This is a genomic window from Flavimobilis rhizosphaerae (assembly GCF_014852685.1).
Taxonomy (GTDB): domain Bacteria; phylum Actinomycetota; class Actinomycetes; order Actinomycetales; family Cellulomonadaceae; genus Flavimobilis; species Flavimobilis rhizosphaerae.
Window position 1 is genome coordinate 229,924 of the sequence record NZ_JACZDF010000001.1, and the last position, 56,184, is coordinate 286,107.

At 73.4% G+C, this 56,184-nt stretch carries 54 protein-coding genes and 1 pseudogene (1 of these 55 only partly in view); 39 read left to right on the forward strand and 16 right to left on the reverse strand.

What is annotated here, in order from left to right:
• Positions 1–178: the start of a zinc-binding dehydrogenase gene (locus IGS67_RS00955; RefSeq protein WP_192276907.1), read on the reverse strand. It extends 779 nt beyond the left edge of the window; the window shows 178 of its 957 coding nt (coding positions 1–178); it begins with the start codon at positions 176–178; the stop codon falls past the left edge of the window.
• A gap of 175 nt (positions 179–353) precedes the next feature.
• A complete protein-coding gene (locus IGS67_RS00960) occupies positions 354–1,088 on the reverse strand; it encodes a maleylpyruvate isomerase N-terminal domain-containing protein (protein ID WP_192276910.1) in 735 nt (244 codons plus the stop codon).
• A 71-nt stretch (positions 1,089–1,159) separates the two neighbouring features.
• On the opposite strand from IGS67_RS00960, the gene IGS67_RS00965 reads away from it, so the two are divergent.
• Positions 1,160–2,266, forward strand: a complete 1,107-nt coding sequence (locus tag IGS67_RS00965) for a hypothetical protein (protein WP_192276913.1) — start codon at positions 1,160–1,162, stop codon at positions 2,264–2,266.
• Positions 2,267–2,321: 55 nt separating this feature from the next.
• Here the strand turns inward: IGS67_RS00965 and metX are convergent, their stop codons facing one another.
• The gene (gene metX / locus IGS67_RS00970) at positions 2,322–3,692 is read right to left on the reverse strand and encodes a homoserine O-acetyltransferase MetX (RefSeq protein ID WP_235977474.1); all 1,371 of its coding nucleotides are present in this window, start codon (positions 3,690–3,692) and stop codon (positions 2,322–2,324) included.
• Positions 3,692–5,035 (reverse strand): bifunctional o-acetylhomoserine/o-acetylserine sulfhydrylase, encoded by a 1,344-nt coding sequence (locus tag IGS67_RS00975; RefSeq protein ID WP_192276915.1) that lies wholly within the window; start codon positions 5,033–5,035, stop codon positions 3,692–3,694. Before IGS67_RS00975 ends, metX begins: the two co-directional genes overlap by 1 nt.
• 389 nt (positions 5,036–5,424) lie before the next feature.
• Between IGS67_RS00975 and IGS67_RS00980 the strand changes: the two genes are divergently transcribed.
• Complete coding sequence (locus tag IGS67_RS00980) at positions 5,425–6,873, forward strand: C40 family peptidase (protein WP_192276918.1); 1,449 nt, start codon at positions 5,425–5,427, stop codon at positions 6,871–6,873.
• Positions 6,874–6,947: 74 nt separating this feature from the next.
• Here IGS67_RS00980 and IGS67_RS00985 read toward each other — a convergent pair whose 3' ends face one another.
• Positions 6,948–7,442, reverse strand: a complete 495-nt coding sequence (locus tag IGS67_RS00985; protein ID WP_102510058.1) for an inorganic diphosphatase — start codon at positions 7,440–7,442, stop codon at positions 6,948–6,950.
• Positions 7,443–7,681: 239 nt separating this feature from the next.
• Between IGS67_RS00985 and dacB the strand changes: the two genes are divergently transcribed.
• From dacB to lysS, 19 genes are all read left to right on the forward strand, one after another.
• Positions 7,682–9,094 carry a D-alanyl-D-alanine carboxypeptidase/D-alanyl-D-alanine endopeptidase gene (gene dacB, locus IGS67_RS00990; RefSeq protein ID WP_192276921.1) on the forward strand — a complete coding sequence of 471 codons (1,413 nt, stop codon included), beginning with the start codon at positions 7,682–7,684 and terminating at the stop codon, positions 9,092–9,094.
• Complete coding sequence (locus IGS67_RS00995) at positions 9,091–10,212, forward strand: zinc-dependent metalloprotease (protein WP_192276925.1); 1,122 nt, start codon at positions 9,091–9,093, stop codon at positions 10,210–10,212. Before dacB ends, IGS67_RS00995 begins: the two co-directional genes overlap by 4 nt.
• Positions 10,209–11,414, forward strand: coding sequence for a tRNA lysidine(34) synthetase (locus IGS67_RS01000; RefSeq protein WP_192276928.1), 1,206 nt, complete (start codon positions 10,209–10,211; stop codon positions 11,412–11,414). Before IGS67_RS00995 ends, IGS67_RS01000 begins: the two co-directional genes overlap by 4 nt.
• Positions 11,415–11,425: 11 nt before the next feature.
• On the forward strand, positions 11,426–11,980 hold the full coding sequence (gene hpt, locus IGS67_RS01005) for a hypoxanthine phosphoribosyltransferase (protein WP_102510060.1): 555 nt from the start codon (positions 11,426–11,428) through the stop codon (positions 11,978–11,980).
• A 142-nt stretch (positions 11,981–12,122) separates the two neighbouring features.
• Positions 12,123–14,174: an ATP-dependent zinc metalloprotease FtsH gene (gene ftsH, locus IGS67_RS01010; protein WP_192276931.1), complete on the forward strand. Its 2,052-nt coding sequence runs from the start codon at positions 12,123–12,125 to the stop codon at positions 14,172–14,174.
• Positions 14,171–14,764, forward strand: coding sequence for a GTP cyclohydrolase I FolE (gene folE, locus IGS67_RS01015; protein WP_192276934.1), 594 nt, complete (start codon positions 14,171–14,173; stop codon positions 14,762–14,764). Before ftsH ends, folE begins: the two co-directional genes overlap by 4 nt.
• 35 nt (positions 14,765–14,799) lie before the next feature.
• Entirely contained in the window at positions 14,800–15,696 is an 897-nt protein-coding gene (gene folP, locus IGS67_RS01020; protein WP_407925796.1) for a dihydropteroate synthase, read from the forward strand.
• Positions 15,693–16,850 (forward strand): 2-amino-4-hydroxy-6-hydroxymethyldihydropteridine diphosphokinase, encoded by a 1,158-nt coding sequence (folK, locus tag IGS67_RS01025; RefSeq protein WP_328741323.1) that lies wholly within the window; start codon positions 15,693–15,695, stop codon positions 16,848–16,850. The genes folP and folK overlap by 4 nt, the downstream gene beginning before the upstream one ends.
• The gene (locus tag IGS67_RS01030) at positions 16,847–17,338 is read left to right on the forward strand and encodes a DUF3180 domain-containing protein (RefSeq protein ID WP_328741324.1); all 492 of its coding nucleotides are present in this window, start codon (positions 16,847–16,849) and stop codon (positions 17,336–17,338) included. The genes folK and IGS67_RS01030 overlap by 4 nt, the downstream gene beginning before the upstream one ends.
• A 70-nt stretch (positions 17,339–17,408) precedes the next feature.
• Complete coding sequence (locus IGS67_RS01035) at positions 17,409–19,619, forward strand: PH domain-containing protein (RefSeq protein WP_192276937.1); 2,211 nt, start codon at positions 17,409–17,411, stop codon at positions 19,617–19,619.
• Complete coding sequence (locus IGS67_RS01040; protein WP_192276940.1) at positions 19,616–20,107, forward strand: PH domain-containing protein; 492 nt, start codon at positions 19,616–19,618, stop codon at positions 20,105–20,107. Before IGS67_RS01035 ends, IGS67_RS01040 begins: the two co-directional genes overlap by 4 nt.
• Positions 20,104–21,720, forward strand: a complete 1,617-nt coding sequence (locus IGS67_RS01045; protein ID WP_328741326.1) for a PH domain-containing protein — start codon at positions 20,104–20,106, stop codon at positions 21,718–21,720. Before IGS67_RS01040 ends, IGS67_RS01045 begins: the two co-directional genes overlap by 4 nt.
• Positions 21,717–22,676: a Rossmann-like and DUF2520 domain-containing protein gene (locus tag IGS67_RS01050; protein WP_192276943.1), complete on the forward strand. Its 960-nt coding sequence runs from the start codon at positions 21,717–21,719 to the stop codon at positions 22,674–22,676. The genes IGS67_RS01045 and IGS67_RS01050 overlap by 4 nt, the downstream gene beginning before the upstream one ends.
• A complete protein-coding gene (gene panC, locus IGS67_RS01055) occupies positions 22,673–23,602 on the forward strand; it encodes a pantoate--beta-alanine ligase (RefSeq protein ID WP_192276946.1) in 930 nt (309 codons plus the stop codon). Before IGS67_RS01050 ends, panC begins: the two co-directional genes overlap by 4 nt.
• A gap of 9 nt (positions 23,603–23,611) precedes the next feature.
• Positions 23,612–24,097, forward strand: coding sequence for an aspartate 1-decarboxylase (gene panD, locus IGS67_RS01060; RefSeq protein ID WP_102510070.1), 486 nt, complete (start codon positions 23,612–23,614; stop codon positions 24,095–24,097).
• Positions 24,097–25,878: an L-aspartate oxidase gene (locus tag IGS67_RS01065; protein ID WP_192277809.1), complete on the forward strand. Its 1,782-nt coding sequence runs from the start codon at positions 24,097–24,099 to the stop codon at positions 25,876–25,878. The genes panD and IGS67_RS01065 overlap by 1 nt, the downstream gene beginning before the upstream one ends.
• 28 nt (positions 25,879–25,906) lie before the next feature.
• A complete protein-coding gene (locus IGS67_RS01070) occupies positions 25,907–26,812 on the forward strand; it encodes a M15 family metallopeptidase (protein ID WP_192276949.1) in 906 nt (301 codons plus the stop codon).
• A gap of 200 nt (positions 26,813–27,012) precedes the next feature.
• Positions 27,013–27,870, forward strand: coding sequence for a carboxylating nicotinate-nucleotide diphosphorylase (gene nadC / locus IGS67_RS01075; RefSeq protein WP_192277811.1), 858 nt, complete (start codon positions 27,013–27,015; stop codon positions 27,868–27,870).
• A 174-nt stretch (positions 27,871–28,044) separates the two neighbouring features.
• Complete coding sequence (gene lysS, locus IGS67_RS01080; protein WP_328741390.1) at positions 28,045–29,568, forward strand: lysine--tRNA ligase; 1,524 nt, start codon at positions 28,045–28,047, stop codon at positions 29,566–29,568.
• Positions 29,569–29,719: 151 nt separating this feature from the next.
• On the opposite strand, the pseudogene IGS67_RS01085 reads toward lysS, so the two are convergent.
• A pseudogene (locus IGS67_RS01085) lies at positions 29,720–29,950 on the reverse strand (ABC transporter permease subunit); the annotation flags it as partial.
• Between the two features lie 47 nt (positions 29,951–29,997).
• Between IGS67_RS01085 and IGS67_RS01090 the strand changes: the two are divergent.
• Complete coding sequence (locus tag IGS67_RS01090; protein ID WP_192276955.1) at positions 29,998–30,183, forward strand: hypothetical protein; 186 nt, start codon at positions 29,998–30,000, stop codon at positions 30,181–30,183.
• A gap of 238 nt (positions 30,184–30,421) precedes the next feature.
• On the forward strand, positions 30,422–30,754 hold the full coding sequence (locus IGS67_RS01095) for a histone-like nucleoid-structuring protein Lsr2 (protein ID WP_192276958.1): 333 nt from the start codon (positions 30,422–30,424) through the stop codon (positions 30,752–30,754).
• A 183-nt stretch (positions 30,755–30,937) separates the two neighbouring features.
• On the opposite strand, the gene IGS67_RS01100 is transcribed toward IGS67_RS01095, so the two are convergent.
• Positions 30,938–32,395 (reverse strand): xylulokinase, encoded by a 1,458-nt coding sequence (locus tag IGS67_RS01100; RefSeq protein WP_192276961.1) that lies wholly within the window; start codon positions 32,393–32,395, stop codon positions 30,938–30,940.
• A gap of 164 nt (positions 32,396–32,559) precedes the next feature.
• Positions 32,560–33,747, reverse strand: coding sequence for a xylose isomerase (gene xylA, locus IGS67_RS01105; protein ID WP_192276964.1), 1,188 nt, complete (start codon positions 33,745–33,747; stop codon positions 32,560–32,562).
• Between the two features lie 65 nt (positions 33,748–33,812).
• Here xylA and IGS67_RS01110 point away from each other — a divergent pair, with 65 nt between their 5' ends.
• Positions 33,813–35,036, forward strand: a complete 1,224-nt coding sequence (locus IGS67_RS01110; protein WP_192276967.1) for an ROK family transcriptional regulator — start codon at positions 33,813–33,815, stop codon at positions 35,034–35,036.
• 188 nt (positions 35,037–35,224) lie between these two features.
• Entirely contained in the window at positions 35,225–36,340 is a 1,116-nt protein-coding gene (locus IGS67_RS01115) for a lactonase family protein (protein WP_192276970.1), read from the forward strand.
• A 162-nt stretch (positions 36,341–36,502) separates the two neighbouring features.
• On the opposite strand, the gene IGS67_RS01120 is transcribed toward IGS67_RS01115, so the two are convergent.
• Positions 36,503–36,808 (reverse strand): (2Fe-2S)-binding protein, encoded by a 306-nt coding sequence (locus IGS67_RS01120; protein WP_192276973.1) that lies wholly within the window; start codon positions 36,806–36,808, stop codon positions 36,503–36,505.
• A gap of 228 nt (positions 36,809–37,036) precedes the next feature.
• Between IGS67_RS01120 and mshA the strand changes: the two genes are divergently transcribed.
• Complete coding sequence (gene mshA / locus IGS67_RS01125; protein WP_235977515.1) at positions 37,037–38,275, forward strand: D-inositol-3-phosphate glycosyltransferase; 1,239 nt, start codon at positions 37,037–37,039, stop codon at positions 38,273–38,275.
• Positions 38,276–38,405: 130 nt separating this feature from the next.
• Here mshA and IGS67_RS01130 read toward each other — a convergent pair whose 3' ends face one another.
• Together IGS67_RS01130 and IGS67_RS01135 are read right to left on the reverse strand one after the other, a co-directional pair.
• On the reverse strand, positions 38,406–38,786 hold the full coding sequence (locus tag IGS67_RS01130) for a GntR family transcriptional regulator (protein ID WP_192276979.1): 381 nt from the start codon (positions 38,784–38,786) through the stop codon (positions 38,406–38,408).
• Positions 38,783–39,658, reverse strand: a complete 876-nt coding sequence (locus IGS67_RS01135; RefSeq protein ID WP_192276982.1) for a hypothetical protein — start codon at positions 39,656–39,658, stop codon at positions 38,783–38,785. Before IGS67_RS01135 ends, IGS67_RS01130 begins: the two co-directional genes overlap by 4 nt.
• Before the next feature lie 52 nt (positions 39,659–39,710).
• Here IGS67_RS01135 and IGS67_RS01140 point away from each other — a divergent pair, with 52 nt between their 5' ends.
• From IGS67_RS01140 to IGS67_RS01150, 3 genes are all read left to right on the forward strand, one after another.
• Entirely contained in the window at positions 39,711–40,394 is a 684-nt protein-coding gene (locus tag IGS67_RS01140; protein ID WP_192276985.1) for a hypothetical protein, read from the forward strand.
• Entirely contained in the window at positions 40,391–41,098 is a 708-nt protein-coding gene (locus tag IGS67_RS01145; protein ID WP_192276988.1) for a hypothetical protein, read from the forward strand. Before IGS67_RS01140 ends, IGS67_RS01145 begins: the two co-directional genes overlap by 4 nt.
• 71 nt (positions 41,099–41,169) lie before the next feature.
• Positions 41,170–41,910, forward strand: coding sequence for a phosphoglyceromutase (locus tag IGS67_RS01150; protein WP_192276991.1), 741 nt, complete (start codon positions 41,170–41,172; stop codon positions 41,908–41,910).
• A 197-nt stretch (positions 41,911–42,107) separates the two neighbouring features.
• Here the strand turns inward: IGS67_RS01150 and phoU are convergent, their stop codons facing one another.
• A complete protein-coding gene (phoU, locus tag IGS67_RS01155) occupies positions 42,108–42,758 on the reverse strand; it encodes a phosphate signaling complex protein PhoU (RefSeq protein WP_102510088.1) in 651 nt (216 codons plus the stop codon).
• A gap of 230 nt (positions 42,759–42,988) precedes the next feature.
• Between phoU and IGS67_RS01160 the strand changes: the two genes are divergently transcribed.
• From IGS67_RS01160 to pstB, 6 genes are all read left to right on the forward strand, one after another.
• Positions 42,989–44,173, forward strand: a complete 1,185-nt coding sequence (locus tag IGS67_RS01160; RefSeq protein WP_192277813.1) for a sensor histidine kinase — start codon at positions 42,989–42,991, stop codon at positions 44,171–44,173.
• Complete coding sequence (locus IGS67_RS01165; protein ID WP_192276995.1) at positions 44,170–44,892, forward strand: response regulator transcription factor; 723 nt, start codon at positions 44,170–44,172, stop codon at positions 44,890–44,892. Before IGS67_RS01160 ends, IGS67_RS01165 begins: the two co-directional genes overlap by 4 nt.
• 247 nt (positions 44,893–45,139) lie before the next feature.
• Positions 45,140–46,279 (forward strand): phosphate ABC transporter substrate-binding protein PstS, encoded by a 1,140-nt coding sequence (gene pstS, locus IGS67_RS01170; RefSeq protein WP_407925803.1) that lies wholly within the window; start codon positions 45,140–45,142, stop codon positions 46,277–46,279.
• A 5-nt stretch (positions 46,280–46,284) separates the two neighbouring features.
• Positions 46,285–47,451 (forward strand): phosphate ABC transporter permease subunit PstC, encoded by a 1,167-nt coding sequence (gene pstC / locus IGS67_RS01175; protein WP_328741346.1) that lies wholly within the window; start codon positions 46,285–46,287, stop codon positions 47,449–47,451.
• Positions 47,451–48,509: a phosphate ABC transporter permease PstA gene (gene pstA, locus IGS67_RS01180; RefSeq protein WP_192277002.1), complete on the forward strand. Its 1,059-nt coding sequence runs from the start codon at positions 47,451–47,453 to the stop codon at positions 48,507–48,509. The genes pstC and pstA overlap by 1 nt, the downstream gene beginning before the upstream one ends.
• A gap of 20 nt (positions 48,510–48,529) precedes the next feature.
• Positions 48,530–49,309 carry a phosphate ABC transporter ATP-binding protein PstB gene (gene pstB / locus IGS67_RS01185; protein WP_102510093.1) on the forward strand — a complete coding sequence of 260 codons (780 nt, stop codon included), beginning with the start codon at positions 48,530–48,532 and terminating at the stop codon, positions 49,307–49,309.
• 123 nt (positions 49,310–49,432) lie between these two features.
• Here pstB and IGS67_RS01190 read toward each other — a convergent pair whose 3' ends face one another.
• Complete coding sequence (locus IGS67_RS01190) at positions 49,433–49,894, reverse strand: hypothetical protein (RefSeq protein WP_192277005.1); 462 nt, start codon at positions 49,892–49,894, stop codon at positions 49,433–49,435.
• Positions 49,895–50,112: 218 nt separating this feature from the next.
• Between IGS67_RS01190 and IGS67_RS01195 the strand changes: the two genes are divergently transcribed.
• The 3 genes from IGS67_RS01195 to ispF all read left to right on the forward strand — a co-directional run bounded on the left by IGS67_RS01195 (position 50,113) and on the right by ispF (position 52,173).
• Positions 50,113–50,595 carry a CarD family transcriptional regulator gene (locus IGS67_RS01195; RefSeq protein WP_192277008.1) on the forward strand — a complete coding sequence of 161 codons (483 nt, stop codon included), beginning with the start codon at positions 50,113–50,115 and terminating at the stop codon, positions 50,593–50,595.
• Positions 50,596–50,761: 166 nt separating this feature from the next.
• Positions 50,762–51,526 carry an IspD/TarI family cytidylyltransferase gene (locus IGS67_RS01200; protein WP_192277011.1) on the forward strand — a complete coding sequence of 255 codons (765 nt, stop codon included), beginning with the start codon at positions 50,762–50,764 and terminating at the stop codon, positions 51,524–51,526.
• Between the two features lie 137 nt (positions 51,527–51,663).
• Positions 51,664–52,173, forward strand: a complete 510-nt coding sequence (gene ispF, locus IGS67_RS01205) for a 2-C-methyl-D-erythritol 2,4-cyclodiphosphate synthase (RefSeq protein WP_192277014.1) — start codon at positions 51,664–51,666, stop codon at positions 52,171–52,173.
• An 18-nt stretch (positions 52,174–52,191) separates the two neighbouring features.
• Here the strand turns inward: ispF and IGS67_RS01210 are convergent, their stop codons facing one another.
• Entirely contained in the window at positions 52,192–53,211 is a 1,020-nt protein-coding gene (locus tag IGS67_RS01210; protein ID WP_192277017.1) for a hypothetical protein, read from the reverse strand.
• A gap of 210 nt (positions 53,212–53,421) precedes the next feature.
• On the opposite strand from IGS67_RS01210, the gene IGS67_RS01215 reads away from it, so the two are divergent.
• Positions 53,422–54,324, forward strand: coding sequence for a hypothetical protein (locus tag IGS67_RS01215; protein ID WP_192277020.1), 903 nt, complete (start codon positions 53,422–53,424; stop codon positions 54,322–54,324).
• 6 nt (positions 54,325–54,330) lie between these two features.
• On the opposite strand, the gene IGS67_RS01220 is transcribed toward IGS67_RS01215, so the two are convergent.
• Positions 54,331–54,753 carry an MmcQ/YjbR family DNA-binding protein gene (locus IGS67_RS01220; protein WP_210766948.1) on the reverse strand — a complete coding sequence of 141 codons (423 nt, stop codon included), beginning with the start codon at positions 54,751–54,753 and terminating at the stop codon, positions 54,331–54,333.
• Positions 54,750–56,117, reverse strand: coding sequence for a D-arabinono-1,4-lactone oxidase (locus tag IGS67_RS01225; RefSeq protein WP_328741349.1), 1,368 nt, complete (start codon positions 56,115–56,117; stop codon positions 54,750–54,752). The genes IGS67_RS01220 and IGS67_RS01225 overlap by 4 nt, the downstream gene beginning before the upstream one ends.
• Positions 56,118–56,184: the final 67 nt, after the last annotated feature.

A 56,184-nucleotide genomic window follows, 5' to 3' on the forward strand; every position in this document is an offset into this window, starting at 1 on the left:
GGAGAGCGTCGGGCAGGCCGACGCCCCGCAGCGACCACAGGTCGTGATGATTGAGGGAAGCGGCGGCGACGTCGACCGTCGTCCAGTGCTCGCGCGACTCAGGGGCGGGACGCTCCCCGATGACGAGGCCCGCGAACGGGTCGGTGGCAGAGGTCTTCGCGACGTAGGCGGCCAGCATGACGCCACGATACCGAGCGTCGGCTGGTGCAGACAGCCACGGCGGGCTCCGCTAGCCTGCTGCGATGGGAGTCCTCGGGGGCAGACGCCGGCGTGACGTTCGACGTGAGCGTCGGCGCGGGCGGCGCAGCACGTTCGTCGAGTGGATCGTCGACCTCTTCTCCGCCTGGCCCTGACTAGACGAGCGGCAGGACGTTCCCGAGGTCCGGGACGGAGTCCGCGGTGAACGACGTGCGCAGGGCGACCGCGAGCTCGTCGACGTCGTAGGGCACACGGCCCGCGGCGAGCCGCACCCACAGGCGCGCGTCCGCGACCTCGAGGTCCCAGCCGCCACGCGCCCGCACGATGCCGCACAGCTCGTCGGCGACGAGCGCGAGCGCCTCACGGTCGACGGGGTCGTCCGCGCCGCGCGTTGCTGCGACGTCCGCGAACGAGCGTGCGACGTCGTCCGCGTGGACGACGAGCTCGACGAGCCGCGTGACGACGAGGTCGCGCAGCCGCAGCGGGGCACGGTTGCCGAGGACGACGGCCTCGGGGTCGTCGCCGAGCGTCCGCAGGTGGGCGAAGGCCTCGCCGACAAGACGCGAGACCTCGGCGAGCCGGTCGCCCGCGATGCGTTCGTCGAGCTCGCGCGTCGTCGTCGTGATGTGCTCCGCCGACGCCTTGTAGCCACCCAGGTACTCCGAGAGCCTCACCGGTCGCGTCCCTGCGGGCTGCGGGACAGCCGCCGCGAGCGAGCCCATGCAGCGACCGAGGTGGCTGACAAGCTCGCCGCGCGTCCAGCCCGGCAGCACGCTCGGCTGCGCGGCCGTGCCGAGCAGGTCGTCGCCGAGCGGCTCGAGCCACCGCTCGAGGCGCGTCCACTGGCGGGTGAGCACGTCGGTGAGGTCCGGGAGCGTCGGCGCTGTCATGACCCCATCCTGCCCGCCGCACCGCCCGGACGCACTGCGTCCCGCGGACGACCTCCGGTAGGTTCTCCACCATGCTGAGCGTCGTGCGGAGCGCCGTGGTCGTCCTGTGCGTCCTCGTCGTCGGCGTCTGCGTGCCGACCGCCCCCGTGGCGCGCTGGGTGCACGGCGCGGTCGACGACACCGACGCGTACGTCGCGACGGTCGCACCGCTCGCGCGCGACCCGCTCGTGCGCGAGAGGCTCGCGGACGAGGTGACGACGCGCCTGCTCGAGACGTTCGACCCCGAGGTGACGGTCCGTGGTGCTGTCGCGACGGCGCTCGGCCCGCTCGCGGACCTCCCGGGTGCGTCGCGCCTCGTCGACGACGCCGTGACGGACGGCGCTGCACACCTGCGCGACGGCGTTGCAGCGGGCGTGCGGTACGCCGTCGGCACCGAGGCCTTCGGGACGGCGTGGGACACCGCGCAGCGTGCCGCTCACGCGGGCGTGCGGTGGGCGCTCACGAGCCCCGACGTCGACGCGGCGCACCGGCCGGCGGTCGGCATCGACGCCGACGGCGCGGTCGTCCTCGACCTCGGGACGCTTTCCGACATGGTCGTCGCACAGCTCGACGCGCTCCGGTTCCCCGTGCCGCAGGCCCTGCGGGACATGCCGGCTGCTGCGGGAGTCGTCGAGCGTCTCGACGCGCTGCGCACGCTCGTGCCCGACGCGCTGCGCGACCTCGACGTCCAGGTCCCTGTCGTGACGTCCGCGAAGCTCGTGAGCGCACGGACGACGCTCGGCGTCATCGACACGTGGGGTGCGCTCGCGCCGTGGGTCGCCCTCGCGGCGGTCGTCGTGGCGCTCCTCGTGGCGCGCCGCCGCTGGCTCGTGCTCGCGGCGTGCGGGGCCTCCGCGCTCGCGGGGACGGCCGCGCTCCTGGTGGGTGCACACGTCGCGGCCCGGGAGGTCGTCGCGCAGCTCGCGCTGCCGTCGGACGGGGTGCTCGCGCTCGTCACCGACCGCATCGTCTCGATGCTCGCGGGCGGCCTGCCGAGCCTCCTCGCGGACGGTGCGCTCCTCGCGGCGGCAGCGCTCCTCGTCGGCGTGGCTGGCCTCGTCCTCGCGAGCGGACGCGCTGCCCGCGGCGCCCCCCGCAGCACCGCCGCCGGCCCGGACCCCCGCCTCTCCGACGCGTAGGCCCGGAGCCCCGTTCGACGGTGCTGGAGGCCGACGGGTCGGGCAGCGGTTGCCGTCAGCCGCGGCGGGTGACGAGGCGCTTGAGGAAGTGCCGGACGACAGGCCCGAGCTGGTCGAACTCGATGAGGAAACCGTCGTGCCCGTGCTCGGACCGCAGCACCTGCAGCGGCCACGCGCCCGGCACGTTGCGCGTGATGCGCTCGGACTCGATCGGCTGGAAGAGCCGGTCGGAGTCGACCGCGACGACGAGGGCCTTCGCGGTGATCGACGCGAGCGCGGACTCGACGCCGCCGCGGTCGCGCCCGAGGTCGTGCGTGAGCATCGACTGCGTGAGGACGAGGTAGGAGTTCGCGTCGAAGCGGCTCGCGAGCTTGTGCGCGTGGTGGTCGAGGTACGACTGGATCGCGTACCGGCCTCCGCGCAGCGGGTCCTCGGCGTTCTGCGGGATGCGACCGAAGCGTCGGTCGAGCTCGGTCGCCGAGCGGTAGGTGGCGTGCGCGATCTGCCGGGCGATGCCGAGGCCGACGTGCGGCCCGACGCCGTCGGCGTTCTCGTAGTAGTCCCCGCCGTTGTAGTGCGGGTCGGCGAGGATCGCCGCGATCTGCGGGTGCGCCCACGCGATCTGGTCGCCCGTCGTCTGCGCGCCGGACGCGATGATGCCGATCGACTCGACGTCGACGCCGGCCTCGGGCCCGCAGAGCGCCCACTCGAGGGCGCGCAGCCCGCCCATGGATCCGCCGACGACGAAGTGCCACGACGTGACGCCGAGCGCACGGGCCAGCGCGATCTCCGCGCCGACCTGGTCGCGGACGGTGAGGTGCGGGAACCGCGAGCCCCACGGGCGTCCGTCGGGCGCGGGGGATGCTGGTCCGGTCGAGCCCTGGCAGCCGCCGACGACGTTGGGGGCGACGACGAAGTAGCGGTCGGTGTCGATGGGCGCTCCGGGGCCGACCATCTGCGACCACCAGCCGGGCGTCGGGTGGCCGGGCTCGGCGTCGCCCGTGACGTGCGAGTCGCCCGTGAGGGCGTGGAGGACGAGGACGGCGTTCGAGCCGTCGGGCGCGAGCGTGCCCCACGTCTCGTACGCGACGGTGACGTCGGGGATCTCGAGGCCCGACTCGAGCTCGAGCGTGCCGACGTCGCAGAAGCGGCGGCGACCGGGCTCGTCGCCCTGCTGCCATGCGCCGCTCGGCGCGGGCTGCGGGGCGGGGAGGACGGGCACGTCCGTGCCGGGGCGCGGCGTCGCGCCCGCGAACGGCGGGGCGAGGCGGCGCGGGCGGGGTGCGGGCGTCGTGCTCACGGCACCATCATCCGACGGAACCGAGGCAGGGCGTGCCGACGCGGCGCCGTCGGGCATGACCGTGCCGTCCGGGAACGTCCCGGGGTGGGCCTGGCCGTCGCTCGTCGGCGCCGCGTCGGTACACATCAGGCGGTCGCCTTGGCGCCCGTGCGCAGCGCGGCGACGGCCGCGAAGCCGCGGCCGAGGTCCGCGAGGATGTCGTCGATGTGCTCGAGGCCGACGGAGAGGCGCACGAGGCCGGGCGTCACGCCGGAGAGCGCCTGCTCCTCGGGCGAGAGCTGCGCGTGCGTCGTCGACGCGGGGTGGATGACGAGCGAGCGGACGTCGCCGATGTTCGCGAGGTTCGAGTGGAGCTCGAGCGCGTCGACGAACGCGCGGCCGACCTCGGCGTCGCCGTCGAGCTCGAACGCGAGGACGGCGCCCGCACCGCGGGGGAGGTACTTCTGCGCCGTCGCGTGCCACGGGCTGGACTCGAGTCCCGCGTAGTGGACGGTGGTGACGGCGTCCTGCGCCTCGAGGAACGCCGCGACCTTCTCCGCGTTGGCGACGTGGCGCTCGATGCGCAGCGAGAGGGTCTCGACGCCCTGGGCGATGAGGAACGCGTTGAACGGGCTGATCGACGCGCCGACGTCGCGCAGCAGCTGGACGCGCGCCTTGAGGATGTAGGAGAGGTTGACGCCGAAGAGGCCGTCCTTGCCGAGGTCGCGCGCGTAGACGAGGCCGTTGTACGTGACGTCGGGCTCGTTGAAGTCCGGGAAGCGCTCGGGGTCCTGGCCGAAGTCGAACGTGCCGCCGTCGACGATGACGCCGCCGATAGAGTTGCCGTGGCCGCCGAGGAACTTCGTCGCCGCGTGGACGACGATGTCGGCGCCGTGCTCGAAGGGGCGCAGCAGGTAGGGCGTCGCGATGGTGTTGTCGACGATGAGGGGGACGCCGACCTCGTGCGCGGCGTCGGCGACTGCACGGATGTCGAGGACGTCGGAGCGCGGGTTGGGGATGGACTCGGCGAAGAACGCCTTCGTCGTGGGGCGGGCGGCGGCGCGCCACTGCGCGGGGTCGTGCGGGTCGTCGACCCACGAGACCTCGATGCCGAGCTTGCGCAGCGTGTGGCCGAGGAGGTTGTAGGTGCCGCCGTAGAGCGACGGGCTCGCGACGATGTGGTCCCCCGCGCCCGCGAGGTTGAGGATCGAGAACGTCGTCGCGGCCTGGCCCGAGGCGAGCAGGAGCGCGCCGACGCCGCCCTCGAGGGAGGCGATGCGGTCCTCGACGACGCCGGTCGTCGGGTTGCCGAGGCGTGTGTAGATGGGGCCGAGGTCGGCGAGCGCGAAGCGTGCGGCGGCGGTCTCGGCGTCGGGGAAGACGAAGGACGTCGTCTGGTAGATCGGCAGCGCGCGGGCGCCGGTCGTCGGGTCGGGCGTCTGTCCGGCGTGGATCTGGCGGGTCTCGAAGGACCAGTCGGCGTTGCTCATGGGTGGCTCCAGGTGGGTGTTCGCGGCCTGCGGGTGGGCGGGCGTCGAACGGTGTCCTGGTGCCGTGGTGCGACTCGCATGATCGTCGTCGCTGCACGGACGGGTGCGGTCCCGTCGTCGCCCTGGGGGCGTGTCCGCACCGGGGCCCGGCGTGGCCGGGCGCGAGTGCGGGGGTGTCAGCGACACATTCGACGGATCATGGCGGCCACTCTAGGCGGACGTGGTCACGGGGTGGAACGGGCCATCCGCATGATGAGATCTCTGTGGCTGGCGGGGCTCCTGTGGCTCATGTGACTGATGTGACTCGCGATGTTCCTGAGGTGGGAGTTCACAACGGGATCGAAGGCGACTAGCCTCGTCGTGCACCGCTGTCCCGTCTCGGAGGCTCCATGTCCCGCCAGTCCCGGATCCCCAGGTCCGCGTCCGCGCTCGTCGCGGCGGCGCTCGTCCTCGGTCTCGCCGCGCCCGCCGCGCTCGCGGACCCGAGCGACGACGACGTCGCGTCGGCCCGCGCGAGCGAGGCCGCAGTCGCGGGATCCGTGGCCGCGATCGAGGTCGAGCTCGCGCGCCTCAGCACCGTCGCCGACGAGGCATGGGCGCGGTCCGCGACCGCAGGTGAGCGCTACCTCACGGCGCAGGTCGCGCTCGACAGCGCGCAGGCCGCGGCGGCCGCCGCGGACGCGAAGCTCGCCGACGCCCTCACGACCATGGAGGCCTCGCGCAAGGTCCTCGCCGGCATCGCGCTCGAGCGCTACCGCTCGGGCGGCTCGATCCAGACCCTCGAGGCCGTCCTCACGGCTGACGGCATCACCGACGTCGTCCGCCGCACCTCGTCGCTGCGGACCGTCGGCTCCGCCGCCGACGCGGCCGTGCAGCAGTTCCGGGCCGACGCCCTCGTCGCCGACGTCCTGCGGACGGACGCCGCGAACGCCCTCACGGCCGCGCAGGATGCGGCGACGGAGGCCGAGAAGGCGCGGGCGGAGACAGACCGCCTCACCCAGGCGGCCCAGGCCGCGGCCGATTCTGCGACGGCGCGCCGCGACACGCTCATCACCCAGCTCGCCGCTGCCCGCAGCACGACCGTCGAGGCCGAGCGCGCACGCCAGGACCGCATCGACCGTGACCGCGAGCAGCAGCGCGAGGACCAGGCCGAGGCCGAGCGCGAGCCGTCGGACCCGCCGACCTCCCGCCCCACGCCGACGACCCCGCCGACGACGCCGACGCAGGAGCCGACGACCGAGCCGACGCGCGAGCCCACGACCGAGCCGAGCCGCGAGCCGACGCGCGAGCCGACGACAGAACCGACGCGCGAGCCGACCCGCGAGCCGACGACCGAGCCGACGACGGCCCCGACGGAACGGCCGACGCCCACCCCGACCCCGGCGCCGACGCGCACCCCGAAGCCCGAGCCGACGAAGCCGCCCACGACCGAGGCCCCGGGCCTCGGCACCGGCACCGCGGTCGGCAGCGCCGCCCAGGGCCGCAAGGCCGTCGCGTGGGCGCGCACGCAGATCGGCAAGATGTACGGCTGGGGTACGACGGGCCCCAACACGTACGACTGCTCAGGGCTCACGATGCGCGCCTGGGAGGCCGCAGGCGTCGGCATCACCCGGACGAGCCGCTCCCAGTACGTGCGCGTCAAGAAGATCAGGTACGCCGACATGCGCCCGGGAGACCTCATCTTCTGGGCGAACAACACCTCGGACCCGAACACGATCCGCCACGTCGCGATGTACACCGGCGGCGGCATGATGATCGAGGCCGCGCGCCCGGGCGTCCCGGTCCGGGAGGTCCCGGTCCGCTACGCGGAGACCATGGCCTACGCGGGACGTCCCTGACGGCCCTCGGCGCACGCGAACGGGCGGCCGGCTGCGAAAGCAGCCGGCCGCCCGTTCCCGTGCAGGGGGACGCGTCAGTGCGCGTAACCCGAGTCGATCGCGCGCTGGCGCGACCGCTCGATCTCGGCCTCGGCCTCGGCGCGACCCACCCAGTGGGCGCCCTCGACCGACTTGCCGGGCTCGAGGTCCTTGTAGACCTCGAAGAAGTGCTGGATCTCGAGCCGGTGGTAGTCGGACACGTCGTCGATGTCCTGACGCCAGGCGGCGCGCTGGTCGCCCGTCGGGACGCACAGCACCTTGTCGTCGCCGCCGGCCTCGTCGCGCATGCGGAACATGCCGAGCGCGCGGCACCTGATGAGGCAGCCCGGGAACGTCGGCTCCTCGAGGAGCACGAGCGCGTCGAGCGGGTCGCCGTCCTCACCGAGGGTGCCCTCGATGAAGCCGTAGTCGTCGGGGTAGCGCGTCGAGGTGAAGAGCATCCTGTCGAGACGGATGCGACCGGTGTGGTGGTCGACCTCGTACTTGTTGCGCTGACCCTTGGGGATCTCGATCGTGACGTCGAACTCCACTGCTCTTCCTCCAGACACGGGCGGCCGTCGCCGTCCCGAGCACCTCTCGTCGTTCGTCCCGCGGGGCACGGGCGCGGGCCCGTGAGCCTTGGTGGCGTGGTCGTGCCAGGTGACGGTTCACGCCGCGTCCACCGTACGGGGCACGGGGCACGCTGCTCGGTCGCCGTCGTCCTGCGGGTCCAGTGTGACGTACACGGAGGCTAAGGTGTGAACCGCGACCGAGGTGCGGGAGGAACGTCATGGGTCTGGCGGCACGAGTAGCAGCTGCGACGACGACGTTCGCGCTGCTCGCCGGCGGCGGATATCTCGTCGCCGACACGTTCGACGTCGTCCCCGGTTTTCTCACGAACGCGCCGGTCGCGCCGCCTCCGGCGCCGTTCCCGACGGCTCCCGGCGCGACGACGGGGCCTGCGCTCACGTCCGGGCTGGCGACGCTTCCGACGGACGCGCCTGTGCCGTCCGCCACATCGGTCGAGAAGCTCGTCGCGGAGCTCGCCGACGAGGAGAAGTACGTCGGCAAGCGCGTCGGCGTGCTCGTCACGGACGCGGCGACCGGGCAGGGCATCGCAGGGCGCGCGGCGACGACGGACTTCGTGCCGGCGTCGACGGCGAAGCTCCTCACGGCCGCCGCGGGCCTCTCGCGGGTCGGCCCCGACCGGACGCTCGACACGACGGCGCTCCTCGCGGGATCGACCGTGACGCTCGTCGGCGGCGGCGACATGATGCTCGCGGCAGGTGCGGGCGACCCGGCGAAGGTCAACGGCCGTGCCGGTCTCGCGGACCTCGCCGCCCAGGTCGCGGACGCCGTCGCGGCGGCGGGACTCGACTCCGTGACGTTGCGTGTCGACGACTCGCTCTTCACGGGGCCGTCCGTCGCACCGTCCTGGGACCCCAAGAGCGTCGAGGCTGGCTATGCCGCCCCCGTCACCGCGATCGCGGTCGACGTCGCGCGGCGCACGGACGACACGTACGCGCAGCGCCACCCGGACCCGTCGCTCGCTGCCGCGCGCGACTTCGCGCGTGCCCTCGAGAAGGCCGGCGTCACGGTGACGGGCACGGCGGCGCGCGCGAACCCGGCGGAGGGCGCTGCCGAGGTCGGCCGCGTCTCGTCCGCGCCCCTGTCGGAGGTCGTCGGGTACTTCCTGCAGACCTCGGACAACACGATCACCGAGGTTGTCGGCCGGATCGTCGCGATCGAGACGGGCCTGTCCGGCTCCGTCCAGGGTGCGACGGCGGCGGTGCTCGACGCGGTCGGCGCGCTCGGCGTCGACCTCACGGGTGCGAAGCTCGCGGACTGCTCGGGCCTCGGCGACGGCTCGCGGCTCTCACCGCGCCTGCTCAACGAGCTTCTGCTGCGCATGGTCGACCCCGCGACGCCCGCGCTGCGCGAGGCGGCGCTCCAGATGCCGCTCGCGGGGGTCTCGGGGACGCTCCACGAGCGGTTCACGACGTCCGACGCGCGCGGCAGGGTGCGGGCGAAGACCGGCTCGCTCCCGAACGTCTCCGGTCTTGCGGGCACGGTCGTCACGGCCGACGGCCGCCTGCTCGTGTTCGCGGTGCTCGTCGACGACTTCCCCGACGGCAACGCGTGGAACGCGCGCGCGACGATCGACAAGCTCGTGACGCGCCTCGCGGCGTGCGGGTGCGGATGACGTCCGAGCGCCGTCCGAGCCCTGACCTGTGGGCCGCCGTCGACTGGGACGCGGTCCGGGGCCTCGGTGCGCTGCTCGCCCCGGCGGGCCCCGTCGACGATCGCGGGGTGCTCGTCGCGCACGTCGAGGGGCTGCGGCGCGCGGCGTCGCTCGCGGTGCCACACGTCCTCGACGTCACGGCGATGTCCCCGGCCGACGGGCGTGACGTCGTCGACGACCCGGGCCTGCTCTCGCGGGTGCACGTCGTCGACCGTGCGTCGTGGGTGCGGGCTGCGTCGCAGGGCATGGAGGTGCTTCTCGGCGGCACGGCTCCCGCGTCTGCGGAGGGCGCTGGTGCGCGTGCGCCCGGCGTCGTCGTGCAGGCTGCGGGTGCCGCCGAGGTCGGTGCGGCGCTCGCCCTCGTCTCGACGCGGGTCCTCGGCCAGTTCGACCCGTACGTCGCGCGGCCCGGGGAGCCGGGCCGGCTGCTGCTCGTCGCGCCGAACGTCCTGCGGGTGGGCCGTGCGCTCGACGCGCGGCCGGACCCGTTCGCGCTGTGGGTCGCGCTCCACGAGCAGACGCACGCCCTGCAGTTCGCGGCCGCGCCGTGGCTCGCGGACCATCTGCGGGGACGGGTCGGGGCGCTGCTCGACGACGTCGTCGGGTCCGGCGCGGAGCTCGGCCGCGGCGGTCCAGGTCGACGAGCGCGGACGTGGGCGTCGACCCTCGGGCGGGTCGTGCGCGCCCCGGCGGGCACGTCGCTCGGCACTCGTCTGCTCTCGCCGTCGCAGCGCGCGACGATGGCGGAGATCGCTGCGGTGATGTCGCTCCTCGAGGGGCATGCCGACGTCATGATGGACCGCGTCGGGGAGAACGTTATCCCGGGCGTCGGGCGGATCCGGGCGTCGTTCGACGCGCGGCGCTCGCAGCGCGGCGGGGCCGTCGACACGGTGCTCCGCAAGATGCTCGGCCTCGACGAGAAGCTTGCGCAGTACACCGACGGCGCGGCGTTCGTGCGGGGCGCGATGATCCGGGTCGGCCGTCGCCGCCTCAACGCGGTGTGGGACGGTCCCGAGAACCTTCCGACGACGCGCGAGCTCGCCGATCCCGCCGCGTGGGTGCGGCGCGTCCACGGATGAGCCTGCCGACCCCGCACACCGTCGCGGGGCGCCGGGCGGTGCGGGCGGCGCTCGCGGACCTGCCGGGGGCGGCGCCCGTCGTCGTCGGGTGCTCGGGCGGTCCGGACTCGCTCGCGCTCGTCGCGTGCCTCGCGGCGGAGCTCGGGCTGCGGCCCTCGCGGGGTCGCGCCGCGGCTTCCGCGCCCGACGGTCCCGTCGGCGACGTTCCCGTGCCTGACGCTGCCGTGCCCGACGCAGCCGTGCCCGACGGTCCCGTGGCCGACGCTCTCCCGCCCCGCCCGCGCGGCGACCGGACCGCGGGCCGCACCGTGCGCGTCGTCGTCGTCGACCACGGTCTGCAGCCGGGCAGCGACGTCGTCGCGGAGCGTGCCGCGGCGACGTGCCGGACGCTCGGGCTGACGACCGACGTCGTCCGGGTCGTCGTCGACGCGACCGGCGGGCCCGAGGCGGCCGCGCGGACCGCGCGGCACGCGGCGCTCGAGCGTGCGCTCGACGCGCTGCCGGGCGGGGCTGACGGCGCGATTCTCCTCGGGCACACGCTCGACGACCAGGCCGAGGGCGTGCTCCTCGGGCTCGCGCGCGGCGCGGGTGCTCGCTCCCTCGCGGGCATGCGACCCGTGCGCGGACGCGTGCGGCGTCCCTTCCTCGGCCTCGGGCGTGCCGTGACCGTCGGCGTCTGCGCCGAGCAGGGGCTCGAGCCGTGGCACGACCCGACGAACACGCCCGCGCCCGACGACGACGCCGCGCCGCGCCGCTCGGCCCTGCGTGCGCGGGTCCTGCCGCTGCTCACGGACGTCCTCGGGCCGGGTGTCGTGCCGGCGCTCGCCCGGACGGCGGAGCAGCTCCGGGAGGACGACGACGCGCTCGCGTCGTACGCCGCCCGGCTGCTCGCCGACGCTGCCGTCGTGACCTTCCTCGCCGACGCCTCCGAGCGCGCGGTGACCGGGACGTCGGGCGTTCCTGCTGCTGCGAGCCTCGACTGCGCGACGCTCGCGGCCGCACCCGCGGCCGTGAGGCGCCGCGCGCTGCGCGCGTGGGCCGTCGCCGTCGGCGCGAGCGACGGCGCGCTCGCCCGCACCCATGTCCTCGCGCTCGACGCCCTCGTCGTCGCGTGGCGGGGGCAAGGGCCCGTCCCGCTCCCCGGACGGGTCACCGTCCGTCGCAGGTGTGGCACGCTTGAGGGACACCGTCCCGCACCCTGAGGAGCCCTTTCGTGGACCTGTCCGACATCGGCAACGACATCGATCACGTTCTGCTGACCGAGGAGCAGATCGGCGCCCGTCTCGACGAGATGGCCGCGCAGATCGACGCGGACTACGCGGGCAAGGACCTCCTGCTCGTCGGCGTCCTCAAGGGTGCGGTCATGGTGATGGCCGACCTCTCCCGCCGCCTGCACACGGCCGCGACGATGGACTGGATGGCGGTGTCGTCCTACGGCTCCGGCACGAAGTCCTCGGGCGTCGTCCGGATCCTCAAGGACCTGGACACGGACCTCACGGACCGTCACGTGCTCATCGTCGAGGACATCGTCGACTCGGGTCTCACGCTCTCGTGGCTCCTGTCGAACCTGCGCTCGCGCGGCCCGGCGTCCGTCGAGATCGCTGCCGCGATGCGCAAGCCCGACGCGGTGAAGGTCGACATCGACGTCCGCTACGTCGGCTTCGACATCCCCAACGAGTTCGTCGTCGGCTATGGCCTCGACTACGCGGAGAAGTACCGCAACCTCCCGTTCGTCGGGACGCTTGCGCCGCACGTCTACGAGCGCTGAGCACCACGGGGCGTCCCGGCACCGGGACGCCCCGGCCCCGGCCGTCCTGCCCTGGGCGAACACGCAGGAATGGTCCAGCCTCGCGATGTACGGTCGGGAGCGGAACTCCCGCGAGCGGAAGGAACGGGTACGCCCGTAGCCGATGAACGTCAAGAAGATCGCCAAGGGCCCCCTCGTGTGGGTCCTGCTCGTCGTCGTGCTGCTCTGGATCGGCTTCGCCGTGTTCGCGGGCCAGGGCGTCAAGCGCATCGACACGTCGCAGGGCCTTGCCCTGCTCAAGGGGACGACGGTCGAGCGTGCAGTCGTCGTCGACGGCGACCAGCGCGTGCGCCTCACGCTCACCGAGCCGTTCGTCGACGGTAAGACGGACAAGGGCAAGGTCGTCGAGTTCTTCTACGTCCAGCCCCAGGGCCCGGACGTCGTCGACGCGGTCTCTGCCGCAAGCCTCGCGAAGGGCTACGACTCCGAGATCGCGCGCGTGAGCTTTCTCGCGTCGATGTTCTCGGTGCTCGTCCCGTTCCTCATCATCGGCGTCATCTTCTTCTTCCTCATGAGCCGCATGCAGGGCGGCGGCAGCCGGGTCATGGGCTTCGGCAAGTCGCGTGCCAAGCTCGTCGGCAAGGAGTCGCCGCAGGTGACGTTCGCCGACGTCGCGGGCGCCGACGAGGCCGTCGAGGAGCTTCACGAGATCAAGGAGTTCCTCCAGGAGCCCGCGAAGTTCCAGGCCGTGGGCGCCAAGATCCCCAAGGGCGTGCTCCTCTATGGCCCCCCGGGAACCGGTAAGACGCTCCTCGCACGCGCTGTCGCGGGCGAGGCTGGCGTCCCGTTCTACACGATCTCCGGCTCCGACTTCGTCGAGATGTTCGTCGGCGTCGGCGCGAGCCGCGTCCGCGACCTCTTCCAGCAGGCCAAGGAGAACTCCCCGGCGATCATCTTCGTCGACGAGATCGACGCCGTCGGCCGCCACCGCGGCGCCGGCATGGGGGGAGGGCACGACGAGCGCGAGCAGACGCTCAACCAGCTCCTCGTCGAGATGGACGGCTTCGACCCCAAGGCGAACGTCATCCTCATCGCTGCGACGAACCGCCCCGACATCCTCGACCCCGCGCTCCTGCGCCCGGGCCGCTTCGACCGCCAGGTCGCCGTCGAGGCCCCGGACCTCAAGGGCCGCGAGGCGATCCTCAAGGTGCACGCGCGCGGCAAGCCGATCGTCGAGGGTATCGACCTCGCGATGGTCGCCAAGCGCACACCCGGCTTCACGGGCGCGGACCTCGCGAACGTCCTCAACGAGGCGGCGCTGCTCACGGCGCGCTCGGGCGCGCACCTCATCGACGACCGCGCGCTCGACGAGGCGATCGACCGTGTCATCGCCGGCCCGCAGAAGCGCACGCGGGTGATGAACACCAAGGAGCAGAAGATCACCGCGTACCACGAGGGCGGCCACGCGCTCGTCGCGGCGGCGATGCGCTACACGGACCCCGTGACGAAGGTGACGATCCTGCCGCGCGGCCGCGCCCTCGGCTATACGATGGTCCTGCCGACGCAGGACAAGTACTCGACGACCCGCAACGAGCTGCTCGACCAGATCGCGTACGCGATGGGCGGCCGGGTCGCCGAGGAGCTCGTCTTCCACGACCCCACGACCGGCGCGTCGAACGACATCGAGAAGGCCACGGCGACCGCCCGCAAGATGGTCACCGAGTACGGCATGAGCGAGCGCGTCGGCGCGATCCGCCTTGGCTCGACGGACGGCGAGCCGTTCCTCGGCCGCGACATCGGTCACCAGCGCGACTACTCCGAGGCCGTCGCCGGCACGGTCGACCACGAGGTCCGCAAGCTCGTCGACGCAGCCCATGACGAGGCGTGGGAGGTGCTCGTCGAGTACCGCGACGTCCTCGACCACCTCGTCCTCGAGCTCCTCGAGAAGGAGACGCTCAACGAGGCCGAGCTCGCCGAGATCTTCGCGCCCGTCGTCAAGCGCCCCCCGCGCGAGGTGTGGCTCTCGAGCGAGCAGCGCACCGTCTCGTCACGTCCCCCGGTCCTCACGGACGCCGAGAAGGCCGAGCGCGGTGACGCGCCGATCGTCCCGCAGGATGAGGGCACGGGCCGCGAGGAGCACCCCGCGGAGACGATCGGCGAGGTGCCCGACGGCGGCACGCCGGGCGGGGCCGTCGGGAACGAGGTGTCGGAATGACGAACGCAGAAGAGCTTCCGGACCGCAGGGTCGACCTCGACCGGGCGGCGGCCGCGGTGCGCGAGCTGCTGCTCGCGGTCGGGGAGGACCCGGACCGCGAGGGCCTGCGCGAGACGCCGGCCCGCGTCGCGCGCGCGTACGCGGAGGTCTTCGCAGGTCTCAGCCAGGACCCTGCGGACGTGCTCGGCACGACGTTCGACATCGGCCACGAAGAGATGATCCTCGTCAAGGACATCGAGCTCTACTCGACGTGCGAGCATCACCTCGTGCCGTTCCACGGCGTCGCGCACGTCGGGTACATCCCTGGTGTCGACGGCCGCGTCACGGGCCTGTCGAAGCTCGCACGCCTCGTCGAGGTCTTCGCACGACGCCCGCAGGTCCAGGAACGGCTGACGTCGCAGATCGCCGACGCGCTCGTCGAGCACCTCGAGCCGCGCGGAGTCCTCGTCGTCGTCGAGTGCGAGCACCTGTGCATGTCGATGCGCGGCGTTCGCAAGCCCGGCGCCCGCACCGTGACGAGCGCCGTGCGTGGCCAGATGCGCGACGTCGCGACGCGTGCCGAGGCCATGAGCCTCGTCCTCGGTCGCTGACAGGGCCCGCAACGCCCGCCGCTAGGCTGACGCCTGTGCCCCGCCCCGACCACCCGGCTCCGCTCCCCGCGAGCCTCGCCCGCCTCGACCGCACGCTCGTCATGGGCGTCCTCAACGTCACGCCCGACTCCTTCTCGGACGGGGGCGAGTGGTTCGGGCCCGAGGCCGCGGTCGCGCACGGCGTGCTCCTCGCCTCCCAGGGAGCCGACCTCGTCGACGTCGGCGGCGAGTCGACCCGTCCCGGGGCGGCACGGGTGCCGGAGGACGAAGAGCTTGCGCGCGTCCTCCCGGTCGTCCGTGAGCTCACGGCGCGCGGCGTGCCCGTGAGCATCGACACGACCCGTGCCCGCGTCGCGGCACGCGCGGTCGAGGCTGGCGCCGTCGTCGTCAACGACGTCTCGGGAGGCCTCGCCGAGCCCGGGATCTACGACGTCGTCGCCCGCACGGGCGTCGTCTACGTCGCGATGCACTGGCGCGGTCACGCCGACGTCATGGACTCCCTCGCCGTGTACGACGACGTCGTCACCGACGTCCGGGATGAGCTCGCCGAGCGCGTCGCCGACCTCGTGGCCGCGGGTGTCGCGCGTGAGCAGGTCGTCCTCGACCCGGGCCTCGGCTTCGCGAAGCCCGGCGCCGCGAACTGGCCGCTGCTCGCGGCCCTCGACGAGCTGCTCGCGCTCGATCTTCCCGTGCTCGTGGGCGCCTCGCGCAAGAGGTTCCTCGGTACGCTGCTCGCAGGGCCGGACGGGCAGCCGGCACCCCCGCTCGCACGTGACGGTGCGACGGCCGCGATCTCCGCGCTCGCCGCGGCGGCCGGCGCCTGGTGCGTGCGGGTGCACGACGTCCCGGGCTCCGTCGACGCGGTCCGGGTCGCACGCGCGTGGGACGGCGCACGCCGGCCGCGCACCCTGAACACCGAGGAGCAGAAGTGACGATCTTGCCCGGCCCGGTTCTCGACGCCCACGGCCGCCAGCTCGACCAGGTGCGGCTCACGGGTTTGTCCGCGACGGGCTTCCACGGCGTGCTCGACCACGAGCGGGCCGAGGGGCAGACGTTCGTCGCCGACGTCACCGTCCACGTCGACACGCGTCGTGCGGCCGCGTCGGACGACCTCGCGCACACGCTCAACTACGCCGAGCTCGCCGCCGAGGTCGTCGAGATCCTCGGCGGTCCTGCGGTGCGGCTCGTCGAGACGCTCGCGGAGCAGATCGCGTCGGCGGCTCTCGACCACACGCTCGTCGCGGCGGTCGACGTCGCGGTCCACAAGCCGTCCGCACCTGTCGGGGTGCCGTTCGGGGACGTCGTCGTCGCGATTCGTCGCGACCGCGTCAAGCTGCCGTCCGCACGTTTCGACCCCGCTGCCGCACCGGCGACGTCCGTCGCGACGATCGGTGCGCCCGCCGCTCCCGACGCGGTACGGCCCGCGGCCGCGCCCGCACCGGTGCCGCCGCCCCCGGCCGGGATCCCGGCGCTCGCGCCGTCCGACGACGATCCCGCGACCGGCCTCGTCGACCCCGTCCCTGTGCCTGAGCCCGACCTCATGGACCGCGCCCCGGCCGGTCCCGTGAAGGCGGTTCTCGCCCTCGGCTCGAACATGGGCGACCCGCGCGAGATCCTCACGCGGGCGATCGAGGACCTCGCGGGCGCGCCCGGCCTCGAGGTGCTCAAGGTCGCGCCCCTTGCGCGCACCGCAGCCGTCGGGGGCGTCGAGCAGCCTGACTTCCTCAACACCGTCCTCCTCGTGCGCACGACGCTCGCGCCCCGCGCACTGCTGCGCGTCGCGCACGCCGTCGAGCAGGAGCACCACCGGACGCGCGACGTCCGCTGGGGCCCCCGGACGCTCGACGTCGACCTCATCACGTACGAGGGCGTCGTCGGCGTCACCGACGACCTCGAGCTGCCGCACCCGCGCGCACACGAGCGTGCGTTCGTCCTCGCACCGTGGGCGGAGATCGAGCCCGATGCGGTGCTGCCCGGCCTCGGCGGCGGCCCCGTCGCGGCGCTGGCCGCGACGGCCCCCGACCGTGAGGGCGTGCGCTGGCTGCGGCTCGACTGGACGTCAGGCGACGGGGGGTCACGTCCGTGACCTCCGGGCTCCGGGTGCGCTGGCTCGTCGCTCTCGCGATCGCGGCCGCGACGCTCGGGTGGGGCGTGCTTGCACTCGTCGAGAAGGGCGGCGGCGTCGTCGGGCGCGTCGCGTGGCCGGTGGCCGTGACGCTCGTGCTGCTCGCAGCGGTCGTCCTCTGGTTCGGGTGGGCGGTGCGCCGGTACACGCAGGGCAGGCGTCCGTCGTTGTCCGGGCTCCGCGCGGCGCGCACACTCGTGCTCGCGCAGTCGGCCGCGCTCACGGGCGCTGCGCTCACCGGCTGGTACCTCGCGCACGTCCTGCTCGTCGCGGGCAACCTCGACGTCGCGGCGCTGAGGAGCAAGGCCCTGTGGGCGGGCCTCGCAGCGCTCGCCGCGGTGACGCTCACGGTCGCGGGCGTCGTCGTCGAACGCTGGTGCCGCGTGCGCGGCAGCGACGGCGACGACGACGGGACGCCACCGCGCTCGGCGAACGCCACGCCGGCGTAGCCGTTCGCCGGACTGCGCGGGCGAGCGTCGCGGGCTAGGCTCTCCCGGTCACGTCGCGGGGGAGTGGGGGATGCAGGTGCGGAGCGAGGCGATCGACTGGGTGCTGCCCTCGCCACGGCAGGTCCGGGCGCGATGCGAGACGGCGCTGTGGTGGCTTGGTGTGCCGCTCACCCTGAGCGCGGCCGTCGCGCTCCTCTGGACGCGCTGGGCGTGGCTCGCCGCTGCGGTCCTCGCGCTCTGGCTCGTGTGGATCCTCGCGACCGCGCGTCCGCACGTCCGCGGGCTCGCGTGGACTGCGACCGACGACGCGTTCGTCGCCCGCTCGGGATGGTGGGTCCGCAGCGTGAGGAGCCTGCCGTGGTCGCGCGTGCGGTCGGTCGAGCTCTCCGAGGGGATCATCGACACCCGGCTGGGGATCGCGTCGCTCGTCGTCAAGGTTCCGGGGCTCGGGATCCCCGTCAAGGGTCTGGCGCCCGACGAGGCGAAGGCGCTGCGGGACGAGCTTCTCGCGAGGTCCGCGCCCGACAAGGTGCTGCCCGGAGAGGCGCGCGGGACGGCGCCCGTCTCCTCGGCGCCCGACTCCTCGGTGCCGGTCTCCGCGGCGCCCGTCGCCCCCGACGGCAGCGTCGTCACCGACACCGAGGAGCCGCAGCACGAGCCCGCCCCACCCCCTGAGCCTGCGGAACCCGCTGCGACCCCTGAGGCTGCCGAGCCTGACCTCGACTTCCCGTGGTTCCGCGCCCACCCCTTGAGCGACGTCGCCGAGTCCTTCTCCGCGCTCCTCGGCCTGGCAGGCATCGGCGCGTACCTCGCGCTCCGGGAGGCCGAGGACGTGGGCGGCGTGCTCGACTGGGCGACGCGCACCGCGACGGACCCGCGCTGGGCGTCGCTCGCCGTCGCGGTCGTCGTGGCGATCGCACTGTGGTCGGAGGTGTCACGTCGCAGGACGTGGTGGGCGCTCGACGACGACGTCCTCCACCAGCGGTCCACCGGACGGGCGCGCACGAGCACGAGCGTACGGCTCGACCGGATCGACGGGGTCGACCTCGCGTCGTCCGTCGGGGCACGCCTCTTCGGTCTCGCCCAGCTCACGGTGCTCGTCGCGGACGGTGACGAGCCGATGACCGTCGGTCACCAGCGGCGCGAGGCCGCCGAGGCGATGCGCGAGCGGCTGCTGAGCCACGGGGCCGCCCATTTGGACGAGGTGACGGCGGGTCCCGCGCCCGACGCAGGTTCCGGCTCGGCGCGCTCGACGGCGGAGCACCACCCTGCGCCCGACGCCGACCGCCCGGCGCCGGGAGGGGCCCGGACGTCGGGCGAGCACCACGCTGCGCCCGGCGACGACCGCCGACCCGCGCGTGTGCGGCTTGTGCGCACCGACCGCCGCACCGTCGTGCGCGCGTTCGTCCTGCGCGACCCGGTCGCGGCCGCGCTCGTCGGGTCGCTCGTGCTCGCCGTCGTCGCGCTCACGGTGCCCGCGGCGCGCGAGGGGCTCTTCCTCGCCGCCGGCGGGGTCGCGTTCGCGGGCCGACGCGCGTGGACGCAGATCGACCAGGGCACGGGCCGCACGGTCGAGCGCGCCGGAGGCGACCTCCACGTCGCGTCGGGGCTCGCGACCCGCACCGAGAAGACTGTGCGGGCGGGCCGCGTCCACGCGGTGCGGCTCGGCACTCGCCCCCAGTGGTGGGGCGCGGACCTCTGGACGGTCACGGTGCTCACCGGTTCCGACGACGGCTCGGACGACGAGACCGACGACGACGAGCTCTCGGGCGCGCTCCTGCCCGCGGCCGACGCCGCGACCGCGCTCACCGTCGCGCAGGAGGCGCTCCCGGCGCTCGCCCGGGTCGACCGTCGGCTGCTCGCCGACCTCTGGCCCGGCGCGCGCGGCGTCATCCACCCCGACCCGACGGTCGACGGTGCCCCCGTGAGCGTGCTGCGGATGCCGGACCGCGCGTGGTGGCTCGCGCCGCTCACGTGGCGCGTGCGCACGGCAGCGCTCGCGGGCGACGGGCTGCTCGTGCGCACGGGGCGGCTCGCGCCGCGCGTGACGTTCGTGCCGCTGCACCGCGTCCAGGGCGTCGCCCTCGAGCAGGGGCCGCTCCTGCGCCGAGCAAGGGTCGTCACGGTCGCCGTGCATCTCGTCGACGGACCCGTCAAGGTCGACGTCGGGCCGCTCGAGGCGGCCGCCGCGCAGCACCTCGCGGCCGAGCTCGCCGTCGCGGCCAGGAAGGACCTCCGTGTAGGCACGATGTCCGACGCTGGTGGGACACTGTGCGCATGACCACCGAGCCCAGCCCGTTCGACCTGCCTGGCATCACCTGGCAGCGCGTCTCGCCCCGACTCGTCCCGGCCCGCCAGATCGCGGTCGCCCTCACGCTCGTCGTGCCCCTCCTCGTGGGGGTCGTCCTCGCGGTGCTCGTCCATCCCGCGTTCTGGGTGCTCGCGGGCGTCGTGGCGGTGCTGTGGGCATGGATCGCGATCGTCGTCGTGCGGCAGGTCCGCGCGATCGGCTATGTCGAGCGCGAGGACGACCTCCTCATCCGCAAGGGTGTGATGTTCCGCAACCTCGTCGTCGTGCCGTACGGGCGCATGCAGTACGTCGAGGAGACGCAGGGCCCGCTCGCGCGCATCTTCGGCATCAAGTCGCTCCAGCTCCACACGGCTGCGGCAACGACTGACGCGTCGATCGATGGCCTCGACCCGGCGGAAGCCGCACGGCTCCGCGACCGGCTCGCGTCGCGCGGCGAGGCGCGGCTGGCCGGGCTGTGAGCGCCCGCAGCACCGCGCCCGAGCTCGAGCCCGAGACCGGGCTCGCCTGGCGGCGCATGCATCCCGTGACGCCCGTCGTGCGCGGTTGGACCGTCATCGCGGTGCTCCTGTTCATCGTCCTGCAGAACTCGGCGGAGAACCTCGGGGACCTCGGTGAGGCCGCCGATCTCGCGCGCGGGGTGGGACTCCTCTGGCTGCTCGGCGGCGTCGCCGTCGTCCTGCTCGTCGTCGGGCTGTACTGCTGGGTCGCGTGGCGCTTCACGCGCTACGCGATCGGCACGGACGCCGTCCACCTGCGCAAGGGCATCGTCTTCCGGCAGCAGAAGCAGGCGCGCCTCGACCGGCTCCAGGCCGTCGACATCGTCCAACCCCTCCTGGCACGTGCGTTCTCGCTCGCCGAGCTCAAGCTCGAGGTCGCCGGTGGCGCCGGCTCGGGCGTCGCGATCGGCTTCCTGCGGCGAGCCGAGGCCGACGCCCTGCGCGCGGAGCTGCTCGCGCGCGCCGCGGGCGTCGACGTCGCCGAGGGTGAGGAGGCCCCGGTCGCGCCCGAGCGGGTCCTCTACGAGGTGCCGTTCGGGACGACGTTCGGCTCGGTGCTGCGCTCGTTCGTCACGCCGGTGCTCCTGCTCCTTGTCGTGGGCGTCGTCGTCGCGGTCGTCGTCACCTCGAGCGCCGCACCGATCTTCTCGCTCCTGCCCGCCCTGTTCGGCTTCGGCGGGTACGTGTTCCAGCGGCTCGTCTCCGAGGCGAACTTCGTCGGCGCGGTCTCGCCCGACGGCATCCGGTCGCGCTCGGGGCTCCTCGAGACGCGGTCGCAGACGATCCCGCCCGGCCGTGTCCAGGCGATCCGCATGCGTCAGCCGCTCCTGTGGCGGCGCAAGGACTGGTGGCGCGTCGACGTCACGGTCGCGGGCTACGTGCTCGGCACGGACACCAAGGAGGTCTCGACGCTCCTGCTGCCCGTCGGCCCGCGCGCCACGGCGTTCGACGCCCTGTGGCTCGTCCTGCCGGACCTTGGCGTCGAGGACCCGCTCGCGCTCCTCGCGACCGGCCTCGACGGGCAGGGGCCCGACGGCGGGTTCACGACGAGCCCACGGTCGGCCCGCTGGCTCGACCCGCTCACGTGGCGTCGCAACGGGTACGCGGTCACGGGCCGGTGCCTCGTCATCCGTCGCGGCAGGCTCACCCGCAGCCTCACGCTCGTCCCGCACGAGCGCACGCAGTCGCTCGCGCTCCAGCAGGGGCCGTGGCAGCGGCGGCTCGGTCTGGCGAGCGTCGCGCTCCACGTGACGCTCGGGCCCGTCCAGGCGTCCGTCCACCACCTCGCGTCGCGCGAGGCCGCGCGGCTGCTCGACGAGCAGGACGCCCGCGCCCGCTCCGCCCGCCGTGCCGAGGGCCCCGAGCAGTGGATGCGGCGTGTCGCACCGGAGCTCGTGGAGCAGGTCGAGGAGGAAGCGCAGGTCGACGGCACGGCGCCGGACGGTTCCGCGCCCGACACCGTGGTGCCCGAGGACGACGCGCCCCGCTCCGTGATGCCCGCGGATGTCGCACCTGACGTCACCGCAACGCCCGACGACGCCGCGCGGTCCGCAGACGAGGAGTTCCGCGCGTGAGCACAGCCCGCCCCGGGCGGCTCAGGGTCGGCGTCGTCGGCGCGGGTCGCGTCGGTGCCGTCCTCGGTGCCGCGATGCGCGCGCTCGAGCACGACGTCGTCGGCGTCTCCGCGGTCTCCGAGGAGTCGCTCGAGCGCGCCGCGACCCTCCTGCCCGGAGTGCCCGTCCTCGAGGTGCCCGACGTCGTACGGTCGGCGCAGCTCGTGCTTCTCACCGTCCCGGACGACGCGCTCGGCGACCTCGTCACAGGCCTGGCGGCACTCGGGGCGTGGCAGCCCGGACAGCTCGTCATCCACACGTCCGGCCGCTTCGGCACGTACGTCCTCGCGCCCGCCGCGGCGGCAGGCGCGATCCCGCTCGCGCTCCATCCCGCGATGACGTTCACGGGCACGTCGCTCGACCTCGCGCGGCTCGAGGGCACGTCGTTCGCAGTGACGTGCGGCCCGACCGTCCAGGCGATCGGTCAGGCGATCGTCATGGAGCTCGGCGGCGACCCCGTCGTCCTGCCCGAGGAACGCCGCGGGCTCTACCACGCGGCCCTCGCTCACGCGTCGAACCACCTCGTCGTCCTCGTCTCGCAGGCCGCCCAGGCGCTCGGCGCCGGAGGGGTCGAGCAGCCCGGCGCGGTCCTCGGTCCGCTCCTCCGAGCGGCGCTCGACGGAGCCCTGCGCGCCGCCGACGTCGCGGACTCGGCGCAGCCGCCGTCAGCCGCCGACCCCGGCGCGATGTCCGCGCTCACGGGACCCGTCGTCCGCGGTGACGTCGGCACGGTGCGTGAGCACCTCGACGTGCTCGCAGGACTCGCTGCAGAAGAAGACGCGCTCGACGTCCTCGACTCCTACCGGGTGCTCGCGCGCGCGGCCGCCGCGCGGTCCGTGCGGACGGGACGTCTCGCCGAGGGCCCGGCACGCGAGATCATGGACGTGCTCGCCCAGGACCACCCGGAGGAACCATGACCAGCCCGACCGTCGCCCGCACCCGCGCAGAGCTCGACGCGGCCCTGTGGTCGCCCGAGGCGCTGGCGGGCGTCGACCTCGAAGCCTTCGAGGAGACCGGTGAGGTCCCGCGCCGCGCCGTCGTCATGACGATGGGCGCGCTGCACGACGGGCACCTCGCGCTCGTGCGCGCGGCCCGTGAGGCCGTCGGCCCCGAGGGGCAGGTCGTCGTCACCGACTTCGTCAACCCGCTGCAGTTCGGGCCCGGCGAGGACTACGAGCGCTACCCGCGCGACCTCGACGCCGACCTCGCGACCCTTGCGCGCGGCGGCGCCCGCGTCGACGTCGTCTTCGCGCCGTCGGCCGCAGAGATGTACCCGTCGGGGCCGATCGTCCGCGTCTCGTCGGGCACGATCGGCACCGTCCTCGAGGGCGCGATCCGCCCGGGGCACTTCGACGGCGTCCTCACGGTCGTCCTCAAGCTCCTCAACCTCGTCGCCCCGGACGTCGCGGTGTTCGGTGAGAAGGACGCTCAGCAGCTCCTCGCGATCCGGCGCATGGTCCTCGACCTCGAGCTGCCCGTCGAGATCGTCGGCGTGCCGATCGTGCGGCAGCCCGACGGCCTCGCACTGTCGTCGCGCAACGCCTACCTGAGCGACGAGGAGCGCGCCCGCGCGCTCGCGCTGTCCGGCGCGCTGCGCGCCGGCGCCGAGGCCGGGGAGCGGGGCGCGGACGCCGTCCGGGCGGCGGCGACGGCCGTTCTCGAGGCCGCCGGGGTGGACCCCGACTACCTCACGCTCGTCGACCCGACTACCGTGGAGGACGTGCCCGCGTCTTTCGCGGGCGGCGCGCTGCTGCTCGTCGCGGCGCGCGTCGGCACGACCCGACTCATCGACAACACGGCCGTCGACGTCGTCCCGCCGAGCGCGGGCGGCGCCACGGCCTGAGGATCCCTCATGAACACCACACCTCCCGCGTCGCTCCAGCGCCCCATGATGATCGCGAAGATCCACCGGGCCACGGTCACGCAGGCGGACCTCCACTACGTCGGCTCGATCACGGTCGACGCCGACCTCCTGCGTGCCGCCGACCTCGTCGCGGGGCAGAAGGTCGACGTCGTCGACGTGACGAACGGCTCACGCCTGTCGACCTACGTCATCCCCGGCGAGCCCGGCTCGGGTCAGATCTGCATCAACGGCGCGGCCGCGCACCTCGTGCACCCGGGCGACACGGTCATCCTCATCGCGTACGGCCTCATGAACGACGCCGACGCGCGCACGTTCATGCCGCACGTCGTCTTCGTCGACGCGGACAACAGGATCGTCGACATCAACGAGGAGCCGGGTCTCGTGCCTGAGGGCTACGGCCTCGAGGCGTCGGGCCTGCCCATCGCGGGCTTCCAGGGCCACGGGGCCCCGCAGGACGCGACGGACCTCGCGTGATGACGCTCGACCCGGCGCTCACGAGCGCCGCCGCGAGCGTCGCGATCGAGCAGACCCGTCCCGTCCTTGCGCGACGCCTCACGGCGCCCGCGCCGGGCTGGACGGCGCACGCCGACGTCGTCGTCGTCGGCTCCGGCATCGCGGGCCTCACGGCGGCGCTCGAGCTGCGTCGGCGTCTGGGCCCCGACGGCCGGGTCATGCTCGTCACCAAGGGCGAGCTCTCGTCGGGCTCGACCGTGTGGGCGCAGGGCGGCATCGCTGCGGCGCTCGCGCCGACCGACTCCCCGGACGCGCACCTGGCCGACACGCTCGTCGCGGGCGTCGGCGTGTGCGACCGCGAGGCCGTCGAGGTGCTCGTCACCGAGGGCCCCGACCGCGTGCGCGAGCTCGTCGGTCTCGGTGCGCACTTCGACCTCGCAGCCGACGGCGACATCGCGCTCACGCGTGAGGGCGGGCACCATGCGGACCGCATCGCGCACGCGGGCGGCGACGCGACGGGCGCCGAGATCTCGCGCGCCCTCATCGCGCAGCTCGAGGCCGTGCTGGGCGATCCGGGCATCGAGATCGTCGAGCACGCGCTCGTCCTCGACCTCCTCCAGGGGCCGGCGTCGCTCGACGCCGAGGGCCGCGAGGTCCCCGGCGCGGTCGCGGGCTTGACGCTCCACGTCATCGGCGAGGGTCGGCGCGACGGCGTCGGTGCGGTGCTCGCGCCAGCGGTCATCCTCGCGACGGGCGGCATCGGCCAGGTGTACCGTTCCTCGACCAACCCGGTGCAGGCGACGGGCGACGGCGACGCGCTCGCCCTGCGTGCGGGGGCGACGCTCGGCGACGTCGAGTTCGTCCAGTTCCACCCGACAGTCCTGTGGGCTGGCTCAGGTGTGCGCGGCCAGCTGACCCTCGTCTCGGAGGCCGTGCGCGGCGAGGGCGCGCTCCTCGTCGACATCGACGGCGTGCGGTTCATGCCGGACGTCCACCCCATGGCGGAGCTCGCGCCGCGCGACGTCGTCGCGCACGCGATCGTCGAGCGGCTCCGCCTCACCGAGGCCAACCACGTGTACCTCGACGCTCGTCACCTCGGCGCGGACTTCCTCCGCGAGCGGTTCCCGACGATCACGGAGCGGCTGCTCGAGCACGGCATCGACTGGACGACGGACCTCGTGCCCGTCGCTCCCGCGCAGCACTACCACTCCGGCGGCGTCGTCACGGACCTCCATGGCCGCTCGACGGTGCCGGGCCTGTACGCCGCGGGCGAGGTCGCGTGCACGGGAGTGCACGGCGCCAACCGCCTCGCGTCGAACTCGCTCCTCGAGGGGCTCGTCTTCGCGCACCGCGCGGCTGTCGACGTCGCCGCGCGTCTCGCGTCGGGCGAGCTCACGCGCGTCGAACCGGTCCCTCACGAGGGCCGCACGGCGCTCGTCGCGGCCGCGATGCGCTCGCGCGTGCAGCGCGCGGCGGCGACCGGACCGGGCGTGCTGCGCTCGCGCGAGGGTCTGCTCGCGTCGCTCGAGCGTCTCGCCGCGGTGCCGACGAACGGCGGGCCGCGGCCCGCCGGCGTCGTCGACGCTCACCCGCAGGTCGCCGAGTGGGAGACGACGAACATCCACCAGATCGCAACCGTCCTCGCGGCGACAGCCCTCGAGCGCGAGGAGTCGCGCGGCGGGCACTTCCGCACCGACTTCCCCGAGCGGGACGACGCGTGGCTGCTGCGGATCGACGTGCGGCTCACCTCCGACGGCACGCTCGAGATCCTCCACCGGGCCCACACCTCGGTGGCGCGCTGACGTCGCACGGCGTCGCTACGATCACCGGATGACCCCCGCTCCGCGTGTGCGTGCGCGGCGTCGGCGACGACGTTCCGCGCTCGTCGTCGCGCCGCTGCTCGTCGTCGCCGCTGGCGTCTCCGCGTTCGTCGCGCTCGAGAACCTCGCGCCTCCGACGGTGCGGTCGTTCGTCCTGTCGGTCGGCGCGTCGGTCCTCGGGGAGCCTTCGGACGCGCCGACGAGCCCCGGCCCCGGGACCCCTGCGCCGTCGCCGACGTCGGAGGCCCCGACGTCCACGGTCACGCCCACGGACACGCCTGCCGACGAGCCCACCGTCGACGCCCCCGATCCGACGCCGTCGGGCCGCGGCTACGACGTCGACTCGCCGGACTCGATCACCGTCGTCGTCAACAAGCTGCGGCCGTTGTCGCCGCTCGAGCACCGTCCCGACGACCTCGTGCCGGTCTCCGGCGCGGCCGTGACGATGCGCGCGGAGGCCGCGGACGCGCTCGCCGAGCTCCGTGCGGACGCTCAGGAGGACGGCAACCCCATGGCCGTGCACTCGGCGATGCGCTCGTACCAGGAGCAGCGCACGACGTTCGAGGGCTGGGTCGCGCAGATGGGCCGCGAGCAGGCGGAGCGTTCGTCGGCGCGCGCGGGGTTCTCCGAGCACCAGACGGGCCTCGCCGTCGACGTCGTGGCGACGGGTGACACGTGCGGCGTCATGAGCTGCTTCGGGGAGACCGACGCGTCGGCGTGGCTCGTCGCGAACGCGCACCGGTACGGGTTCGTCGTCCGGTTCGACGGCGCGCACGAGGAGTGGACGGGGTACAAGGCCGAACCGTGGCACCTGCGCTACGTCGGGGTCGAGGTCGCGACCGCGGTCCACGAGGCGGGCGGCCCGTCGCTCGAGGAGTACTTCGGGCTCGAACCCGCGCCCGACTACGCGGACTGAGCCGCGCCCGCGGCGTCCGTCGCTGTGCCCGAACCCTGTGGGACGGGCCCGCCCGCGTGCGGTAGCGTTCGGGCGTGACCACCCCTGCCACGGCGATCTCGCCTGCCTCCGCCGCGCCCAACGCGCCCGCGTACCCGTCCGACCCGACCCTTCCCGGTGACCCCGGGCCGGGCCGGGCCTGGATCGCCGCGACGGTCGCGATGGCGCTCGACGAGGACCTCGGCTCCGTCAACCGACGCGACGTGACGACGCAGGCGACGATCTCGCCGTCGGTGCGCGGCACGGCGGACCTCGTCGCGCGCGAGGACGGCACGGTCGCGGGGCTCAGCGCGGTGCGGGAGACGCTCACGCAGGTGTGCGAGATCTTCGACCTCGCGCCCGTGCAGGTCGAGCACCTCGTCGTCGACGGCGAGCGCGTGCGTGCGGGGCAGGTGCTCGCGCACCTCACGGGCCCGGTCCAGGCGCTGCTCGTCGCGGAGCGCACGATGCTCAACATCGCGTCGCGTGCGTCGGGCGTCGCGACGGCCGCACGTGCGTGGACGGACGTGCTCGACACGGTCGTGCGGCCCGACGGGTCGAGGGCGCGTGTGCTTGACACGCGTAAGACGACGCCGGGTCTGCGCGCGCTCGACAAGTACGCGGTGCGCTGCGGCGGCGGCACGAACAAGCGCATGGGTCTGTACGACGTCGCGATGATCAAGGACAACCACGTCGTCGCGGCGGGATCGGTCGCGGCCGCGGTCGCGTCGGTGCGCGAGCGGTTCCCGGAGGTCGCGGTGCAGGTCGAGGCGGACACGCAGGCGCAGGCGGTCGAGGCCGTCGAGGCCGGTGCCGACTTCCTGCTGCTCGACAACATGGACGACGACGCGCTGCGCGCGACGGTCGAGGCGGTGCGTGCGCTCGAGGCGTCTCGGGGCCGGGTGGAGCTCGAGGCGACGGGCAACCTGTCGCTCGAGCGTGCGGCGTCGGTCGCGGCGACGGGCGTCGACTACATGAGCGTCGGTGCCCTCACGCACAGCGCCCCGATCCTCGACCTGGCCCTGGATCTCCGAGCCTGACCCCACCCCGACTTCCGCGAGATAGCGGTTGGCGGACGAGATAGCGCGTGAGGCGCGCTATCTCGTCCTGGCAGCGCTATCTCGCGGGGCGTTTTCCAGGGGAGGGGGGCGCTGGAGGTCGGTAGGATTGGGCGCGTGACTGCCTCCGACTCCACGCGTAGCGACGCGCCCGCGATCCAGGACCCTTCGGCCGCCCCGGCGGACGACACCCCCGAGCAGATCCGGGTCCGCAAGGAGAAGCGCGAGCGACTCCTCGCGTCCGGCCAGGAGGCCTACCCCGTCTCGGTGCCCGTGACGACGACGATCTCCGCGGTCCGCGCGCAGTACGGCCACCTCGAGGCGGGCGTCGAGACCGACGACGTCGTCGGCGTCGCCGGACGTGTCGTCTTCCTCCGCAACACCGGCAAGCTCTGCTTCGTCACCGTCCAGGACGGCGCTGGCGAGCGCCTCCAGGCGATGCTCTCGCTCGCGGCCGTCGGCGAGGAGCGCCTCGCGGCGTTCAAGGCTGACGTCGACCTCGGCGACCACCTCTTCGTCGGCGGACGGGTCGGCTCGTCGCGCCGCGGCGAGCTCTCCGTCTTCGTCGACACGTGGCAGCTTGCCGCGAAGTCGCTGCGCCCGCTGCCCAACCTCTACCAGCGGGAGGACGGCTCGACGGCCGAGCTCTCCGAGGAGGCGCGCGTCCGCCAGCGGTACGTCGACCTCATCACGCGCCCCGCGGCGCGCGACATGGTGCGCACGCGCGCAGCCGTCGTGCGGTCGCTGCGCGAGAACTTCCACGAGCGCGACTTCATCGAGATCGAGACGCCCATGCTCCAGACGATCCACGGCGGTGCCGCGGCTCGTCCGTTCTCGACGCACATGAACGCGTTCGACATGGAGCTCTTCCTGCGCATCGCTCCCGAGCTCTTCCTCAAGCGTGCTGTCGTCGGCGGCATCGAGAAGGTCTTCGAGATCAACCGGAACTTCCGCAACGAGGGAGCGGACTCGAGCCACTCGCCCGAGTTCACGATGATCGAGGCGTACGAGGCCTACGGCGACTACGACACGATGGCCGCCCTCACGCGCGACCTCGTGCAGCAGGCGGCCGTCGCAGCCCGCGGCACGACGCTCGTCACCCTCGCGGACGGCACCGAGTACGATCTCGGCGGCGAGTGGGCCGAGATCACGATGTACGACTCGCTCTCCGAGAAGCTCGGCGAGGAGATCACCGCGGACACGACCGTCGAGCACCTGCTCGCGCTCGTGGAGCGCTTCGACCTCAAGGTCGACCCCAAGAAGCAGAACCACGGCAAGCTCGTCGAGGAGCTGTGGGAGCACCACGTCGGCGACCACCTCGTCGCGCCGACGTTCGTGCGTGACTTCCCGGTCGAGACGAGCCCACTCACGCGCGGTCACCGGTCCAAGCCGGGTCTCGTCGAGAAGTGGGACCTCTACGTGCGCGGCTTCGAGCTCGCGACGGCGTACTCCGAGCTCGTCGACCCGGTGATCCAGCGCGAGCGCTTCGAGGCGCAGGCGCTGCTCGCCGCGGCGGGTGACGACGAGGCGATGGTCCTCGACGAGGAGTTCCTCACGGCCATGGAGTTCGCGATGCCGCCGAGCGGTGGCATGGGCATGGGCCTTGACCGCCTGCTCATGGCGATCACGGGCTACGGCATCCGGGAGACCATCACGTTCCCGCTGGTCAAGCCGCTCTGACCGACGTCGCCCCTGGTGACGCACGAGTCCGGGCTTCTGGTCACCCCCGGTGACCAGAAGCCCGGACTCGTGCTACGCCCGCTCCTCCCCAGGATTCCGCGCGTATAGCTACTCGCAGCAGCCATACGCGCGGAATCCTGGGTCGGTTGGGTCAGGCGGCGGCGTTGCGGCGCTTGTTGAGGATGTCGAACGCGACGGCCGCGAGGAGCACGAGACCCTTGACGGTCTGCTGCCACTCGGCGGGCACGTTCATGAGCGACAGACCCATGTTGAGAACGCCCATGATGAGCGCGCCGATGATCGCGCCGGACACCTTGCCGATACCGCCCGTGACGGCCGTGCCGCCGATGAACGCCGCGGCGATCGCGTCGAGCTCGAAGTTCACGCTGCGGGCTCCCCGTCGGCGGTGCACGAACGTACGATGGAGGCGTGCAACCCTTCCTCGACGCTGTCGGCGCCCTTGTCCCCTCGGTCGGCGTGGGCGTGCTCTTCTGGCTCGGCATCCGCGCGATCATGCGTGCCGACCGCAGCGAGCGCGAGGCGCTCGCAAAGTTCGAGGCCGAGCGCGACGGCGTCTCCGTCGCGCCGAACAACACCGCCGCGCGAGAGCGCTGACGCTTCTTCTTGACGACGCCTCTGCGCGTCGAGGGGTGCCATTCTCCGGGCGAATCCCTGCGGCCCGACCCGTGATCCCCGCTGGCGCTTCCCCGTCTCATCAGGCGACCCTGGGCGGCAGCTCCCCAATAGTGGCAATATCGTGAGCCTGCGGCTGCACAGAATCTTTTGACGGCGCCCGACGTCCGTGAACATAATTGCTCGACCACTCACGCGACGACGAAGCCGGAGACAAGAAATGGCACAGAGGACAGTGGTGATTCTCGAGGACGACATCGACGGTGGTGAGGCGACCGAGACCGTGACGTTCGGGCTCGACGGCGTCACCTACGAGATCGACCTCAACGACAAGAACGCGGCCGACCTTCGCGCCGCTCTCGCACCCTGGGTCGGCCACGGACGTCGCATCGCCCGTGGTGGACGCGCAGCCGCCCCCGCCCGCACCGCTCGCAAGCGCGGCAGCTCGGATGCGACCGTCATGCGTGAATGGGCGCGCGCGAACGGATACACCGTCAACGACCGTGGCCGCATCTCTGCTGAGATTCGCGCCGCCTACGAAGCCGCTCACTGAGCACGCTGCATTTCCCGGAATCGCCCCCGACGATTCCGTCCCGCGAGGCCCGACGACGACGATCGTCGGGCCTCGCGGCGTCTGGCACGTAGCGCGCAAGCGTCGGCCGATGATGGACGCACCACGCCACCTCACGCCCTGCGGCTTTCCCAGGAATGCCTGGCGAGAAGGATCGGGTGAATTTCAAGCCCGGTCGAGGACGTGCCTTCGGGCGGCGGCATAACGCGACCGCACGCGCTTGGTCGTCGCGCGTCCCTCCGCGCTGAGATCCGCACGCACCAACTCACCCGCACCCGCGAGATCGTCCCAGGCAGGCGGTTCCCCGCCGCCGGCGAGCGCCCACGCGGCCTGCCGTGCCGCACCGTCCGCGACGTACTCGCCCGCGAGCGGTACGAGCACGTCGACGCCGAGCACGACGGGGGCGATCGCGCGCACCGCGGGCGACTTCGCGCCACCGCCGACGAGGATCGCGCGGCGCGGCGTCGTCCCGTGCCGGACGATCTCGTCGAGTCCGTCGGCGAGCGCGCACAGCATGCCCTCGACGAACGCGCGGGCCATGTGCGCGGATGTCGCGTTCGCGAGCGTGAGGCCGTGGAGCGACCCGCTCGCGTCAGGCAGGTTGGGCGTGCGCTCGCCCTCGAGGTACGGGACGAGCACGAGCCCGTCAGCGCCCGCGGGCGCCTCGAGCGCGAGCTCGGCGAGACGGTCGTAGTCGACGCCGAGGACGTTGCACGCGGCGTCGAGGATGCGAGACCCGTTGAGCGTGCACACGAGCGGCAGAAAGCGGCCGGTCGCATCCGCGAAGCCGGCGACGAGCCCGGACGCGTCGGACGTCGGGGAGGTCGCGACGGCGGCGACGACTCCGGAGGTGCCGAGCGACACCGAGACGTCGCCCTCGCCGAGGCCGAGGCCGAGCGCGGCGCCCGCGTTGTCGCCTGCGCCGACTCCGACGACGGCGCCGCGCGTGAGCTCGCAGTCCGTCGTGCCGGCGGACTCGCCGGCGCCGAGGACGCGGGGCAGGACGACGTCGTCGCGACCGAGCGCGAGCGCGAGGAGATCGCGACGGTACTCGCCCGTCGTCGGCGACCAGTAGCTCGTCCCAGAGACGTCGGAGCGGTCCGTCGTGAGGTCCTCGAGCGAACGCGCCCCGCGCAGGCGCCACGTGAGCCAGTCGTGCGGGAGGCACACCGCCGCGACGCGCGCGGCGTTCTCCGGCTCGACGCGCGCGAGCCAGCGGAGCTTCGTCACCGTGAACGACGCGACGGGAACGGCGCCGACCGCGTCGGCCCACGCCCGCGCGCCGCGCTCGGGGTCGCCGTCTCCGAGCTCGGCGACGAGGTCGCGGGCGTCGGGGGCGGACGACGTGTCGTTCCACAGCATCGCGGGGCGGATGACGTGGCCGTCGGCGTCGAGCGCGACCATGCCGTGCTGCTGGCCGCCGACGGCGATCGCGGCGACGTCGTCGAGGCCGCCGGCGTCCGCGGCGGCCGCGACGAGCGCGTCCCACCAGGCTTCGGGGTCGACGGTCGTGCCGTCCGGGTGCGAGGCGCGGCCCTCGCGCACGAGGGCGCCGGTTGTGGCGTCGCGGATGACGATCTTGCAGGACTGCGTGGAGGAGTCCACGCCGGCGACGAGGGTCATGTGTGTGTCCAAGGGGGTGCTGGTGGTCGACGGGGTGGATGTGGCGAGGGCGGCCCTCCTGGTGGGGGAGGGCCGCCCGGCTGCGCCGGCCGTGTCGAGCCCCGTGAGGGGCCGGCTGGCGAGCGTGCGCGCCGGGGCTGACGGAGGATCCCCGGCGCGGCGTCTCAGCGAGCTCCGATGGCGTGCTCGAGCGCGAGCTGGTTGAGGCGGACGAAGCCGAAGCCGCGCGCGGCGACCTCGTCGACGTCGACGTCCTCGTAGACCGAGGTGTCGGCGAGGAACGACTCGAGGGTCTCGTCCGCCGCGAGGGTCGGCTGGGCGAGCTCGAGGACGCCCGCGGCCTCGAGGGCCTCCTGGACCTCGGGGTCGGCGCGGAACGCGAGGGCGCGCTCCTTGAGGAGGAGGTAGGTGCGCATGTTGGCGGCGGCGGAGTCCCACACGCCCTGCACGTCCTCGGTGCGCGAGGGCTTGTAGTCGAAGTGGACGGGGCCGTCGTAGCGGGGGCCGCCGCCCGGGAAGCCGTTGACGAGGAGGTCGACGGTTGCGAAGGCGCTGAAGAGGTCGCCGTGGCCGAAGACGAGGTCCTGGTCGTACTTGATCGAGCGCTGGCCGTTGAGGTCGATGTGGAAGAGCTTGTCGGCCCAGAGCGCCTGGGCGAGGCCCGTCGTGTAGTTGAGGCCGGCCATCTGCTCGTGGCCCGTCTCGGGGTTGAGGCCGACGATGTCGCCGTTCTCGAGCTTCGCGATGAGTGCGAGGGCGTGGCCGACGGTGGGCAGGAGGATGTCGCCGCGGGGCTCGTTGGGCTTGGGCTCGAGCGCGATGCGGAGGTCGTAGCCCTTCGACTTGATGTAGGCGGCGACGGTGTCGATGCCCTCGGCGTAGCGCTCGTGCGCGGCGTAGAGGTCCTTGGCGGAGTCGTACTCGGCGCCCTCGCGGCCGCCCCACATGACGAACGTGCTCGCGCCGAGCTCGGCGGCGAGGTCGACGTTGCGCAGGACCTTGCGGAGGCCGTAGCGGCGGACGCGGCGGTCGTTCGAGGTGAAGGCCCCGTCCTTGAAGATGGGGTGCGAGAAGGTGTTGGTGGTGACCATCTCCACGGTGATGCCGGTCTCGGTGAGGGCACCCTTGAAGCGGTCGAGGATGCGGTCGCGCTCGGCGGTGTCGGAGCCGAAGGGGACGACGTCGTCGTCGTGGAAGGTGACGTGCGCGGCGCCGAGCTCGGCGAGGCGGTGGACCGACTCGACGGGGTCGAGGTCGGGGCGGCTCGCGGATCCGAACTGGTCCTGGGCGCTCCAGCCGACGGTCCAGAGGCCGAACGAGAACTTGTCAGCGGGGGTGGGGGTGAGCGACATGGGGTCTCCTCGTCGAGATTTGTATTGTGGATGAACTTATCGCCGTCCGGCGGTAGGGTCAACCCATGCCGACAAGCAAGCAGCCCCCACGCCGCGGACCCGCCCGGGGAACCGCCGCGCGTCAGGCGAGCCTGCGCGAGCACAACCTCTCGCTCGTCCTCGGCCACGTGCTCGACGCCGACGCCCCTGTCTCCCGCGCCGACCTCGCCGCCGCGACCGGCCTCACGCGCGCGACGGTCTCCGCGCTCGTCGACCTCCTCGTCGAGTCCCGCGTCCTCGCCGAGGGCGAGCCCGTCCAGACCGGCACCGCCGGACGCCCTGCCGTCCCGCTCACGCCCGCCCGCGGAACCCTCGCCGGCCTCGGCCTCGAGGTCAACGTCGACTACCTCGGGGTGCGTGCCGTCGACCTTGCGGGAGACGTCCTTGCCGACGTCGTCGTCCCCGGCGACCACCACGCGTCCGACCCCGCCGTCGTCCTCGCGGACCTCGCCGCCCGCGCCGCGGACGTCGCCCACGACCTCGAAGCGCGCGGCGTCGACGTCGTCGGCGCAAGCCTCGCCCTGCCAGGCCTCGTCGACCCGTCCGCCGACCGGCTCCGCGTCGCTCCCAACCTCGGCTGGGCCGACGTCGACCTCTCCGCGCTGCGCGAGGTTGCTCCGTTCGACCGCCTCGGTCTCACCGTCACGAACGAGGCCAACCTCGCGGCCGTCGCCGAGTGGCGCGCCCGCAGGCGCGCCCTGCCGAGCTTCCTCTACGTCTCGGGCGAGGTCGGCATCGGTGGCGCCCTCGTCCACGAGCACGCCGTCTTCGGAGGCGTCCGAGGCTGGTCGGGCGAGCTCGGCCACACGACCGTCGAGCCCGACGGCCCCCTGTGCGCGTGCGGCGCCCACGGCTGCCTCGAGGCCTATGCGGGCAAGGACGCGCTCATGATCGCGGCGGGCCTCGACCGGCTCGGTCCCCTCGTCGACCTCTGTGCCCGGGCCGACGAGGGCGACGCGCCGGCGCTCGCCGCCCTCGCGCGAGGTGGCTGGGCGCTCGGCGTCGCGCTCGCGAGCTTCGTCAACCTCACCGACGTCGCGCACATCGTCCTCGGCGGCATCTACGGTCCGCTCGAGCCCTACCTGCGCGCGCACGTCGCCGCGGAGCTCGAGGCGCGCGTGCTCACGGCGCCGCGCGAGGACCTCGTCGTCGAGCCGTCGCTCGCGGGTGCCGAGGCCGCGATGACGGGGGGAGCGGTCGAGGTCCTCCGCGGCCTCGCCGCCGACCCGTCCTCCCGCCTCCCCGCCTGACCCCCACCCCCACTCCCGGACTTTCGCGAGATAGCGCTCCCCGGCCGAGATAGCGGTCTGCAGACGCTATCTCGGCGCGGGGCCGCTATCTCGGCGACGTCCCGGGGCACGGGGATCGTGCGGGGTGGGGCGTGCTGGTTGGATGGGGACATCCCCGGCGGCAGCGCCGCCCCGACGGAAGGATCCCCGTGGACCCCGTGCGCCTGTGGCTCGGCACCTACCCGAGCAGCGACGACGCCCCCGAGCAGCCCTCGGGCGTGCGCCGCGTCGACCTCCTGCCCGACGGCACCCTCGTCGACCGCGGCACCGCTGCCGAGCTGCCCCACGCCTCCTGGGTCGAGCTCCACCCCGCGGGCCGCACCCTCTGGGCGACGAGCGAGACGCCCGACGGTCTTGTCGTCGCCTACGACGTCGACGGCGACACCCTCACCGAGGTTGCACGCCTCGCCGCAGGCGGCGACTACCCGTGCCACCTCGCGATCGTCGCGGGCCCGCACGACGGCGCCCTGCTCGTCTCGAACTACGGCTCAGGCACGCTCACGGTCGTGCCGCTCGACGCCGACGGCCGCCCGACGGGTGACGGCGTCACGCACGTCCACCTCGGCTCGGGCCCGAACCCCGACCGCCAGGGCGAGGCGCACGTCCACTCCGCGTGGGAGCTGCCCGGCGGCGCGTCCGCGTGGGTCGCCGACCTCGGCACGGACGAGCTCCGCCGCTACTCGCTGCGGCCTTCGGGTGCGGAGGGGGAGGTCCGCGTCGAGGCCGACGGCATCGGTGCGCGCGTCACGCCCGGGTCGGGCCCGCGCCACGTCGCGGTCCACCCCGACGGCGTCGCGTTCGTCGTCGGCGAGCTCGACTCGCGCGTGACGACCTTTGTCCTCGACGCCGACGGCGCAGGGGTCGCGGTCGGGGAGCAGGCTGCCTGCACGACCCCGCCCTCGGAGCGCGGCTCCTACCCCGCGCACGTCTCGCTCTCGGCCGACGGCACGCGCCTCCACGTCACCGTGCGCGGCCCCGACGTCCTCGCGACGTTCGCCGTCGAGCGCGACGCGGAGGGTCGCCCGACGGTCCTCCGGCACCTCGCTGACACCCCGCTCGGCGCGTCGTGGCCCCGCCATCACGCGCTCGTCGCGCAGGTCGGCGCCGACGGTGCCGTGACCTCGGGGGAGGGCGGCGACCTCGTGCTCGTCGCGTCGCAGGGCGACGCGTGCCTCGTCGCCGTGCGCGTCGCGGAGGACGGCTCGGGCGAGGTCGTCGGCCGGCTCGACCTGCCGGTGAAGCCGAGCTGCGTCGTCGTCGCCTGACGACGCGCCCCGACGCACGGGGACGACTCGGAGGGCCCCAGCACCGTTCGACGGTGCTGGGGCCCTACGAGTCGACAGAACTGGGCGACTCGTAGGTCTGGAGCGCCGTTCGATGGTGCTGGAGACCTACGAGTCGAGGGTGAGCGGGGAGGGGGGCTCGGATCAGGCGATGCCTGCGCGGCCGAGCTCGATCGCGACGACCTCGGTGAGCAGCGGCACGCACTTGCCGCACGATCCGCCCGCGCGTGTGCAGCGCTGGATCTCCTCGAGCGACGTGCAGCCGGCCTCGTGGACGAGCCCGCGCAGCTCGCCCGCGGTGACGTTCGTGCAGTGACAGACGATGTACTCGTCGGCCAGCGTCGCGGCGTCGACGACGGGTGCGGACGCGTCGACAACGGCAGGCTCCGCGGCGAGCTTGGCGCGCAGCGCCTCGAGCGGGTTGGGGGTCGTGCCCGACGGTGCAGTCATAGGACCACTCTCTGCGATTTAACACGGGACGACGTAGGACTTCCGGCCCATCATCCGGTCTTTCGGTGTCGATCCGGACATGGATGTCCCGCCCTGTGAGGGCCGCGACACGACCCGCCGCAGGACGCACTGGTGGCCGATACTGGGGGCATGGCCCTCCTCGACCTTCCCGTCGCCTCCGCGCTCGCGGACCGTGAGGTCGTGCGCGCCGACGGCCTACGCGTCGCGATGCTCTCGGTGCACACGTCGCCGCTCGCGCAGCCGGGTACGGGCGACGCGGGCGGCATGAACGTCTACGTGCGCGGGCTTGCGCGCGCTCTCGCGGGGCTCGGCGCGCACGTCGAGATCTTCACGCGTGCGACGGCGTCGGCGCAGCCCGACGTCCACGAGGCCGGCGACGGCGTGCTCGTGCGTCACGTCCTGGCTGGCCCGTACGAGGGCCTCGACAAGAACGAGCTGCCCGGTCAGCTGTGCGCGTTCACGGCGGGCGTCCTGCGGACCGAGGCGTCGCGGCGGCCCGGCTGGTACGACGTCGTGCACTCTCACTACTGGCTCTCGGGGCAGGTCGGCTGGCTCGCCGCGGACCGCTGGGACGTGCCGCTCGTCCACTCGATGCACACGATGGCGAAGGTGAAGAACGCGGCGCTCGCTCCGGGTGACGTGCCGGAGCCGCACGGTCGGGTGGTCGGTGAGGAGCAGGTCGTCGAGGCTGCTGATGCGCTCGTCGCGTCGACGCCCGACGAGGCGGCCGAGCTGCGCGACCTCTACGGGGCCGACCCGTCACGCGTCCACGTCGTCGCGCCGGGTGCGGATCTTGAGCTGTTCCGTCCGCTCCCGGGGCCGCGGGGCGCTGATGACCCGGCGCTGCGCGACCGGCTCGGGCTGCCGCAGGGGCCGCTCGTGCTCTTCGTCGGGCGCGTCCAGCCGCTCAAGGGGCCCGACACGCTCGTCGAGGCCGCGGCGGAGCTGCGTGCGCAGGGGCGTCCGGTGCCGTGGATCGTCGTGTGCGGGGGTCCGTCGGGGCGCGCGACGGCGGTGCGGGAGCTGGCGGTGCTCGCGGACCGGCTCGGCGTCGGTGACCGCGTCCTCTTCCGCCCGCCCGTGCCGCGCACGGCGCTCGGCGACTGGTACCGGAGCGCGGACGTCGTCGCGATGCCGTCGCACTCGGAGTCGTTCGGGCTCGTTGCGGCGGAGGCCGAGGCGTGCGGGACGCCCGTCGTCGCGACGGCCGTGGGTGGTCTGCGGACGGTCGTCGTCGACGAGGTGTCGGGACTGCTCGTCGACGGGCACGACCCGCGCGCGTGGGCGGCGGCGCTCGACCGCGTGCTTGCGGACGACGTGCTGCGGGCTCGGCTCGGCGAGGGTGCGGCGGCGGTCGGGGCGCGGTTCGGCTGGGAGACGGCGGCGCGCGGGATGCTCGACGTCTACCGTGACGCGGCAAAGGTGAGGCGTTCGCGCGTCGCGTGAGCGGGTGCCGGGCGGGTTGCGCCCAGGCACCCCTGAGGGGTGCGTGCGCGCAACCCTGTCGTGAGGCGGCCCGGGCCGAGCCTGGAGGTAGCGTCGGGGCACCCCTGAGGGGTGCCGGGACGCAACGCGCTCAGCCCCGGTTGCGGCCGAGGGCTGCGGCGAGCGCCGCGTGCGCGGCCGCGTCGTCGAGCCCGGCGGCGCGGACGACGTGCGCGAGGGCGTCGGCGGCGAGGTCGACCTCGGGATGCGCGGGGGGCGGCGTCGGGCCCTCGCCCGCGCCGGCGACGAGCGTCCCGTGCCGTCCCGCGGTGCGGACGACGCCGTCGCGCGCGAGCTGCTCGTAGACCTTGGCGACGGTCCCGCGCGCGATGCCGAGGTCGGCGGCGAGGTGGCGGATCGGGGGGAGGCTGTCGCCCGGCCGGAGCGTGCCGTCGGCGACGTGGCGCGCGACCTGCGCGCGGAGCTGTTCGACGACGGGCACGGGGGAGGTCGCGTCGACCGTGACGATCATGCGGTGCGCCCGTCGACGAGCGGCTGTGGCGCGTCCTGGGGGAGCAGTGGCCGCCGCCCACGTGAGCGCGGCGCGGCATGCCAGAGCACGACGATCGCAGCGATGAGGAGGCCGAACCCGACGAGAGCGACGACGGCCCTGACGTCGTCGTCGAGGTTCCAGGTTTCGTCGAGGTCGACGAGCCACAGCGCAGCGCTCATCGCGGCGGCGAGCTCGAGGCGGCTCACGGTGACGGCGGCGAACATCCGCAGGCGGGTGTCGACGCGCTCGGCGCGCGGCGAGAGCGCTGGACGGGGGCGCTCGCGGACGGCGCGGAGCACGAGCTCGCACAGGAGCCACGGCACGAGGACGACGACGGTGAGGAGCGCGGGCCGTGCGCCGGGCGCGACGAGGACGTCGACGAGGCCCAGCGCGAGCGCGACGCCGGCGACGGCGCGGGCGGCGCGGCGGGTGCCCGCGGCGGGGAGGGGTGTGCGGGGTGCGAGCGAGGCAGAGGCGGGACCTGTTGGGCGGCGCAGCCGGTAGTTTTCCGCGAGGAGGGCGCCGACGGCGATGCCGGTGACGAGGCAGAAGAGGATGTCGCCGGCGGGGCCGATGGCGTTGGTGCCGACGGTGAAGGTGCCGTCGTTGAGGGTGAGGCTCGCGGCGAGCGCGACGGCGAGGCCGACGCCGCCCCACCAGAGGCGCGAGGTGCGGTGCCGGGTGAGGTGGTCGGCGTAGACGGTCCGCTCGTCGGGGGTGACATCGCGGGTGCCGGCGAGCCAGGTGACGTCGTCGGGCGTGGCGCGTGCGCGGGAGATGAGGAGCGCGACGAGGCCGATGGCGACGAGCAGGAGGACGCCCAGGACGGGCGCGAGAGCGAGGTTGCGCATCGGGTCTCCGTGAGGTGTTGTCGTTGTCCTATTGGCACAGTACATTGTGACAATGACCGAGACAACACCGGCTCCCGACGCAGGACGGGACGCGACGCTCGACCTCCTCGTCCCGCCCCGTTCCCGGCGCCGCCGGAACGCCACGATCGCCGCCGGCGTCGCGACGCTCGTCGGCGCGATCGTCGTGTCGACATGGTGGCCCGGCGTCGCCGACGTCGGTTTCTCGTACGTCGGGGCCGACGGGTCGCGGGACGAGCACGGCACCGCCTCCGTCTTCATCGTCGAGCGGCCAGGGCCCGACGTCCCCGTGACCCTCGAGAGCGTCGAGGCCCCGCGGGGCTGGCGCATCGTCCACGCAGGCGTCGCCGCCCCGTCCGCGGACATCCACGACGATGCGGGCCCCGAGCACCTCACCCTGCCCGCGCCGCTCACGCACCGCTCCCGCGTCGTCGTCGCGTGGCAGCTCGACTGCCCCGCCGCGCTCGCGCTCGTCCGCGAGAACCCGTCGGTCGTCTCGACGTCCCGCGAACGCGCGGGGGAGGCCCCGGAGGGGACGACGCTCTACCTCTGGCCGATGACCGCGGTCGCGCACGTCAAGCTCCTCGGGTTCCTGCCTACGACCCTCGGCAAGGACCCCGACGCCACGTGGGTGTCACGCACGCCGGGCCTCGACCTCGCCGTCGAGTGCGGGCTCGACGCCGAGCAGGTGCGTGCACTCAGGACGGACGTCCGATGACCGCGCCGTCGACCGAGCGCGACGTGACGCTCGACCTCCTCGTCCCCGCCCCGTCCCGGACGCGCCGCGTCGTGGCGCTCGCCGCCGGGCTCGTGCTCGTCGTCATCGTCGTCGTCGGCGGGATCGGCTGGCCGCGCGTGAGCGCGTCAGCGTGGGGCTTCACGCGCGACGCCGACACGGACCCCGTCGCGCTCGCCGGCACCGAACTGCGGATCACGGGTCTCGGCGCGCCCGTCACCCTCCGGGCGGTCCAGGCCCCGCCCGGGTGGCGCGTCCGGTCGGCGGGCGTCGTCGACCCTCGGCCCGGCGAGCTCACGGACGTCGTCGACACGACGGGCCTGCAGTCGCTGCCCGCGCGGGTGCGCGACGGGTCGCGCATCGTCGTCGAGTGGGAGATCGAGTGCGAGCCGACGCTTGCGTCCCTGCGCTCGACGGGCGCGTCGTCGGTCGTTCTCGCGACGGACGGGGGCGACTGGTTCGACGCCGACGACGGCGACGGGGCCGACGACGGTGCGGAGCCCGTGCTCGTCGGCAACCAGGCCGCGTCCCTCGACCTGCGGGTCCTCGGCGCGTCAGCGCTGCCCGCACCTGTCCTCCACGACGGCCGCACGGCCGTCGTCCGCACCCCGACGTTCGACGTCGCCGCCGCCTGCGGGCTGAGCCCCGCCGACGAAGCGACGCTCCGCACCTCCCTGGGCCGCTGAACGACGTTGCCGACGTCCCACGGACCGAGGTCCCCCGTGCGCACCCGCCCGCGTGCGTCACAATAGGAACCATGACCTACACCCTCGTGCTGCTCCGCCACGGCGAGAGCGAGTGGAACGCCAAGAACCTGTTCACCGGCTGGGTCGACGTGGCCCTCTCCGAGAAGGGCGTCGAGGAGGCGAAGCGCGGAGGCCAGCTCCTCCGCGACGCGAACGTCCTCCCGGACGTCGTCCACACCTCCCTCCTGCGTCGTGCGATGAACACCGCGCACCTCGCGCTCGACTCCGCGGACCGCCTCTGGATCCCCGTCAAGCGCTCGTGGCGCCTCAACGAGCGTCACTACGGTGCGCTCCAGGGCAAGGACAAGGCCCAGACGCTCGCCGAGTTCGGCGAGGAGCAGTTCATGCTCTGGCGTCGTTCGTACGACGTCCCGCCGCCCCCGATCGAGGTCGGCTCGGAGTTCTCGCAGGATGCCGACCCGCGCTACGCCGACGCGCCGCAGGTCCTCACCGAGTGCCTCAAGGACGTCCTCGAGCGTGCGCTGCCGTACTGGGACGCGGAGATCGTCCCGGACCTCAAGGCTGGCAAGACGGTGCTCGTCGCCGCGCACGGCAACTCGCTGCGCGCGATCGTCAAGTACCTCGACGGCATCTCCGACGAGGACATCGCGGGCCTCAACATCCCGACGGGCATCCCGCTCGTCTACGAGCTTGACGAGGAGACCCTCAAGCCGGTGAAGCCGGGCCAGTATCTCGACCCGGACGCCGCGGCGGAGGCCATCAAGGCCGTCGCGAACCAGGGCAAGAAGTGACCGTCTGACCTCACGCGTACGACGCGACCCCCGGGAGCCGAGCTCCCGGGGGTCGTTGCGTCTCGGCCTGCGTCTCAACGGCCGACTCGGTCCCGCCTCGCCCCAGGATTCTGCGCAGATGGCTACTCCCAGTAGCTATCTGCGCAGAATCCTCGGCGGTGGGGTGGCCGGGCGGGAGGGGCGTGGTGGTCGGGCGGTCAGGACTCCGTCTCGAAGACGCCCGTGACGAGGAAGAGCATGCGCCGCGCGATCGCCTCGCCGTGGTCGCCGAAACGCTCGTAGTAGCGCCCCAGCAACGTGACGTCGACCGTCTCCTGAGGCGTGCCCTCCCAGCCGCCGCCGAGGAGTGCCGCGAACGTGTCCTGGTGGAGCGTGTCGAGCTGGTCGTCGTCACGCTCGATCTTGTGCGCGAGCGTGAGGTCACGCGTCTCGAGGAGCTGCGTGACACGCTCGGCGACGTGCACCGCAGCCGCGTTCATCTGCGCGAACGTCGCCGCGACGTCACCGGCGACCGCGGGACGCGGGTAGCGGCCGCGCGCGACCTGCGCGATGTGCCGCGCGAGGTCGCCCATGCGCTCGAGCGCCGAGGAGATGCGCAGCGCCGAGACGACGACCCGCAGGTCCGTCGCGACAGGAGCCTGCTGCGCGAGCAGCAGCACGCACCGCTCGTCGAGGTCACGCTCGAGCGCATCGATCTCGCCGTCCTTCTCGACGACCGACTGGGCGAGCTCGAGGTCGGCCTCGAGCAGCGCCGTCCCGGCGTCCTTGATCGCCGACTCGACGAGCCTCGCCATCGCGGTGAGGTCGTCACCGATCTGCCGGAGCTCGGCCTCGAAGATCCCGCGCATGTCCACTTCCTCACGTCGTGGCCGGCGTTCCGGCCGGCGTCGCCGGGCACCGCGTGGGCGCCCGAGCGTGGTCGTACGGCCATGGTGGCCGGGGGCACGTCGGCCCCGACCCACTGTCACAGCGGTGTGCCACGCTCAGGTGAACGGCAGGAGCGCCCTCGGTGAACTTCGGGCGAGCACTCGGCCGGTGAGCCTCGCGCGGTGAGGTGGACGCGCGAGAGCCCCCTACGCTGGGGCACGTGGAAGGACTCCTCATCGTCGTCGCCGGCGTCGTCGGCCTCGTCACCGGCGTGTTCGCGACGCTCCTGTTCCTGTGGAACGAGCGGCGCGAGCGTGTCGCGCCCGTCGGCCCGCCGGCGGACCTCGACGAGGGCTTCGTGCGGGCGCTCGCGGTGCTGCGCTCGGCGGCGGTCGTCGTCGGTGAGAACGACGAGATCGTGCGTGCGTCGGCTCCCGCGTACGCGCTGGGGCTCGTGCGGCACGACGCGCTCACGCACAAGGCGGTCGAGGACATGGTCGCGTCCGTGCGGCGCACGGGGGAGATCCTCGACGTCGAGATCGAGCTGCCACGCGGTCCCTCGGGCCGCGGCGACGTGCTCCTGCAGGTGCGCGTCGCGCAGGTCGACTCCCGCCACGTGCTCGTCCTCGCGGAGGACCGTACGGAGGCGCGCCGGCTCGAGGCGATCCGTCGGGACTTCGTCGTCAACATCTCCCACGAGCTCAAGACACCCGTCGGGGCGCTCGCGCTGCTCGCGGAGACGGTGCACGACGCGGCTGACGACCCCGAGGCGGTGCGTCGCTTCTCGGGGCGCATGCAGCAGGAGTCGGCGCGCCTGGGCGCGCTCGTCCATGAGGTCATCGAGCTCTCGCGCCTGCAGTCGGCGGGTGCACTCGCGCAGGTGCAGGCCGTGCCGGTGCGGGGGGTCGTCGAGGAGTCGATCGACCGGGCGCGCACGACGGCGACCGGGCGCAACATCCGCCTCGCGAGCGCGGGCGACCTCGACGCAGCCATGTACGGCGACCACAACATGCTCGTCACCGCGCTGCGCAACCTGCTCGACAACGCGGTCAACTACTCGGCGGACGGCTCGGCCGTCACCGTCGGGGTCCGCAGCGCACAGGACTTCGTCGAGATCTCGGTCGTCGACCAGGGAGTCGGTATCTCGCGCGACGTCCAGGACCGCATCTTCGAGCGCTTCTACCGGGTCGACCCGGCGCGCTCGCGCGAGACCGGTGGCACGGGCCTGGGCCTGAGCATCGTCAAGCACGTCGTCGCCGACCACGGCGGCGAGATCACCATCTGGTCCCAGCCGGGCCAGGGTTCCACGTTCACCGTGAAGATCCCCGCAGCGCACGTCGCGGCGGGAGCAGCCGGACGGGCGACGCTCGTCGCCGAGGAGGAAGAGAACGCATGACCCGCATCCTGGTCGTCGAGGACGAGGAGTCCTACGCCGAGCCGCTCACGTACCAGCTCCGTCGGGAGGGGTACGAGGTCGTCGCGGTCGGCACGGGCCCCGACGCTCTCACAGCGTTCGACGAGGGCGGGGCGGACCTCGTCCTCCTCGACCTCATGCTGCCGGGCCTCTCGGGCATCGAGGTGTGTCGTGAGCTGCGCGTGCGCTCGAACGTGCCGGTCATCATGCTCACGGCGAAGGACGGTGAGATCGACAAGGTCGTGGGGCTCGAGATCGGGGCCGACGACTACATGACGAAGCCGTACTCGTTCCGCGAGCTGCTGGCCCGCATGCGAGCCGTGCTGCGCCGGCACGCGGAGGTGACGGCCGCGACCGCCGCGGCGTCGAGCGCGCGCGCCGAGGTCGAGGAGGACGACGCGGTGCTCGAGGCACGCAACGTGCGCCTCGACGTCGACCGTCACGTCGTCACGGTCGACGGTGAGCAAGTCGCGTTCCCGCTCAAGGAGTTCGAGCTCCTCGAGCTGCTCATGCGCAACGTCGGCCGCGTGCTCACGCGCGGTCAGCTCATCGACCGCGTGTGGGGCTCGGACTACGTGGGCGACACGAAGACGCTCGACGTCCACGTCAAGCGCATCCGCGCGAAGATCGAGGCCGACCCGGGCAGCCCGACGCTGCTCGTCACGGTCCGCGGGCTGGGCTACAAGCTCACGGACGACTGAGACGTCCACGACGGAGGGGGTCGTCCCGGCGCTGCCGGGGCGGCCCCCTCTGTCGTGCGCGGCACGTCCAGACCCGCGCACGACACTGTGTACTGCGCGCACGCGAGGCATCCGACGACTTCGGGGGCTGTTCACCGTCGGTTCACCGTCGTCACCTGAGCGGGAAACCTTGGCTCCCTAACGTCCGAGGTAGTTCGCAGGCACACGGCCTGCGACGCACAGACTTCAGGATGGAACTCCCGTGAGCATCAGCCGCACCAGCCGTCGCGCCGGGTCCCTCGTGGCCGTCGGCGCCCTCGCGTTCGCCCTCGCCGCCTGCAGCGACTCAGGAACGACGAACCCCGGCGCCACCGGCTCCACCGGATCGGGCAGCACGACCTCCGACGCCCCCGCAGCGCTGAGCGGCACGCTCGCCGGCGCGGGCGCCTCGTCGCAGGGCAAGGCCATGGAGGGGTGGGCCGCGGGCTTCGCGGACATCGCCCCGGACGTCCAGTTCTCCTACGACGCGGCCGGCTCGGGCGCGGGCCGCGAGCAGTTCCTCGCGGGCTCGACGCTCTTCGCCGGCTCCGACTCGGCGCTCAAGCCCGAGGAGATCACGGCGGCCGCTAAGCGCTGCTTCGGCGGCGAGGCCCTCGAGCTTCCCGTCTACATCTCGCCGATCGCCGTCATCTACAACCTCCCGCAGGTCTCTGCGGCGAACATCAACCTCGACGCGAAGACGCTCGCGCAGATCTTCGACGGCAAGATCACGAAGTGGAACGACCCGGCGATCGCCGCGCAGAACGAGGGCGTCGAGCTCCCCGACCTCGCGATCATCCCGGTGAACCGTTCCGACGAGTCGGGCACGACCGAGAACTTCACCGAGTACCTCGCCGCAGCCGGCGAGGGCGCGTGGACGCACGAGCCGTCGGGCGACTGGCCTGTCTCGGGCGGCCAGTCGGGCAACGGCACGTCGGGCATGGTCGACACCGTCAAGGCTGCCGAGGGCACGATCGGCTACGCCGACGCCTCGCGCGCCGGTGACCTCGGCACCGTCGCCATCAAGGTCGGCGACGCCTACGTCCCCTACTCCGCGGAGGCCGCGGCCAAGGTCGTCGACGCGTCGCCCGCCGCCGAGGGCGCGACCGACAAGCGCCTCGTCATCGAGCTCGACCGCACGACGACGGCCGAGGGCGCCTACCCGATCGTCCTCGTCTCCTACGACATCGCGTGCTCGGTCTACGAGAACGCCGCGGACGTCGCGAACGTCAAGGCGTTCCTCACGTACGTCGCCTCCGAGGAGGGCCAGGCCCGCTCCGCGCAGCCCGACGTCGCCGGCTCCGCGCCGATCTCGGCCGAGCTCCGCACGAAGATCCAGGCCGCGATCGACGCGATCTCGGTGAAGTGACCCCCGTGCCCACCTCCTCCCAGGACTCCACCGTCCCCGGCGGTGGGCAGGCCCCCCACGGGGCCGTGACGACCGCCGCCGGCACCCCAGCAGGGGTGCCGGCGGGCGGCCGCCGCACGACCGCAGCGACGATGGACGAGGACATGCACGACGACAGCTCGGCCTGGGCAGCGCCCGGGCCCACGGCCGTGGACCACCGGGTTTCGGGCCACGCGCAGCCGCCCGCGCCCGCGGTGTCGCTGCGCGCGAGCGGCGCCTCACGCGTCGCCGACACGATCTTCAAGGGCGTCTCGGGCGCGACGGGTGTGCTCATCCTCGTCGTCCTCGCGGCGGTCGCTGGCTTCCTCGTCCTGCGGGCCTGGCCCGCGCTCACCGCGAGCCCCGACGAGCTCGCGAAGATCTCCTGGATGAACGGCCAGTCACTCCTCGAGTACGTCGGGCCGCTCGTCTTCGGCACCCTCCTCTCGGCGATCCTCGCGCTCGGCCTCGCGGTGCCCCTGTCGCTCGGCATCGCCTTGTTCATCACGCACTACGCGCCGCGCCGTGCCGCGCAGGCGCTCGGCTACGTCATCGACCTGCTCGCCGCGATCCCGTCGGTCGTCTACGGCCTGTGGGGCGCGTTGTGGCTCGCCCCCGTGCTCGACCCGATCTTCCGCTGGCTCTCGGACACGCTCGGCTTCATCCCGCTGTTCGCCGGCTACACGGCGCCCGCGCGCAACGTCCTCGCGGCCGCGACCGTCCTCGCGGTGATGATCATCCCCATCATCACGGCCGTCTCGCGCGAGGTGTTCTTCCAGACTCCCGTCCTCCACGAGGAGGCCGCGCTCGCGCTCGGCGCGACCCGCTGGGAGACGATCCGCATGGCCGTCCTGCCGTTCGGCCGCTCGGGCCTCGTCTCGGCGTCGATGCTCGGCCTGGGCCGAGCGCTCGGCGAGACGATGGCGGTCCTCATGATCCTCTCGCCCGGGTACCTCTTCTCGTTCTTCCTCCTCAAGCCCGGCCAGCACCAGTCGATCGCGGCGAACATCGCCGCGAAGTTCCCGGAGGCCTCGGGCCTGTCGGTGTCGGTGCTCATCGCCACGGGCCTCGCGCTCTTCGTCATCACGCTCGCGGTCAACATGGTCGCGCGCTGGATCATCGCCCGCCGGGCCGAGTTCTCCGGAGCCAACTGATGCCTGTCGCCACCGCACCCGCGAGCTCCGCGCTCACCCTCACGGGCAACCGGCTGCCGCGCTGGGCGCCGTGGGCGTCCGTCGCGGGCTCCGCCCTCGTCGCGTGGGGCGTGCTCGTCCTCACCGGCGAGCACACGGCCACGACGGTCGCCGCACTCACCGCGCTCCTCCACGCGGTCGCGCTCACCTCCGTGTCCCGCTATGTCGAGGGGCCGCGCCGTGCGACGGACAGGCTTGCGACGACGCTCGTCACGGTCGCGTTCCTCCTCGCGCTCGTCCCGCTGGTCTCGCTGCTGTGGACCGTCGTCTCGCGCGGCGCCGTCCTCTTCTCGGGGACGTTCCTCACGACGGACATGGTCGGGGTCTTTGGCGACATGACGTCGGGCGGCGTCGCGCACGCGATCGTCGGCACGCTCATGGTGACGCTCACCGCGACCCTCATCTCCGTGCCGATCGGCCTGCTCACGGCGATCTACCTCGTCGAGTACGGGCGCGGGCCGCTCGCCAAGGGCATCACGTTCTTCGTCGACGTCATGACGGGCATCCCGTCGATCGTCGCGGGCCTCTTCGCGTTCGCACTCTTCACACTCCTCATGGGGCCGGCGTACCGCTCGGGTCTCATGGGCGCGGTGGCGCTCGCGGTCCTCATGACGCCCGTCGTCATCCGGTCGGTCGAGGAGATGCTGCGGCTCGTGCCGAACGAGCTGCGCGAGGCGTCGTACGCGCTCGGCGTGCCGAAGTGGCTGACGATCCTCAAGGTCGTCCTGCGGACCTCGGTCGCGGGCATCGTCACGGGGGTCATGCTCGCGATCGCCCGCGTCATCGGCGAGACCGCGCCCCTGCTCATCACCGTCGGCATGATCACGCGCACGAACTGGGACGTCTTCGAGGGGCGCATGGCCACGCTGCCGGTGTTCGCCTACTCGCAATACCAGCAGGGCGGCGTGGGCGTCGACCGGGCGTGGGCGGCGGCGCTCACCCTCATCCTCATCGTCATGCTCCTCAACCTCGTGGCGCGTGGCATCAGCCGGGCGTTCCGCCCCAAGACCGGCCGCTGAGCCACCGAAAGGCTTCCAGAATGTCCAAGCGCATCGACGTCGAGAACCTCGACGTCTACTACGGAGACTTCCTCGCGGTCGAGGGCGTGTCGATGGCGATCGAGCCGCGCTCGGTCACGGCGCTCATCGGCCCGTCGGGCTGCGGCAAGTCGACGTTCCTCCGCACGCTCAACCGCATGCACGAGGTCATCCCCGGCGCGCGCGTCGAGGGGCGGGCTGTCATGGACGGCCAGGACCTCTACGCGCCCGAGGTCGACCCGGTGCAGGTGCGCCGTCAGGTCGGCATGGTGTTCCAGCGGCCCAACCCGTTCCCGACGATGTCGATCGCAGACAACGTCCTCGCGGGCGTCCGCCTCAACAACAAGCGCATCTCCAAGGGTGACGCCGCGGACACGGTCGAGCGGTCGCTGCGTGGCGCGAACCTCTGGAACGAGGTCAAGGACCGTCTCGACAAGCCGGGCTCGTCGCTCTCGGGCGGTCAGCAGCAGCGCCTGTGCATCGCCCGGGCGATCGCCGTCGAGCCTCAGGTGCTCCTCATGGACGAGCCGTGCTCGGCGCTCGACCCGATCTCGACGCTCGCGATCGAGGACCTCATGAGCGAGCTGAAGAACGACTACACGATCGTCATCGTCACGCACAACATGCAGCAGGCCGCGCGAGTCTCGGACCGTACGGCGTTCTTCAACATCGCGGGCACGGGGCAGCCGGGCAAGCTCATCGAGATGGCGGACACGCCGACAATGTTCTCCTCGCCGTCCGTGCCGGCGACGGAGGACTACATCTCGGGCCGCTTCGGGTGACCTGAGCGCGGAACCTCTCTTCCCTCAGCCCGACGACGCCCGGCCGCACCCCATCGCGGCCGGGCATCGTCGCCTCTGAGGAGGCTCGGAGGTCCGGGGCTCACGCCACGGGGCGAGCGCGCCTCAGGACGCGGCGGGCACGTGGTCCGCGTACTCGGAGAGCGTGCCGTCGAGGACGGGCACGGGAACCTCGGTGGCGTTCTCCGGGGTGCCGACGGGGATGCGCAGGAGCGAGCCAGGTGCGGCGGCGACCGCCGAGATCGTGGCCTCCTCGCCGGTCTCGCCGCCGAGGAGGACGGTCGAGCGTGCGGGGACGTCGAAGCGCAGGGTGTCGATCGCGACGGTGACGTCGGTCGTGCCGTTGTTGACGAGGCCGCCCTGGACGGCACCGGGCGCGCCCTCGGCGGACGTGAGGACGAGGAGGTTCTCGGCTGTGACGCCGTCGGCGATCTCGACGCGGATGCCGTCCGAGGCCGCGTACGGGCGGTCCGTCGTGATGGGCGAGCAGGCGGCGAGGCCCGCGACGACGGCGAGGGAGAGGGCGGCGGCGGCCCCGCGGCCGGTGCGGGTCTGCAGGCGGTTCACGTGTGCTCCTGTGTGCTCGTTCCGCGGCGCACACCCGGACGTGCGTCCCAGGTCGGTGCGGCGGTCGTGTGGTAGAGGTGTCCCGGCCCAACTCTAGTGCCCCGCCGGTGGTCGGCGGGCCTCGCGGCGTCCACGGAGCGGCACCGAGGGCGGAAGGCCCCCGTGATTCCGCCCTTTTCCGTGGTAAGATGGTCGTCCGCGAAAGGGGATCCAATCCAATGACTTTCTCAGTGGGGGAGACCGTCGTCTACCCGCACCACGGTGCTGCGCTGATCGAAGAGATCAAGACTCGGACGATCAAGGGTGTCGACAAGGTCTACCTCAAGCTCAAGGTCGCCCAGGGTGACCTGACGATCGAGGTCCCGGCCGAGAACGTCGACCTCGTGGGTGTCCGCGACGTCGTTGACCAGCAGGGTCTCGACAAGGTGTTCGAGGTGCTCCGCGCCCCGTATACGGAGGAGCCGACCAACTGGTCGCGCCGCTACAAGGCCAACCTCGAGAAGCTCGCGTCGGGTGACGTCATCAAGGTCGCCGAGGTCGTGCGTGACCTCTCGCGCCGCGACGCTGACCGTGGCCTTTCGGCCGGCGAGAAGCGCATGCTCTCGAAGGCCCGTCAGATCCTCGTCTCGGAGCTCGCGCTCGCCGAGAACACCGAGGAGGAGAAGGCCGAGGCCATCCTCGACGAGGTGCTCGCGTCCTGACGCGACACTCATCGACTCGCAGGAGCCCCGCACCGTCCCGGTGCGGGGCTCCTGCTCTGTCCGGGCCGTGCCTCCACGTCCCACCCGTCTGCGACTCGGAGGTCCGCGGCACCGTGCGATGATGCCCGGGGCCTCCGAGCGGCGGGGGTGGCGGTAGGTTCGGGGCATGCTCCGCTCCGCGATCCTCACGGCCGCCGGCTCCGGCTCCCGGCTCGGGTCGACGCTCCCCAAGGCTCTCGTCCCGCTCGACGGCGTCCCGCTGCTCGTCCACGCCGCCCGCAGGCTCCTCGCGTCGGGCGAGGTGACGACCCTTGTCGTCACGGCCCCGGCCGCGCACGTCGACGACGTCCGGGCGGCGCTCGCCGGCCTCACGCTCCCCGACGGCACGCCGCCCGCGCTCACCGTCGTCCCGGGCGGTGCGAGCCGGCAGGCGTCGGTCGCGGCAGGGCTCGCGGCGCTCCCGCCGGGCGACGGCACGGTGCTCGTCCATGACGCGGCCCGAGCGCTCACGCCTCCCGACGTCGTCGCGCGCGTCGCCCGCGCCGTCGCCGCGGGGCACGTCGCGGTGACGCCGCTCGTGCCCGTCGTCGACTCGCTCCAGGCCGTCGCCGACGGCGCGTTCGCGGCGGGGCACCTGCCCGTCGGTGGTGTGCCGACGCTCGGCGCGACACCGCGGACGGGCCTTGGCATCGTCCAGACTCCGCAGGGCTTCGACCGGGCGACGCTCGACGCCGCGCACGCGGCGGCCCGGGCCGCGGGGGTTGACGGGTCGGACGAGGCGACGGCCGCGACCGACGACGCGACGCTCGTCGAGCGTGCCGGCCACCGCGTCCACGCTGTCGCGGGCGACGAGCTTGCGCTGAAGATCACGACGCGCCGCGACCTGGCGCTCGCGACGCTTCTCCTCGCGGACCAGCCCCGCGACTCGTAGGGGCCCTGCACCTTCGCATGGTGCTGAGGCGCTACGCGTCCGGGAGGGGATCGGACTTGTAGGTTGGGGGCACCATCGCATGGTGCTGGGGCGCGACGAGCCGCTCCGGGAGTAGCCGCACGACGAGGAGTTCACGCATGACCGCCGACGCCCGCCGCCCCTTCCCGCTCCCGCGCACGGGCATCGGCGTCGACGTCCACGCGTGGGCCGGCGACGACGACCCGCGTGACCTCGCCCTCGCCGGCCTCACGTGGCCGGGCGAGCGGCCCCTCGCGGGCCACTCGGACGCCGACGCGGCCGCGCACGCGGCGGCGGACGCGCTCTTCTCGGCCTCGGGGCTCGGCGACCTGGGATCGAACTTCGGGACGTCGGAGCCCGCGTGGGCGGGCGCCGCCGGCACGGTGCTCCTCGCCGAGGCAGCACGGCGCGTGCGTGCCGCGGGTTTCGAGATCGGGAACGTCGCGGTGCAGGTCGTCGGCAACCGGCCGCGCCTCGGCCCGCGCCGGGACGAGGCTGCGGCCGCGCTGAGCGCGGCGTGCGGCGCGCCCGTGACGGTGAGCGCGACGACGACCGACGGGCTCGGGTTCACGGGCCGTGGCGAGGGCATCTGCGCGATCGCGACAGCGCTCGTCGTCGAGGTGCGCTGACCGCCCGGACCCGTCCCGTCAGAAGAGCTTGCCGAGCAGCGACGGCAGCACGAGGACCGCGACGACGGCGGCGACGATGCCGAGGCAGCCGAGCGCGCACCCGACCTGACTGCGCCGCACCTTGGCGCGGTCCATGGGGAAGTCGCCGTCGACGTCGCCCGTGCGCCCGTTGACGACGGCCTCGTACGTCGTGCCCTCGTGCACGTAGGTGAGCCGCCAGTACGGGGCGAGGAAGAGTCCGAGGCGCACGTCGGACCACGCGGTGAGCAGGTGGTCGATCCGCTGGTCGTCGCCGCCGATCGAGCGGCGGACGTCGCGCTCGATCGTGTCCTCGGCCTCGTCCTTCATCTCGTCGACGGCGGCCGACGGCTCGATGTCGAAGCGTGCGGCGGCGTGACCCGCGACGAGCGCCGGCACGTACGGCACGACGTGCTTGAGCTTCGGCAGGGACTCGTCGTCCCAGAGCTCGTCGGTGAGGTTGGAGGCGACCAGCGGGTCGCCGACGACGTCGCGGACCGTCGTGCCGGCGGCCTCGTACCAGACGAGCTCGCTGCGTTCGCCGGAGCCGCGGACGTCGCCGCGGGCGCCGCGGTACGTCGTCGTCGCGCGGGCCGTCGGGCTCCACCAGGGGGCGAGGACCGAGCGGACGGACTCAGCGGCGGTGACCTCGCGGAGCGAGTCGACGCCGAGCTTCCGACCGTGGAGCCACGCGAGGAAGGCCGTGCGCGCGTCGTCCTGCGTGACCTTGAACGGGATGACGCCCGTCGGGGTGAGGACGGCCTCGCCTGCGGCGAGCGGCACGAGCGCGGCGCCGCAGAAGGAGCACGACGTGGCGACGGCGGTCGTCGCAGTCGTCGCGCCGCAGCCGGAGCAGCGCAGGGTGACGCCGCCGAGCTGGTCGGCGGTGCGACCGGCGGTGGTCGTCACCCAGTCGTCGTACGCGTGGAACGCCATGTCGGTCGCGGGCGGCACGGGGACGACGAGGGTCGTCGAGCAGGACCCGCAGCGCAGGAGGTCGGTCGCTGGTTCGTGGGTCATGCCGGAGCCGCACGTGGGACAGGAGACGTCGAGGTGGGCCGACGAGCTCTTCTTCGCCATAGGGGTGTCCTTCTGGGAGGTCTGACCGGAACGTGGAACCGGCGTCACCCTAGCGCCTGCGCGGGGAGCTGCGGGCTGTCAAGGGCCGTTGTGCGGCATCTGCGGCAGCGCTAGCCTTCGGGGACAGGTGATCGCGGGGAGGCGACGGACGTGGACGTTCGGCAGCGCCGTAGGGCGGTGTTCTGGTGCGGGCTGCTCGTCGTGGTCGCGGCTGCGCTCGCGGCCTGCGCGGCGGAGGACGCGCCGACGAGGCCGTCGGGCTCGGAGACGCCTGCGACCTCGACACCGGCGACCCCGACGACGGCGCCCTTCGTGACGACCGGTGACCGCACGCCGCTCGACTGCCCCGTCATCGCGGCGGACGAGAAGGCCGCGGCCGAGAACACGTTCCTCGTCGACGAGGACTGTGCTGCGCGCAGGCTCGCGACGGAGGCGTGCGCGCTCACGGTGACGGACCCGGTGCCGCTCCCGGCGGAGGAGACTACCGGGGCGACGCGGGCGTTCGGCTACGCGACGTCGCAGGGCGATCGCGTCGTGCTCGCGCTCCTGCCCGGCCTCGACCCCGCGAACGATCACGAGCCCGAGTACGTCCTCGCGTGCGGGGAGCGGCGCAACGCGGCGGTCCTCACACGGGGTGACGCCGACTCGCTCCTCCGGTGGCCCGACACGGGCGGGGAGAACCGGGCGCTCACCGAGGTCCGCAGGCTCGGCGCGGACCCTGCGGCCGAGATCGCGCCCGGCTGCCCTGGCACGCCCGCGTCGGTGGCGGCCGAGGACGCGGGGCGCTGCGTGCTCGACGCGTGGGTCGAGGGCCGGCTGTGGGACGTCGGGTTCTACGCGGCGACGGGAGTGCGTGAACGCTTCGACGGCGACCCGCCGACCGGCGTGGTGTGGGACGGCTGCCGTGAAGCGACCCTCGGCAGGACCGCGGAGTCCTGCTACGGGCAGTTCTCGGAGAACGGCTCGCTCGCCGAGCTGTCGATCGCGCACGACGAGTTCTCGGGGCTGCGGTGGGTGACGGCGGCCGACTTCGTCCACCCCGACGAGGGCTGAGCCCGTTCAGCGCTCGTGCGTGACGGGCCGCAGCCGCACGGGAAGCTTCGCGACGACGAGGTCGTAGGAGTCCTCGAGCAGCTGCTCGAGGAGCATCGGATCGAGGTCGTCGTGGAGGACGAGCGACACCCAGTGCCGCTTGTGCATGTGCCAGCCAGGCAGGACGTCGTCGTGCGCGGCGACGAGCCCGTCGACGAGCACGGGCTCGACCTTGAGGTTGACGAAGGCGTGCTCGGTGCTCACCCGGGGTGAGCTCGTGAGCAGCGCGAACATGCGGCCATGGATGCGGAACGCCTCGGCGTCGGGCCCGAAGGGGAAGTCGCTGCGGGCGTCGGGCAGCGCGAGTGCGAGCGCGCGCAGCGCGCGGACCGAGGGCCCGGGCCGCGGCCCGGCTGCGGCTCCGGGAGCGGCTCCGGGAGCGTCGGTCACAGCCCGAGCACCTGACGGACGTGCGGGTTGAGGAACGTGCCCGACGGGTCGACGTCCGCGCGCACGGCGAGGTGGTCGCCGAGGCGCGGGTAGACCGTCTCGAGGTAGTCCCGTGCGACGGCGTGCTCCTTGCCCCAGTGGGGCCGGCCCTCGTGGGCGACCATGATCTCCTGGACCGCTGCGAAGAGGCGTCTGCGGTCGGTGCGCCAGTACTGGTGGACGGCGACGTAGGCGGTGCGGCGCCCGTACGCGGTCGAGAGCCACACGTCGTCGGGCGCGGCGAACCGCACCTCCATGGGGAACGACACGTGCTCGCCCGAGCGTTCGAGCCACGTCTCGAGCTCGGCGAGGACGGCCGGCAGAGCCTCGTGGGGGACGGCCCACTCGGTCTCGTGGAAGCGCACGCGCCGTGGCGAGACGAACACCTCGTGCGACGGCGCGGTGAACCGGCGTGCGGACAGGGCGCGCGAGCTCACGGCGTTGAGCCGTGGGATCGCGCGGGGCGCGAGGCGGCCGACGCGGTTGACGACCTCGAAGAGACCGTTGGAGAGCAGCTCGTCGTCGACGAACCCGCGGACGCGACCGAGCGGCGCGTCAGACACGGGCCGCCGGTTGTTGCGCTTGGTGAGCGCGCGGCGAGTGTGGGGGAACCAGTAGAACTCGACGTGCTCGTTGGCGGCGAGCAGGTCGTCGAGGCCGTCGAGCACGCGGTCGAGCGGCCACGGTTCCTCGCGGGCCTCGAGGACGTAGGTGGGCTCGACGGCGAGGGTGACGGCCACGAGGACGCCGAGCGTGCCGAGGCCGAGGCGCGCGGCCTCGAAGAGCTCGGGCCGCTCGGCCCGGGACGCGGTGATGCGCGTGCCGTCGGCGAGGACGAGCTCGACGGCACGCACCTGTGTCGCGAGCCCCGCGGCGACGCCGCCGGTGCCGTGGGTGCCGGTCGAGATCGCTCCGGCGACGGACTGGTGGTCGATGTCGCCGAGGTTGCCCATCGCGAGGCCGAGCCGTGCGAGCGCCCGGTTGAGGTCGTGGAGGCGCAGGCCCGCGCCGACGCGGACGGTGTGCGTCGCTCGCCCCTCGGGCGCTGCGAGCGCGACGGGCTCGTCGACGAACGCGAGGCGGTCGAGGCCGAGGAGGAGGCCGTCGGTCGCGACGAGCGGCGTGAACGAGTGGCCTCCGCCGACGACGCGCACCCCACGGCCGTCGGCGACGGCCTGCGTGACGTGGCGGGCGACGTCGGCGGCGTCGGCGGGCTCGACGAAGGCGGCGGGCCGGCACACGACAGAGCCGGACCAGTTGCGCCACGTGCCGTCAGGCGTAGGCGCGTGCGGGCGGGGGGCGCGGGAGAGGACGTCGATGGCCACACCGCACTATCGGGCTCCGGCGGTCTTGCGGTCAACGCCTCGGGCGCAGGTCGCGGTATGTTCGGCG

Coding starts and splice junctions, on each gene's coding strand:
- IGS67_RS00960 (WP_192276910.1), bottom strand. CDS start 1,088: ATGACAGCGCCGACGCTCCCGGACCTCACCGACGTGCTCACCCGCCAG.
- IGS67_RS00965 (WP_192276913.1), top strand. CDS start 1,160: ATGCTGAGCGTCGTGCGGAGCGCCGTGGTCGTCCTGTGCGTCCTCGTC.
- metX (WP_235977474.1), bottom strand. CDS start 3,692: ATGTGTACCGACGCGGCGCCGACGAGCGACGGCCAGGCCCACCCCGGG.
- IGS67_RS00975 (WP_192276915.1), bottom strand. CDS start 5,035: ATGAGCAACGCCGACTGGTCCTTCGAGACCCGCCAGATCCACGCCGGA.
- IGS67_RS00980 (WP_192276918.1), top strand. CDS start 5,425: ATGTCCCGCCAGTCCCGGATCCCCAGGTCCGCGTCCGCGCTCGTCGCG.
- dacB (WP_192276921.1), top strand. CDS start 7,682: ATGGGTCTGGCGGCACGAGTAGCAGCTGCGACGACGACGTTCGCGCTG.
- IGS67_RS00995 (WP_192276925.1), top strand. CDS start 9,091: ATGACGTCCGAGCGCCGTCCGAGCCCTGACCTGTGGGCCGCCGTCGAC.
- IGS67_RS01000 (WP_192276928.1), top strand. CDS start 10,209: ATGAGCCTGCCGACCCCGCACACCGTCGCGGGGCGCCGGGCGGTGCGG.
- ftsH (WP_192276931.1), top strand. CDS start 12,123: ATGAACGTCAAGAAGATCGCCAAGGGCCCCCTCGTGTGGGTCCTGCTC.
- folE (WP_192276934.1), top strand. CDS start 14,171: ATGACGAACGCAGAAGAGCTTCCGGACCGCAGGGTCGACCTCGACCGG.
- IGS67_RS01035 (WP_192276937.1), top strand. CDS start 17,409: ATGCAGGTGCGGAGCGAGGCGATCGACTGGGTGCTGCCCTCGCCACGG.
- IGS67_RS01040 (WP_192276940.1), top strand. CDS start 19,616: ATGACCACCGAGCCCAGCCCGTTCGACCTGCCTGGCATCACCTGGCAG.
- panC (WP_192276946.1), top strand. CDS start 22,673: ATGACCAGCCCGACCGTCGCCCGCACCCGCGCAGAGCTCGACGCGGCC.
- panD (WP_102510070.1), top strand. CDS start 23,612: ATGAACACCACACCTCCCGCGTCGCTCCAGCGCCCCATGATGATCGCG.
- IGS67_RS01065 (WP_192277809.1), top strand. CDS start 24,097: ATGACGCTCGACCCGGCGCTCACGAGCGCCGCCGCGAGCGTCGCGATC.
- IGS67_RS01070 (WP_192276949.1), top strand. CDS start 25,907: ATGACCCCCGCTCCGCGTGTGCGTGCGCGGCGTCGGCGACGACGTTCC.
- nadC (WP_192277811.1), top strand. CDS start 27,013: ATGGCGCTCGACGAGGACCTCGGCTCCGTCAACCGACGCGACGTGACG.
- IGS67_RS01095 (WP_192276958.1), top strand. CDS start 30,422: ATGGCACAGAGGACAGTGGTGATTCTCGAGGACGACATCGACGGTGGT.
- IGS67_RS01100 (WP_192276961.1), bottom strand. CDS start 32,395: ATGACCCTCGTCGCCGGCGTGGACTCCTCCACGCAGTCCTGCAAGATC.
- xylA (WP_192276964.1), bottom strand. CDS start 33,747: ATGTCGCTCACCCCCACCCCCGCTGACAAGTTCTCGTTCGGCCTCTGG.
- IGS67_RS01110 (WP_192276967.1), top strand. CDS start 33,813: ATGCCGACAAGCAAGCAGCCCCCACGCCGCGGACCCGCCCGGGGAACC.
- IGS67_RS01120 (WP_192276973.1), bottom strand. CDS start 36,808: ATGACTGCACCGTCGGGCACGACCCCCAACCCGCTCGAGGCGCTGCGC.
- mshA (WP_235977515.1), top strand. CDS start 37,037: ATGCTCTCGGTGCACACGTCGCCGCTCGCGCAGCCGGGTACGGGCGAC.
- IGS67_RS01130 (WP_192276979.1), bottom strand. CDS start 38,786: ATGATCGTCACGGTCGACGCGACCTCCCCCGTGCCCGTCGTCGAACAG.
- IGS67_RS01135 (WP_192276982.1), bottom strand. CDS start 39,658: ATGCGCAACCTCGCTCTCGCGCCCGTCCTGGGCGTCCTCCTGCTCGTC.
- IGS67_RS01140 (WP_192276985.1), top strand. CDS start 39,711: ATGACCGAGACAACACCGGCTCCCGACGCAGGACGGGACGCGACGCTC.
- IGS67_RS01145 (WP_192276988.1), top strand. CDS start 40,391: ATGACCGCGCCGTCGACCGAGCGCGACGTGACGCTCGACCTCCTCGTC.
- IGS67_RS01150 (WP_192276991.1), top strand. CDS start 41,170: ATGACCTACACCCTCGTGCTGCTCCGCCACGGCGAGAGCGAGTGGAAC.
- phoU (WP_102510088.1), bottom strand. CDS start 42,758: ATGCGCGGGATCTTCGAGGCCGAGCTCCGGCAGATCGGTGACGACCTC.
- IGS67_RS01165 (WP_192276995.1), top strand. CDS start 44,170: ATGACCCGCATCCTGGTCGTCGAGGACGAGGAGTCCTACGCCGAGCCG.
- pstA (WP_192277002.1), top strand. CDS start 47,451: ATGCCTGTCGCCACCGCACCCGCGAGCTCCGCGCTCACCCTCACGGGC.
- pstB (WP_102510093.1), top strand. CDS start 48,530: ATGTCCAAGCGCATCGACGTCGAGAACCTCGACGTCTACTACGGAGAC.
- IGS67_RS01195 (WP_192277008.1), top strand. CDS start 50,113: ATGACTTTCTCAGTGGGGGAGACCGTCGTCTACCCGCACCACGGTGCT.
- IGS67_RS01200 (WP_192277011.1), top strand. CDS start 50,762: ATGCTCCGCTCCGCGATCCTCACGGCCGCCGGCTCCGGCTCCCGGCTC.
- ispF (WP_192277014.1), top strand. CDS start 51,664: ATGACCGCCGACGCCCGCCGCCCCTTCCCGCTCCCGCGCACGGGCATC.
- IGS67_RS01210 (WP_192277017.1), bottom strand. CDS start 53,211: ATGACCCACGAACCAGCGACCGACCTCCTGCGCTGCGGGTCCTGCTCG.